Source organism: Limnohabitans sp. (genome assembly GCF_031538885.1).
Taxonomy (GTDB): Bacteria; Pseudomonadota; Gammaproteobacteria; order Burkholderiales; family Burkholderiaceae_C; genus Limnohabitans.
Genome location: NZ_JAVKLW010000136.1, coordinates 1 through 57671 on the forward strand (window position 1 = coordinate 1; position 57671 = coordinate 57671).

Sequence of the window (57671 nt, forward strand, 5' to 3'; positions counted from 1 at the left end):
AACCGTGACGGATGAGGAATTGACTATGATTGAAAACCGATTGAATCACCGCCCCAGAAAGCGACTAGGATTCAAGACACCTCACGAGGTATTCCATGCCTCGTTAAAGCGTGTTGCACTTCGTCCTTGAATCCGCCTTGTATTGTCTGATGCCATGAGTGCAGAATCGATAAGCCCTGACGATGCCGCCGTGCTAATCGGTGATTTGGGCAATGTCTACACCCTCTTTCAAGTTTTCACGCCAACAGTCCCTGTACTACCACCCTCCGCCGTCCTTTAAAACCCAAGGCTCAAGGCGGCGCGGCGGTAGCAAAGCTTTTCGACGCGGGGCCCCTTCAATCCATGCCACAATATGCACCGTTGTCGCCGCCAGTTGCCGCAACATCAGCACTTCTGCTGGAGCTGGTTCCAAACACTTCTCTGTTTGTGATTTCTAGAGCTCACCTGTAACTATTGCCGACCTTTGACTGGGTGGCCTTCGGGCCAAGCGGGTTGGTGTCACGCGCTGACCTAAGCGCTCCATCATGAAATTTGAAGATTTAAATTTGGCTCCGGCCATCCAAAAAGCTGTGGCCGAACAGGGCTACGAAACGCCAACCCCCATCCAAGCACAGGCTATTCCAGTCGTACTCGCTGGGCACGACTTGTTAGCCGGTGCCCAAACTGGCACTGGCAAAACAGCGGCGTTCACACTGCCGATGCTGCACAAACTCACCATGAGCCGCAGCAAAGAAAACAAGTTTGGTGTGTACGGCGTGCGCGCCCTCGTGCTAACGCCCACCCGCGAACTCGCGGCCCAAGTGGAAGAGTCGGTCCGCAACTACGGCAAGTATTTGCAACTCACCTCCACCGTCATCTTTGGCGGCGTGGGCATGAACCCGCAAGTGGCACGCATCAAAAAAGGCGTGGACATTTTGGTGGCCACCCCCGGCCGCTTGCTCGACTTGCAACAGCAAGGCTTGCTCGATTTGTCCACCGTGGAAATTTTGGTGCTCGACGAAGCCGACCGCATGTTGGACATGGGCTTCATCCACGACGTCAAAAAAATCTTGGCCTTGGTGCCCAAAGACAAACAAAGCTTGTTGTTCTCTGCTACTTTCAGCGACGAAATTCGCGAGCTGGCCAACAACCTGTTGAAAAATCCGCAAAGCATCCAAGTCACCCCCAGCAACACCACGGTGCAGCGCATCACGCAAGTGGTTCACCCGGTGGGTCGTGGCAAGAAAAAGGCTTTGCTCGCCCACATCATCAACGAGCACAACTGGAGCCAAGTGTTGGTGTTCACCCGCACCAAGTTTGGCGCCAACAACGTGGCCGAGTTCTTGACCAAGAGCGGCATCAGTGCCATGGCCTTGCACGGCAACAAGAGCCAAACCGCACGTACCCAAGCCTTGGCGGGCTTCAAGAGCGGCGACATCCGCGCCTTGGTCGCCACCGACATTGCAGCACGCGGCATCGACATTGACGAGTTGCCACACGTGGTCAACTACGAAATCCCCAACATCAGCGAAGACTATGTGCACCGCATTGGTCGCACAGGCCGCGCGGGCTCCAGCGGCGAAGCCGTGAGCTTGGTGTCATTGGATGAACAAGGGTTCATGCGCGACATCGAAATCTTTACCAAACAACAAGTGCCTGTCGTTGCGGTTGAGGGCTTTGGCCCTGAAGCCGATGAAAAGGCTGAGCCCATTGCGATGGGCCGTCAAACCCTGTGGGGCGGCTTAGGCAAGCCCCCAGGCCGTGACGTAATGGCAGCAGCGGCCAAAGCCGCACGTGGCGAAATGATGCAACGCATTCGCGACACCAAAGCCACAGGCGGCGGTCGCAATGGCGGTGGCCGTGGTGGCCAAGGCGGTAGCGACGGGGGGCGCGCACCTCGTCCGAACAGCCATGTGGGCCGTGACCGCGCGGGTGACCGCCCCGCACGTGATGGTGAGCGTGCCCAAATGGGTGACCGCCCTGCGCGTGATGGCAACCGCCAACCCGGTCAAGGCCAGGGCCAACGCCCACCACGTCAATTCGACAACCGTGCCCCCCGCAACGATGCGCCACGCCCACCACGTGACATGGATGCACCACGCGCGCCGCGTCGTGACGATGACGACTTCCAACCTCGTGCCAACGCACACCTCGGCACGCAAAGCGGCGTGAACGCGTTTGGCCACAAAACACAAGGTGGCGCGCAACGCCAGCCTGACCCCACACGCACCAGCGTCGACCTCATGACCGAACGCAAACGCGGCGGTGGTGGAGGTGGCGGTTATGGCGGCCGCTCAGGTGGCGGCAGGGGTGGAGGTGGCGGCCGCTCGGGTGGTGGACGCAGTGGTGGCGGTTTTGGTGGCGGCGGCGGTTACGCACGCTAGCCCACAAGCCCTCAAAGATCCAACATCAGCACCGCAGTTTTACTGCGTGAACAGCACGGCGTGAACTGATCGTTCGCGTCTTGCTCTTCGCCGCTGAGGTACATGTCTCGGTGGTCGGGCACACCGCCCACCACACGGGTCAAACACGTGCCACAAATACCCTGACCGCACGACATCGGCACATCCATGCCTGCGGCCCCTTGCACTTGCAAGTGCTGACCCGACTTCAGCAACTCTAAAGTGAACACACCATCACTACCCACAGACTCAGTAGTGTCCGGTTAAAAAGTGAACAAATTCAACTGCTTAGCGCTGTCTACCTCTTCTGATGTGTAGGCATCAGGCCGCAAGACGCATGAAATCGACATTTTCTCGAAAACAGACTCCGACAAAATCTGTAGAAAAGTGTAGAGCGAGGCCTCCAATTGCAACTCCTTCTTGACAAGGGCAATCAGCACGTACGTGGCCACGGCGCACCAGATTTGCGTCTTGACCGCGTTTTCGCTGGTGCCCAAAAATTTCTTGATGCGCAGATGCTGCTTGATCCATTTGAAGAACAACTCGACCTGCCAACGGTTCTTGTACAGGGCTGTGATGGTCAACGCTGGCAGTGTCATGTTGTTGCTCAGAAAGACGAGTGTCTTTTCCGATCCCAGGTCGTTGAACTTGATGCGCCGCAGATGCGCGGGATAGTTTTGGCCTGCGTAGTGCCCATTGAGTGCAATGGTCTGATCGCAGACAAGGCCTGTGGTTTTTTCCACAGGAGCCGAGTACACACGCCGGGCGTTCATATTGCTCTTGGCACGGGTCACGAAGAAGGTCGCGCACTGGTGCATGGTGTACAGGCGAGAGAAATCCAGATAGCCCCTCTGTCCATGATGTAGAAAGCGCCCGCCTCGATGGGCAGCATGTCCAGCACATGCACATCGTGCATCTTGCCGTCGCTGATGTGGATGAAGGCCGGGATGGAGCCGCGCAAGTCCAGCAAGGTGTGCATCTTCACAGCGGCCTTGGCGGAGCGAAACGGTGCCCAGTCGAACAACCCCAGACACAGGTCGATGGTGGTGGAGTCCAAGAAAAAATGGGAGCCCGTTGGCTCCCATGGTGTGATGGCCTCTGACGAGAGGCCGAGGCCGAGGCTGAGATTAAGCCTTTTTCGCGTAAGCCGTGCACCAAGCTTTAGCAGAGACTTGTTTGCCCGCAAACAAAGGGCATCCACCCGCAGCATCGCCTGCTTTACCTTGGAACAACGCACAGTTGCTGCACTGTTGGCCAGCCGCATATTTGGGTTGTTTGGCTTTGTCCACTTTTGTGGCGTCTGCTTTGTAGCCCAAGCCTGTGGCTTGAGGGTCTTTCTCGTCCACCATCGCAGCTTGTGCCGCCGTTGTCGCGAAGGCGGCGATGCCAGCAACAGAGATGGTTTGCATCATGAAAACACGACGGTTGGTAGGTTTGTTCATAAGAGTGCCCTTAGCAAAGTTGGAAATAGGGCCAGAAGATGCTGGCGGCACTATCTTAGCGGCTCGCAAAAGCCCGTGATTGACAGAAGTCAAATGCCTAGACGTTTTTGCAAACCTATATGAGCCTGTGCCAGCGCCGCCACCGTATCGACATCCAACACACAGCCCTCATCCACCACATCCAATCTGCAAACTGGATGTTGGGCCAACACAGCGCGCGCGCCTTGATCCCCCTGGAGTTGCAATAGCGCAGCACCACATGACGCATCAAACCCAATGGGATGGCCTTGTTGGCCCTGATAAAACGGCACCACCACGGCATGTTGCTGCAAAGCAGCCGCCACAGACAACAGCGTGTCAGCCTGAATCAACGGCAAGTCCGCAGGCAAGACCAACCAAGCGCTGGCATGTGCGGTTGCAGCCACCCCGCAAGCGATACTGCCGCCCATACCAGGTTCATGTAAGTGTGCGGTGTGTTCGCGTTCGACCACATGAAACGGCAAGCCACTGGCTTGCACTGCGGCCAGCACATGGTCGCGCACACGTTGGCCACACAGCAAGGTATGGAGTTTGTCTTGGGTCGAACCTGAAGCTTTGAAGCGTTCACCTTTGCCTGCGGCCAGTACGATGACAGTCGGCAAAGGCGTCACGTCTTGAGGCAAGAGGATTCGCTCGCGCTGGGCGCCACCACCGCCGCATTTTTGACCTGCACGATTTGTGCAAGGATGGACACCGCAATTTCTGCGGGTGTTTTGGCCGCGATGTTCAAACCCACGGGGCCATGCAAACGTGCCAAGGCTTGCTCGCTCACCTCCAAGTGCTCCATCAAGCGTTGCTTGCGCGTGGCTTGATTGCGACGCGATCCCAAGGCTCCCACGTAAAACGCATCCGAGTTCAAGGCCTCCATCAAAGCCATGTCGTCGAGCTTGGCGTCATGCGTCAAAGCCACCACCGCGGTGTGCGCGTCGGGTTTGAGCGCCAGCACGACGTCATCGGGCATGCCCATGACACGCGTGACACCTTCGAGGCCCAAGCTTGCGGCGTACTCTTCTCGCGGGTCACACACCAACACCTCGAAATCGAGCAACTGGGCCATGTGCGCCACGGTTTGACTGAGTTGGCCAGCGCCAATCAACAACAAGCGCCAGCGTGGTCCAAACAAGGTGGTGAGTGTGAGGCCATCAAACTGCAAGGCATCGGTGCGCACAGCATCGCGCAGTGTCACCTCCCCCGTCGACAACTTCACCGTCCGCGCCACCAATTGGTGAGACGCGGTGCGTTGCAACACCTCTTCAATCCAAGCCACGTCTTTGACAGGCTCTTGCACCAAGCGCAAGGTGCCGCCGCAGGGCAATCCGAAGCGAGTCGCTTCTTCTTTGCTCACGCCGTAGGCCACCATCGAGGGGTGTGCGAGCGCGTCGTACTCGCCCGCTTTGATGCGCGCGATCAAATCGTCCTCGACACACCCACCCGAGACAGAGCCGCTGACCACACCATCATCGCGCACCGCCAACAAAGCACCGGGGGGACGCGGGGCGCTGCCCCACGTCTCCACCACCGTGACCAAGGTGACGCGTCGACCCATCTGACGCCAGGCAAGCACATCACCCAACACACGCAGGTCTAAGCTCTCCATCGCAGCGTCTTTCGTGGTGGCTTAAGCCACCGCTGTTTGCTTGAGCACGTCGGCCGTGATAGGCAAACGACGCACCCGCTTGCCCGTGAGCTTGGCCACCGCATTGGCAATGGCTGGGGCCACCACTGCGGTGGCGGGCTCACCAATGCCGCCTGGCTTCTCGCTGCTTTGAACCAACATGATGTCAATCTTGGGCGCCTCGTGCATGCGTACTGGCTGGAAGTTGTGATAGTTGGTCTCTTGCACACGACCAGCCGTCATGGTGATTTGGTGCTTCAACGCCGCGCCCATGCCAAAGATGATGCTGGACTGCAACTGCGCCTCGACCGTGTCGGGGTTGACCATGTGGCCTAAGTCTGCGGCCACCGACACGCGATGCACTTGTACCTCGCCGTTGGCATCCAAACTCACTTCCGCGACTTGCGCCATGTAAGTGTCATAGCCTTCCATCAAAGCAATGCCCAGTGCGCGGCCCTTGGCCACAGGCTTGCCCCAACCCGCTTTGTCTGCGGCGAGTTTGAGCACGTTGGCAAAGCGGGGCTTGCCCGCCAGCAGGCTCATGCGGTAGTCGTAGGGGTCTTTGCCAGCGGCTTTGGCCAGCTCGTCCATGAAGCTCTCATTGGCAAACGCATTCATGTTATGGCTCACGGCACGCCAGTAGCCCACGCGCACACCCGTGTCGTGAATCACCAAATCGTGCTGGGTGTTGGCGATGTTGTAGCCCGCCACCGCAGCTTCGGCCATGAACGGGTCCATCGTGTCTTTGGGTAAACCAAACGCGCGTTGCGTCACTGACTGAGAAGCGACCTTGAAGTGCAAAGCCACAGGCTTGCCTGAGGCATCCAGACCGGCCTTGAGTTGGTTCACGCCGACAGGTCGGTAGTAGTCATGCGTCATGTCGTCTTCACGTGTCCACAGCAATTTGACGGGCTTGTTGACGGCCTTGGAGATTTGTGCAGCTTGGACGATGAAATCCCACTCCAAGCGACGACCAAAACCACCACCCAAGAAAGTGGTTTGCAGTGTGACGTCTTCAGGCTTGAGGCCCAACGCGCCAGCCACGGCGCCTTGGGCGCCTTGTTGGAATTGTGTAGGGCCAATCAGCAAGGCTTTGTTGCCTTGCACATGGGCTGTGAAGTTCATGGGCTCGAGCGGCGCATGCGCTTGCAAGGGGATGACGTACTCGGCTTCGATCACCTTCGCGGCGCCTTTGAGTGCCGCAGCCACATCGCCTTGTGGCTTGGTGATTTCCAGCACCTTGCCGGTCTTCAAGGCTTGACGTGTGCCATCAATCACGCTGGCATCGCTCAAGGCAGCACCTGCACCCTCGTCCCACTGAATGCTCAGCAAGTCACGGGCTTTCTTGGCTTGCCACCAGCTGCTAGCAACCACAGCCACCCCATCGTTGAGTTGCACCACATCAATCACGCCCGTCGATGCTTTGGCTGCTGTGCCGTCAAAGCTTTTGACCTTCCCGCCAATCACGGGGCACTGCGTCAGCGAGGCGTAGACCATGCCCGGCAACTTCACATCAATACCAAACTCGGCCGTGCCATTGACCTTGGCTGGCGTGTCCACACGCTTGGTGCGCTTGCCCACGATTTTGAAATCCTTGGGGTCTTTGAGCGGCGGCTTCTCAGGCACAGGCATGCTGGCGGCAGATTGCGCCAAATCACCGTAGGTGGACTTGAGACCTTTTGGCCCGTAAATCATGCCTTTGTCGGCTTTGATCAGGTCGCGGTCCACATTCCAGCGCGCGGCGGCCGCGGTGATCAGCATCTCGCGCACTTGCGCACCCGCCACGCGCAGCTTGAGCCAACCGTCACGTACCGAGGTAGAGCCCCCCGTGATTTGTGCGCCCAACAAAGCATTGACATACACCGCATCAGGCGGTGCAGCAGCCACTTTGATCTGGCGGATGTCTACATGCAGTTCTTCTGCAATCAACATCGGCATGGAGGTGTAAACGCCCTGACCCATTTCCGAACGGGCCGACAACAAGGTGATGACGTTGTTGTCCGCAATGTGCACCCACGCATTGGGCGTGTGCACGGTGCCTGAGGCCCTGGCCTCACCCTGTGTGCCAGGCAGGTTGAAACCAAGCATCAGGCCGCCTGTGACGGCGGCAGATGTTTGCAGGAAGGAACGGCGAGAGGTATTTGTGTGTGTCATGGTGTATCTCCAGCAGTTCAAGCTTGGCGCATCATGGCGGCGGCATCTTTGATGGCAGCGCGTACACGGGTGTAGGTGCCACAACGGCAAAGGTTGCCGCTCATGGCTTGATCGATCTCGGTATCGCTGGGATTTTTGTTTTTAGCCAGCAACGCGGCGGCACTCATCAACTGGCCCGATTGGCAGTAGCCGCATTGCGGCACATCGTGTTTGATCCATGCCACTTGCAGCGGGTGGCTGTTGTCTTTGGAAAGACTTTCCACCGTGGCGACTTTTTTGCCTGAGACCGTCGAGAGCGGGGTTTGGCAGGACCGCACGGGCTGGCCGTCGACATGCACCGTACACGCGCCACACAAGGCAGCACCGCAACCGAACTTGGTGCCGGTCAGACCCAACTCATCACGGATTACCCACAGCAGGGGGGTGTCTGTTTCGGCATTGGCCTTGGCAGCCTTGCCGTTGATTTGAAAATCGACACTCATCAACGTCTCCTCGAAAAATAAAAGTACAGCGAAAAGCCTACCATATATCGAGACAAGACGGTAAATGTTACCGATGGTGCCCGGGGCCGGAATCGAACCGGCACGCCTCGCGGCGGGGGATTTTGAGTCCCCTGCGTCTACCAATTTCACCACCCGGGCACAAACGAGAAGGTCTATATTATGGCACAAATTCCTCATTGCTTTCCACACTAGTGCCCCACCGTTTTGAATGGGGTTTGTTGAAGAGGCGTTTGACCGATTTTAGGAGCGTCCTGAATCTGACCAAGCAGGGTGAGATCGGCATAGTTTCAAACACAAAAAAGGACTTACGATCACTCGTAAGTCCTTGATTTATATGGAGGCGCGACCCAGAGTCGAACTGGGCTAAACGGATTTGCAATCCGGTGCATAACCGCTTTGCTATCGCGCCATCTACTTTGACGAAAAAGGGAAGCATTGACTGCTTCCCTTTTCGAATTTGGAGCGGGAAACGAGGCTCGAACTCGCGACCTCAACCTTGGCAAGGTTGCGCTCTACCAACTGAGCTATTCCCGCATTAAACCGATATTCTAGCGTATTTTTCTGCTCAGAGAGACTGACATCAGAAAAATCTTAGTGCTTCACGGCCTCTGTCTTGGTGCCTGCGTCCGTCATTGGCGTGGCAGACACAACAGGCACGTCGTCTGGCAAAGGTGTTGGCGTTTTTTCAAGCGCGATTTCCAAGACTTTATCAATCCAACGCACTGGCACGATCTCCAAACCGTTCTTCACGTTTTCTGGAATCTCTTGCAAGTCTTTGATGTTCTCCTCAGGAATCATCACCGTCTTGATGCCACCGCGTAATGCAGCCAGCAGCTTTTCTTTCAAGCCACCAATCGCCGTCACCTCGCCACGCAATGTGATTTCACCTGTCATTGCCACATCGGCACGTACAGGAATACCGGTCAGCGCGGACACAAGGGCCGTGGTCATGGCCGCACCTGCGCTCGGACCATCCTTCGGTGTGGCACCGTCTGGCACGTGAATGTGAATGTCACGCTTTTCCAGCAACTCTTCAGAGATGCCCAAGCGACGTGCTCGGCTACGCACCACCGTGCGTGCAGCTTCGACAGATTCTTTCATCACATCGCCCAAAGAGCCGGTGCGCGTGATGGTGCCCTTGCCAATCATGATGGCGGCTTCGATGGTCAGCAAATCGCCGCCCACTTCAGTCCACGCCAAACCGACCACTTGGCCAACTTGGTTCTCCGCTTCCACACGTCCATAGGTGTACTTGCGCACGCCGAGGAACTCAGGCAAATCGTCCGCTGTCACTCTGACTTGCGGCTTCATTTGTTTGAGCAACAAGGCCTTGACCACCTTACGGCAAATCTTGGACATTTCGCGCTCCAGCGAACGCACACCCGCTTCGCGGGTGTAGTAGCGCACGATGTCGCGAATAGCGGCTTCATCCACCGACAACTCTTCGTCTTTCACGCCGTTGTTTTTCATTTGCTTGGGTAGCAAATACTTCATCGCGATGTGTGTTTTTTCATCTTCGGTGTACCCCGACAAACGAATGACTTCCATCCGGTCCAACAAAGCAGGCGGAATATTCATCGAGTTGGAGGTGGCAACAAACATCACATCACTCAAGTCGTAATCAACTTCCACATAATGATCGGCGAACTTGTTGTTTTGCTCAGGGTCCAGCACCTCCAGCAACGCACTGGAAGGATCGCCACGCGAGTCCATGCCCAACTTGTCAATCTCGTCCAACAAGAACAAAGGATTGCGTGTGCCCACCTTGGTCAAGCTTTGCAGCACCTTGCCTGGCATTGCGCCAATGTAGGTGCGACGGTGACCACGAATTTCAGCCTCGTCGCGCATGCCACCCAAAGCCATGCGCACGTATTTACGACCCGTGGCTTTGGCAATCGATTGACCTAGAGAGGTTTTACCCACGCCAGGGGGGCCGACCAAACAAAGAATGGGGGCTTTGACTTTGTCCACACGCTGTTGGACAGCAAGGTATTCCAAGATGCGGTCTTTGACTTTGTCGAGGCCGTAATGGTCTTCATTCAACACATCTTCAGCATTGCCGAGGTCATGTTTAATCTTGGTCTTTTTGTTCCATGGCAAGCCCACCAAGACATCAAGGTAGTTACGCACGACAGTGGCTTCAGCCGACATGGGTGACATGAGCTTGAGTTTCTTCAGCTCTGCTTCTGCTTTCTTGCGGGCCTCTTGGGGCATGCGAGCAGCTTTGATCTTCTTCTCGACCTCTTCGATGTCCGCACCCTCTTCGCCTTCGCCCAGTTCTTTCTGGATGGCTTTGACTTGTTCGTTCAGATAGAAGTCACGTTGGTTCTTTTCCATCTGACGCTTGACGCGGCCACGGATTTTTTTGTCTACATTGAGGATTTCAACCTCACGCTCGATTTGCTCAAACAAGTTGGACAAACGATCACGCACAGGCGATAGGTCAAGAACGACTTGCTTGCTCTCGAGCTTCAAAGGCAAATGTGCAGCGATGGTGTCAGCCAAACGGCCTGCATCATCAATGCTGGCAATGGAGGTCAAAATCTCGGGCGGAATTTTCTTGTTCAGTTTGACGTATTGGTCAAACTGCTGCATCACAGCGCGGCGCAGGGCCTCCACCTCGCTGCCAGATTCAGCCGGCAACACTTCGATAGGCGTGACGTGGGCGGTGAAGTGCGATTCACCGTCTTCAATGCCGTCCACCTTGGCCCGCTGCTGGCCTTCAACCAACACCTTGACGGTGCCGTCTGGCAACTTGAGCATTTGCAAAATTGTGGAGATGCAACCGACTTCAAACATGTCGGTGACAGCAGGCTCATCTTTGGCGGCTGCTTTTTGGGCCACCAGCATGATGCGGCGTTCTGCAGCCATAGCGGCCTCTAAGGCCTTGATGCTCTTGGGACGTCCGACAAACAGTGGAATCACCATGTGCGGAAACACCACTACGTCGCGCAAAGGCAACAAGGGCAGCTCAAGAGGCGTAGCAGGTAGCAAGGGTTGTCCAGACATGGTCAGCCTTCCAGTAAAAAGGGACAGGCTTCGTTGCACTGTCCCCGAGTTCAATCATCAAGCCTTTTTGGCGGCCTCTCGGTACACCAACAAAGGAGGTTTATTTTCTTCGATGGTGGCTTCTTCAACCACCACCTTTTCGACATTCTGCGAATTCGGTAGTTCGTACATGGTGTCAATCAGCAATTGCTCAAGGATAGAACGCAAACCGCGCGCACCCGTCTTTCGTGCCAAAGCTTTTTTGGCAATCGCACGCAAAGCTGCGGGGCGAATTTCAAGCTCAGCGCCTTCCATAGCCAACAGTTTGCTGTACTGTTTCACCAAGGCATTCTTAGGCTCGGTCAAGATTTGCACCAACGCATCTTCCGTCAATTCAGCCAATGTCGCCACGACAGGCATACGGCCCACCAGCTCGGGAATCAAACCGAACTTGATGATGTCAGCAGGCTCGACTTCACCGAAGACTTCGGACAAGCTGCGTGACTCTTTGCTCTTGACCGTCGCACCAAACCCGATACCCGAGGCTTCTGTGCGGTTCTCAATGACTTTCTCAAGCCCTGCAAACGCACCGCCACAAATAAACAAGATGTTGGTGGTGTCAACTTGCAAAAAGTCTTGATTGGGGTGCTTGCGACCACCTTGAGGTGGAATGCTCGCCATCGTGCCTTCAATCAATTTGAGCAAGGCTTGTTGCACACCCTCGCCTGACACATCACGGGTGATAGAAGGGTTGTCGGACTTGCGCGAAATCTTGTCAATCTCGTCGATGTAGACGATGCCGCGTTGCGCACGCTCCACGTCGTACTCGCAGCTTTGCAGCAACTTTTGGATGATGTTTTCAACATCCTCACCCACATAACCGGCTTCAGTCAAAGTAGTGGCATCTGCCATGACGAAAGGCACATTTAGCATGCGCGCCATGGTTTGCGCTAATAAGGTTTTGCCTGAACCTGTCGGGCCAATCAGCAAGATATTGCTCTTGGTCAGTTCAACATCATCTTTCTTAGACGACTCTTTGTGCTTCAACCGCTTGTAGTGGTTGTACACCGCCACAGCCAAGGTACGTTTGGCAGGCTCTTGGCCAATCACATAGTTATCGAGATTAGCTTTGATTTGCGCAGGCGTCGGCAGATCGCTGCCTTTTTCTTTGCTGGCATCTAAGTTGGGCAACTCGTCACGAATGATTTCATTGCACAAGTCGATGCACTCATCACAAATGAAAATCGAAGGTCCTGCAATGAGCTTTTTGACTTCGTGCTGGCTCTTACCGCAGAAGGTGCAGTAGAGCGTTTTTTCGCCAGAAGCGCTTTTTTTATCTGCCATGTACGTGCTGTGCTTGTGTGTGAGGTGTGCGTGGTGCCGGTTAGCTGCGTTTGCTGATCACTTGATCAATCAAACCATACTCTTTGGACTCGTCAGCACTCAAATAGTAATCGCGTTCGGTATCACGCTCAATTTTTTCAAGCGGCTGGCCCGTACGTTCAGCCAAGATGCGATTCAACTGATCGCGTGTTTTCAAGATTTCACGAGCGTGAATTTCGATTTCAGTCGCTTGTCCACGGGCACCGCCCAAAGGCTGATGAATCATGACCTTGGAGTTTGGCAGCGAAAAACGCTTGCCCTTCTCGCCAGCCGTCAGCAAAAACGCGCCCATGCTGGCAGCCATGCCAATGCAAAATGTGGACACGTGAGGCTTGATGAAGTTCATCGTGTCGAAAATCGACATGCCCGCGCTCACCGAACCACCGGGAGAGTTGATGTAGAGCGAAATGTCTTTGTCTGGGTTCTCGCTCTCAAGGAACAACAACTGAGCAACCACCAAGTTGGCCGTTTGATCGTTGACTTCGCCCACTAAGAAAATCACGCGCTCTTTGAGCAAACGTGAATAGATGTCGTAAGACCGCTCGCCGCGGCCCGACTGTTCAATCACCATGGGAACCATGCCTAAAGCTTGTGTATCCAGTGCGCTCATGTTGTTTCCTTGTAGGCGGATCAAGATTGACCCATCAATTCGTCGAATGAAATCGCCTTGGCGTTGACCTTAGCTTTAGACAAGATGAAGTCAGTCACGTTGTTTTCAATGACGATGGCTTCAACTTCGCCCAGCCGGCCCATGTCGCTGTAATACCAGCGCACGACCTCGGCGGGCTTCTCGTAGCTAGAGGCCAATTCTTCAATGTGTGCTTTGATTTGTTCAGCCGTCGCTTGCAAGTTATTGGCGCGAACCAAATCAGCCACCACCAAGCCCATGCGCACGCGCTTTTCAGCTTTTGTGCGAAACACATCGTCAGGGATAGGCGCCTTGTCAGCATCTTTGATGCCACGGGCTTTCAAATCAGCGCGTGCGCCCTCCACCATGCGGTCGAGTTCGGCTTGCACGCTGGCATTGGGTAAATCAAGCTCGGCCTTCGTGGCGACAGAATCTAAAGCGGCTTGCTTGTTGCGACCCAGCAAACGGAACTTCACTTCGCGCTCGAGGTTGCTCTTGATGTCAGCGCGCAAACCCGCGACGGTGGCATCCGCCACACCCAAAGACTTGGCCAACTCGTCCGTCACTTCTGGCAAATGCGCAGCTTCGACTTTTTTCAAGGTCACCAAGAAATCAGACTGTTTGCCCGCCACATCTTTGCCGTGGTAATCAGCAGGAAAGCTCAGAGGGAAGGTTTTGCTTTCGCCAGACTTCATGCCGCGCACGGCATCTTCAAATTCTTTCAGCATCTGGCCTTCGCCCAGCAAGAACTGGAAGTCTTCGGCCTTACCGCCTTGGAATGGATCGCCATCAATCTTTCCTTCGAAGTCGATGGTCACGCGGTCGCTGTCTTGCGCGGCACCATCCAAGCCACGTTGGGCGAAGGTACGGCGTTGCTTGCGCAAAATATCAATGGTTTTGTCAATCGCCGCATCGGTCACTTCTGCGGCTACTTTGTCCACTTCGACGCTGGACAAATCAGGGAACTTCACTTCTGGGTACACCTCGAAAATGGCATCGAATTGCATCTCGCCTTCTGGTGCGCCTTCTTTTTCGGTGATACGTGGCTGGCCTGCCACGCGCAATTTGGCTTCGTTCGTGGCCACAGCAAATGCTTCACCCACTTTGTCGTTCATCACTTCAAACTGTGTGGAGTAGCCGTAGCGCTGCGCCACGATGTTCATCGGCACTTTGCCTGGACGGAAACCATCAATCTTGACTTGGCGTGCCACGCGCTTCAAACGCACGTCCACTTCCTTGGCGATGACGTCCACGAGCAACGTCAAAGTAATTTTGCGTTCCAGCTTTTCCAAAGTTTCAACAGTCACGGCCATGTGGTTTCTCCTAAATTTGGCAGGGTCAGCAACGGCCTGATGGCCGCTTGCTCTCAATCAAGTTGGTGCGCGGGGCGGGACTCGAACCCGCACATCCTTGCGGACGTCAGGACCTAAACCTGGTGCGTCTACCAATTTCGCCACCCGCGCGGGTTCTAAATAACAACGGGTGGTCTGGGAAGACCACCCGCTTGAAATCGGTCAGCCTTGCATTTTAGACGGCTTTTCGACCTTAAACCACGCCGCGTACATGGCAGGCAGTGCCAACAGCGTCAAGACGGTGGCAACGACCAAGCCACCCATGATGGCAACCGCCATCGGCCCCCAAAACACGCTGCGTGTGAGGGGAATCATCGCCAACACCGCCGCCGCTGCGGTCAACACAATCGGACGCAAGCGACGCACCGCCGACTCCACAATCGCCTCCCAAGCAGGGATGCCACTGGCTCGGTCTTGCTCAATTTGGTCAATCAAGATCACCGAGTTGCGTTGAATCATCCCCATCAAAGCAATCACCCCGAGCAAGGCTACAAAGCCAAACGGTCGATTCAAGGCCAGCAAAGCGCCAGCCACGCCGGCCAACCCCAAAGGCCCCGTCAAGAACACCAACACGGCGCGGCTGAAACTATGCAACTGCAACATCAACAAGGTGAAGGTGATGAACAACATCACCGGCATTCCTGCCGAGATGGAGCTAGAGCCCTTGGAACTTTCCTCCACCGCACCTGCCACCTCAATGCGGTAGGGCTGCGCATCCGCCTCCAGCCACTTGGCCTCCAACTTCTTCAAGTTAGGCAGCAACTGTTGGGTCACGGTCGCGCCTTGCAAGCCCTCAATGATGTCGCACTGCACCGTGATGGCGTACTCGCGGCCTTCGCGCCACATCACACCCGGTTCCCACGAAAACACCGGCTTGACGATTTGCGTCGCTGGAATCATGCGGCCTGATGCTGTGGGAATGTAGGCATTGGTTAGATCGCTGATCGCATCACGCTCATTGATCGGCTGACGCAACACAATGTCGATGAGTTTGTTGTTCTCGCGAAACTGCTCCACAGTGGAGCCCACCAACAACGTACGCATGGCTTGCGCAATAGACTGGCTCGTCACCCCCAAAGACAGCGCCTTGGCTTGGTCCACCTCTAAGCGGATCACTTTGACGGCTTCGTTCCAGTTGTCGTTCACGCCCCGTGTGGATGGGCTGGCGCGCATCTGCGCCTTCACCTCATCGGCACGCATGCGCAACACTTTGGGGTCAGAGCCCACCACGCGGAACTGCACGGGATAAGGCACGGGCGGACCATTGGGCAGCAGCTTGACCCGCGCACGCGCCTCTGGAAACTCCTGCACTAGCAGCGCAGGCAATGCCAAGCGCAAAGACTCGCGACGCTCCAAACTCTCGGGCACCACAATCAATTGCGACACATTGGTTTGCGGGAACACTTGGTCCAGCGGCAAATAAAACCGCGGCACGCCCGAACCTATCCAAGTACTCACGGTTTGCACACCCGACTCTTTGAGCAAACGCTGCTCCACCGCCTTCGTCACCACTTCATTCGCATTGAAGGATGTGCCCTCTGGAAACCACAAGTCCACCAAGATTTCGGGGCGGCTGGAATCTGGGAAAAACTGCTGCTGCACACGCCCCATCCCCACCAAGCCCAACACAAAAATAAGGCCGGTGATGCCAATCGCTTTCCAGCGGTACTCCACGCACCACGTGACCAACGTGCGAAAGCGGCGATAAAACGGACCATCAAACAACTCATGTTCGCCACCGTGCTCTCTATGCGGCTTGACTTGCAGCAGCAAGGTACCCAAATACGGCACAAAGTACACCGACACCCACCAGCTCAACACCAAAGCAATCACCGTCACCGCAAAGATGGCGTAGGTGTACTCCCCCACGGTTGACTTGGCCATGCCAATTGGCAAGAAACCAGCGGCGGTGATGAGTGTGCCTGTCAGCATCGGTATGGCCGTCACCTCATACGCGAACGTGGCTGCGCGCACACGGTCGTAACCCTCTTCCATTTTCCGCACCATCATCTCCACCGCAATGATGGCGTCGTCCACCAACAAGCCCAGCGCAATGATGAGTGAGCCCAACGAAATTTTGTGCAGACCAATTCCCCAATAATTCATGGCCAAAAAGGTCATCGACAACACCAGCGGAATCGTGATGGCCACCACCAAGCCAGGGCGCATGTCCACATACCAACCGTAGCGTCCGCCCTTGTGCAAACCCAAAGCTACAAAGCTCACCAACAACACAATCAACACCGCCTCAACCAGCACGTGCACAAACTCACCCACCGACTTCGTCACCGCCTTGGGTTGGTCCTGCACCTTCAACAAAGTCACACCAACGGGGAGCGTTTTTTCAATGCGTGCGGTTGCTCGCTCCAACGCTTTACCCAAGGCAATGATGTCCCCCCCCTTGCCCATCGACACCCCCAGTGCAATCACGGGCTTGCCTTGGTGATGCACCTTCACTGTCGCGGGCTCCACATAACCACGGGTCACTGTGGCGATATCCCCTAGCTTGAGTTGCTGCACCGAACTGCCACGAATAGGCATGGCGCGCAACTGCGCTTCGGTTTCAAACTGACCACCAATACGCACCTGCAACACATCCAACGGGGCTTGCACCGTCCCCGCGTTTTCCACTGCGTTTTCTTGGCTCAGCTGCGCCAATACCCCGCCCACATCGAGCCCCATTTGAACCAAACGTTTTTGAGGAATTTCGATGAAGATTTTTTCATCTTGCACACCAAACTGCTCGACCTTGGCCACATCTGGAACGCGCAGCAATTGCTGCCGCACATCATCGGCAAACCTCTTCACCTCAGCAGGCGTAAACCCTGGCGCATCCAACGCGTAGATCACGCCATACACATCCCCAAAATCATCGTTAAAGAACGGACCTTGCACCCCTTGCGGCAATGTGTAGCGCATGTCACCAATCTTCTTGCGCACCGCATACCAAGCATTGGGCACATCGGCAGGCTTAGACGAATCCTTCAGTTGAAAAATGATTTGTGACTCGCCCGGCTTTGAATAGCTGCGAATCTTGTCGGCATAGGGCACCTCTTGCAAGGTACGCTCAATCTTGTCGGTCACTTGCTCAGCCACTTGATGCGCTGTGGCACCCGGCCAATACGTGCGCACCACCATCACCCGAAAGGTAAATGGCGGGTCTTCATCTTGGCCCAACTGGAAGTAAGCAGCGACGCCTAGGAGCATCAGCACGACCATCAAATACCGCGTCAGTGCTGGGTGGTCCAGCGCCCACTTCGAAAGGTTGAATTTATCTTCCATCATTCACTCACTTCGTCGCGCCAAACACTGACACCTTCTGCCCCGGTGTCAGCACATGCACGCCTGACAACACCACCTGGTCTCCGTTTTGTAGGCCTGAGGTCACCACGGAATCATTACCCTCGGCGGTGTTGACTTCCACTGCTTGAGCTTTCACCGTCATCGTGCTGGGATCAAGCACCCACACCGACGCTGCCCCCGCTTCCATACGCAAAGCGCTGGTCGGCAACTTGATGGTTTTCACGGCACTCAAATCACCCAAGGACAAATAAACCGTCACGGTCGAGCCCAACACTGCTTGCGCGTCCTTAGGCAAAGCTGCCTTAACCATAAAGCTGCGCGTCACACTATCAGCGCTGGCAGACACATCACGCACCACCGCGTCCAACACTTTGCCGTCCACCCATTGACGCACCTTCACTGGGGTGCCAGTTTTGAGCAAGCCGAGTTTGTCCTCCGCCACCGAAAACACCACATCACGTGGCCCATCCAGCGCCAAACGCACCACAGGCTGGCCTGGAGCTACCACTTGACCTGCACTCGCATCCACCGAGGTCACAATGCCTGCACCATCGGCCAACAAACGGGTGTAGCCCGATTGGTTGCTCTGCACAGAGCTTTGCGCTTGGGCTTGCTTCCACTGTGCTTGGGCGGAAACGTAAGCCGCCTCATGACGCTGCAGCTCGGCCAGACTGATGAAGCCCTGCGCATGCAAATCTTGGTAACGCTTGACATCTGCACTCGCCACATCGCGGGTGGCTTGTGCGGCCACCAACTGGGCTGCCGCCGCATCTGCCGTCACGCTGTAGTCTTGGGGGTCAAGCTGCGCCAGCAAAGCACCAGGTTTGATGCGCTGGCCAATCTCCGCTGGACGGCTCAATAGCTTGCCCGCCACTCGAAAACTCAAACTCGATTCCACACGGGCGCGCACATCGCCTGAGAACTCAAACGCCATTGACGAACCTGACTCACCCACCGTCAACACCTTCACCGCACGCACAGGCTCTTGCGGCGCAGAGCCTTTGCCGCAAGCACCCAAAACGGCCAGCGCGCAAACCGCGCCCACCCAACGGCTTGAAGACATCAACGAATGCAACATAAAGTACTCACTTTTATTAATGACTAATTGGTTATTAATGTAGCCGATTTGGAATAGACGCCCTGTTCACAAGGGGCACCGACAATATAGGCAACTTATGTCCAGCATCGACCACTACGAAAACTTCCCCGTTGCCTCTTGGCTCTGCCCTGCGCACTTGCGCGGCGCTGTTCAAGCGCTTTATCACTTTGCCCGCACCGCAGATGATTTGGTCGACGAAGGCGATACGCCTACACACCACCGCTTAGATGCGCTCGAAGAATATCGCGCAGACCTGCAAAGCTGTCTCCACCAGACGGGCACACCTAGCCTACGCTGGCCGCACGTGTTCAACCCCTTGCAAAGAGTGCTCGAACAATTCCAGTTGCCGACACAGCCCTTGTTGGATCTGCTGGATGCGTTTGAGCAAGACGTCGTCTACACCAGCATTGGACAAACCTACAAAAACCGCGCGGAACTGCTGGACTATTGCCGCCGTTCCGCCAACCCGGTAGGCCGCTTGATGCTGCATCTGTTCGGCGTCCACGATGCCACTGCACACGCACAGAGTGACGCGATTTGCACCGCCTTGCAACTCATCAACTTTTGGCAAGATCGCAGCCAAGACCTTCTCAACGATCGCGACTACTTGCCACAAGACCACACCCTAGAGCAAGAGCTTCGCTTCGCACGCACTCTCATGCTACAAGGCGCACCGTTGGTCCATCGCGTCAAAGGCCGCGCGGGGTGGGAGCTTCGTGCTGTGGTGCAAGGCGGCTTGCGCATTTTGGACAAACTGGACGCCCGCACGCCCAGCGCAGACCACCGCCAGCTCACCCGTCCGACCCTGAAAAAAACAGACTACGCATGCATCCTGTGGCGCTGCATCCGTATGTAAGGACAATGCGAACTCTCCCGTGCCCCCGATAATCACGCACACATGACACCTCAAGACTACGTTCAGAAAAAAGCCTCCGCCTCAGGCAGCAGCTTTTATTACGCATTCCTTTTTTTGCCCCCCCCAAGGCGTGCGGCCATCACAGCTTTCTATGCCTTTTGCCGCGAAGTAGACGATGTGGTCGACGAAGTCACCGACCCCGATGTCGCCGCCAGCAAACTGGCTTGGTGGCACAGCGAAGTGCGACAAGCCTTTGCCGGCAACCCCACGCACCCCGTCACCCAAGCCTTGAGGCCTTGGGTGAGCGAATTTGGCATTGAAGAGGCGTGTTTGCAGTCCGTCATCGACGGCTGTGAAATGGACCTGAGTCAAACCCGCTACCTCGACTACCCCAACCTCACCCGCTATTGCCACCTCGTGGCAGGCGTGGTGGGCGAAGTTTCAGCCAAGATCTTTGGTCAGCACCACGCTGCCACCACCGCCTACGCCCACGCCCTCGGCCAAGCCTTTCAACTCACCAACATCATTCGTGATGTGGGTGAAGACGCGCTGCGTGGCCGTATTTACTTGCCTGTGGCCGAGCTACAGCGTTTCGATGTCAAGGCCCACGAAATCTTGAACCGTTTGGACTCCGAGCGGTTTCAAGCCCTCATGCAATTCCAAGCCGCCCGCGCACACGCCTTGTATGACGAAGCCTTGGCACTGCTGCCCGTGGACGATTGGAAACACCAAAAACCGGGCTTGATGATGGCCAGCATCTACCGCACCTTGCTGCGCGAAATCGAAACTAAAAAATTTCCTGTATTGACCCAACGCGTGGCCCTCACCCCGCTGCACAAACTCTGGCTGGCTTGGAAGATGCAAGCCCTTGGCCGCTTTTGAGCAGTGTCTTGAAAGCTGCGCCATGAGAGCTTCATCATGAAAGCCGCATCGTGAAGGCCCTGTTGTGACATCACTCACCATCGTCGGTGCTGGCTGGGCGGGTCTTGCCGCAGCCGTGGCAGCCACGCAAGCGGGCTGGCAGGTCACCCTCTATGAAGCTACCCCCATCGCAGGCGGACGCGCACGCAACCTGCCACAGCACTTCGCCCACCAAGCCCTCGATAATGGCCAGCATGTGTTGATCGGGGCTTACCGCGACACCCTCGCCCTGATGCGCACCGTCGGCCTAGACCCCGAGCAACTGCTGCACCGTCTGCCGTTGGATGTGCGCTTTGCCGATGGTCAAGGCCTGCACTTGCCAGACTGGCCTATGCCACTCAACCTGCTCGCGGGCATAGCGCACGCACAAGGCTGGCAACTGGGAGACAAGGCCAGCCTCTTCCAAGCATGTTGGCGCTGGCAACGCGCGGCTTTCACATGCCACCCCACATTGAGCGTCGCACAACTGTGTCACAACACAGGAGTGAGCCCACGAGCGGTGCAACAGTTGATCGAGCCCCTGTGCCTGTCCGCCCTCAACACCCCCTCGGATCAAGCCAGCGCCTGCGTGTTTTTGCGCGTGCTGCACGATGCCTTACTCGGTGGCCCGGGCAGCGCCGACCTGCTGGTGCCACGCGTGGATTTAGGAGCCTTGCTCCCGGACGCTTGCGTGTCTTGGCTACAAGCACACGGGGTTCACATCCATTTGAACCAGCGCATCCACGCCAACGCGCTCGAAGAACTGCACCTGTCTGCGGACACCCCCCTCCTCTTGGCTTGTCCCGCCTGGGAAGCTGCTCGCCTCACAGCGAAGCTTGCCCCCACATGGGCAGCCTCATGCGCAGACTTGGCCCACACTGCCATTGCCACGGTGTACCTGCATTGCACCGACACGGGCTACGCAGGCCTACCGCGTCCGATGGTCGCGTTGCACAGCGGCCACCAAGCGCCCGCGCAGTTTGTTTTTGACCGTGGCGCGCTGACGCGGCAACCCGGCTTGTTGGCCGTCGTCGTCAGCGCCTGCACCGCCACGCGTGACGAGGTGGCACCCCAAGTCCAAGCCCAAATCCAACAGCAACTGGGATTGAAGCAACTGCACGTCGTGCAAACCGTGGTCGAGAAACGCGCCACACTGGCGTGCACCCCTGCGCTGCAACGGCCTGATGCCTTCATTGCACCGCGACTCTGGGCCTGCGGTGACTACATCAGCGGCCCCTACCCATCCACTCTCGAAGGCGCCGTGCGTTCAGGCCAACAAGTGGTCGCACAACTCCGCCAAATGACCGACCGTCAAGGGCTGAGCTGAGTCATGCGGCCACGCATGGCCTTGCGTATTCACCCATGCGGTTTGCATGCCCGCGTTTTGAGCACCCATCACATCAGTCATCGCGTCATCGCCTAGGTGCAACATCGAAGCTGTTGTGAGATGGAGCTGTGCTGCCGCTGCCTCAAAAATACGCACATCTGGCTTGGCCACACCGAACACGCGAGCACTGACGGCCGCTTTGAAATAGGGCCCTGCTTCTGTGCGAAACACATCGGCATTGCCGTTCGACAAACCCACCAACGGATAACGTGCAGCCAAGCGTTCCAGTGCGGACTTCACACCCTCGTAAAGCGTCACGTTTTGGCGCTCTGCAAAAAATACCTCAAACGCAGCATCGGCCAAATGCGGCGCATCGCCAGCGCGAACCAAGCTCTCACGAATCGCCTCGCGGCGCAAAAAACTCAAGTCATGCGCCTTGTCTGTATGGCGTTGGTTGATCTCGGCACGGATCGCCTGCTTCACCCCTGGCTGCACACACAACAGCGCAGTGTTGGGCGCATACACCGTCAGCCAAGCCTGCAACATCTGCTCGGCGCGAGCAATGGTCGGCATGACAGGCCACAAAGTGTCGTCAAGGTCTAAGGTTATGGCTTGGATTTTGGAAAGGTCGATCATGGCTGGGCGAGAATACCCCATCATGCTTAAATCCGCTTTCACCCCAGAACCCCCCTTCGTCCACGGCCAGGCGCCACGCACTGCAGTTTTGTTATGCAATTTGGGCACGCCCGATGCCCCCACTGCACCAGCCGTGCGCCGTTACTTGGCCGAGTTTTTAGGTGACCACCGCGTGGTTGAAATCCCGCGCTTGGTATGGACGGCCATCCTGCACGGCATCATCTTGCGTGTGCGTCCAGCCAAGTCAGCCGCCAAATACGCCACGATCTGGACCGAGCAAGGCTCCCCCCTGAAAGTGTGGACAGCCCAACAAGCACGAGCATTGCAAACCCTGTTCACTGCGAATGGTCATGCGGTCAGCGTGCGCTACGCCATGCGCTATGGCAACCCGTCCATTGCCAGCCAGCTTGACACCCTCAAAGCCGAAGGCTTCACACGCATCTTGGTGCTGCCCGCTTACCCCCAATACTCAGGCACCACCACGGCGAGCGTGTTTGATGCCGTTTACCACTGGGGCCTACGCAGCCGCATGCTGCCAGAATTTCGTTTCATCAACCATTACCACGACCATCCCGCTTACATCCAAGCCTTGGCGCAGCGCGTGCGCGCGCATTGGGCCAACCACGGGCAAGCCGAACGTTTGGTGATGAGCTTTCATGGTGTGCCTGAACGCACGCTGCATCTTGGCGACCCCTACCACTGCGAGTGCTACAAAACAGCCCGACTACTGGGCGAAGCCCTCGACCTCAGCAAAGACCAATACAGGGTCACCTTCCAATCCCGCTTTGGCAAAGCCAAATGGTTAGAGCCCTACACGGAACCCAGCTTGATTGCATTGGCCCAACAGGGGGTCAAACGCGTCGATCTGATCTGCCCCGGCTTCACCAGTGATTGCCTAGAAACCTTGGAAGAAATCTCGCAAGAAGCGCAAGAAGCCTATTTGCACGCGGGCGGTGAGGTGTTCCACTACATCCCCTGCTTGAACGACAGCCCTGCGTGGGTGCAAGGCATGTACGACCTCAGCCAAACGCACATGGGCGGCTGGCCAACGCACACGCTAGACGCAGAGCCGCTAGCAGCCAGTCGTCAAGAAGCCTTAGCCTTAGGTGCTGAAAACTAGTCACTCACACTCGCCCAGAGGTAGCTCCAAATAATGAACCTTGGACCAATACTGCGTGGGGGCACCCGTTTTACTTGGAATCTCCAGCAACACCATGCCCTGCCTCACCTCCACCACAGTGCCGCCTAAGGTATCCATACCCACGCGTGTTTGCGTGCGAAGCACCTTGGTTTTCTGAGCGCGACACGCCTCTTTGCGCAAGCGCTCGTTCTCGTCTTTTTGTTGAATCTCTTTGTTGATGCGTTGCACCGCCTCATCCAACGCAGGCCACTGCGCCGCCGTATAAAACGCCACCGATTTGTCGGCAAACTCCACGTAAGAGCCTTGGTCTTGGTTCGCATCCTTGGTCATACATGCCATCCCACCTACAGGCGCGGGCAAGGTACGGGGAGAGCTGTTGGTGCTGATCAAATTTAGGTTGCGAATCAACTTGGCATTGCTCTGCCAGATACCTGCACGGGCTTTGCACCAGTCGCGAAACGAATCACTCAACTCCCCGCGATTGGGCATAGATTTAACGCGATAGGCCCACTTACTCTGCGCGTCACCCAGATCGGCGATAGACAAAGCCTCAACATAACTCTCAAAATTCATGCGCTCATACCGATTGGTAAGACTCCCCATACAGCCGGCACAAAATGCAACCAACCCAACGATGGTCCAAACCCGGCTGTACCGACGTGATGAAAAAATCATGTTCATTACTCCTACAAATTTCATTTCAACTGATAAGCCCAGTAGATGATGGGAGGACTGTCGGGTGTACTTTTTTCTGTCGCACCAGAGGCCTTATGAACAGACACCTCACGAAGCGTCTGCACCGTCGCCTCCATGCCAGAAATAACGCGCCCAAAAACTGCATAACCATCAGTACTTGATGCGCCATTGAGAGCGAAGTTATCCACGACGTTGATAAAAAACTGACTTGTCGCGCTATTGGCCTCCGTCGTGCGCGCCATCGAAATCGTCCCCGTCAAGTTACTCAGGCCTGTTGTTGTGGGGCTCTCCAGTGTGATGGCACTGTATGTGGACACTTTCTGACTACCGTCGGTATTGAACCCACCCCCTTGCACCATAAAGTTGGACATGATTCGATGGAACACCGTGTTGCTGTAAAACCCATCATTCACATACTTCAAGAAATTCGTCACTGTGGTGGGGGCCTTGTCTTTTTCCAATTCCAATACGAACTCGCCCAAACTCGTGCTCACGCATACCGTGGGCAGTGTGCTGGCATAGGACTTTGCAAAGCCTTCATCGCTACATGGACCCAACACGCGAGTGAACTGTGGACTAATGTTTTCTAAATTGTCTTGTCCATAAACATAATAAGTGGTGGGGCTATCTGGAACAGGTGCACCGAAGCTGCTGTCTTGCTTGAAGCACAAATCATCGGCACGCGGTACTGCTGTTTCCTTCGTCACGCAATAGCTGGTGATGGTGGTGTTTGGAGCACTCACAGCCATGCGGTACTGCGCCGCCGAGATGCGAGTGACATCCGCTGCACCGATGGCAAAAGGCGCCACCGTGCGACTCACAGCGCTGCTGAGACGACCCGAACTGTCTTTGGCCCAGACGTAATACACCACCGACGCGGTGGGCGGTTGGATGTATTGCACCTTGGTGGGTTTAAAGCACGCGTCTGTGGCACTCGGCGCTTCAGAGGATGTTTGAAAGCAATAGGCCACTACCGTCTTGTCATTGCTGGATGCAGCCGTCATGGCCACATAGGTGCTGCCATTCGCTTCCGCCGCATTCAAGCTCACGCTGCTGACGGCAGGGGCAGAAGAGCCAGCAGTTGATGCACCACTGCCCCCACCACACCCGCTGCCGCACATAGGTAGAAGTAGACAGAGAATTCGTAAAGCACTTGTACGCATACAAAACACGAAGCGAACTACGCGCGAGGATCAACCATTCAACACTCCAGGGCTTGAAAGCAAGGTCTTGAAGGCGTCTAGGGTTTGGAATACGGTGTAGTCGGTAGTACCGCTGGGCTCTGGTGCGGTTTTAGCAATTTGAAACAAAAAGCGACTGAATTGATCTGTTGTGAACTGATACCCATCTGCTTTCGTAAACGATAAACCTAAACTTTCGAAATCTGCTTTCTGCAAAGATGTCGAGGGTGTATTTGCAGATGTCCAACTGTCTGCTGGTGTGATGTGCTCAAGTTCCTGAATTTTCTTAATCACTGTGGCGAGGTTGTTGAGCGTACCCAGTGTGCCGATACTGCTTGCATCTTTGTTGCGAACCACATCGTTCAGTAAACTCACGGCACTGTCGACTGACCCAGCAGCGCCAAAATCCACGCCAACATTGGTGTAATCCTGATTTGACGGGTTCGTATTCGTACCGTTGGTCGCCCCATTTTTAGCCTCGTTCAAGATATTTTGGAACGAAAGCGAAATATCGCTGAATTTTGACGTACTCACACCCGCCGCATCCAATGGAACTAACGCAGAATTCACAGCCGAGGCTAGGCTAGCAGTCCAAACAACGCTGTCACTCCCCGTTCTCGCGAGAATGCCGCTGTCTTCCAAATTCTTATAACCCGTCAGATTAGGAGCAACAGCCCCTGCATCGGATTGCCCATCAAGCTGGGCATAACGTTGTGCGGTTGCCAACGTAGCCCACGCTTGAACTTCTTGAAAGGTATCAACCTTAGATCCGTCGTTATCAGAACCCGCAATATCTGTCTCTAGCTGTGCGAAGAACCCTGAATCTGTCGTCGGAATATTGCTGACACCGAGGTTGCTCAAATCAGCAGCTGTCAAATGTTTGGTTATCGTTGAGGCATCACTGCCATCAGCCGCATCCATCACCTTGTCCACCAACTTTGACAAGTCATTGATTTCACCAATTGTGTTCACACGGTCAACATTCAAGCCATCCACAAGATCGTTGAGCAAATTCAAGGCGGAGGTACTGGTGGAATTAGTTGCGCCAATAGGACTGGCGGGTGCAGTGGTGGTGTAGTACCCGTTGCTGTCATAGGCCAAGGCACCCATGGCTTTGTATTCGGCAGCCGTCAACTTGCCTGAAGCCGTTGAACCACCACTCGGGCCGACATAGTCGGAGGTATGACCCGTGGTTCGAGAACCATCTGCCATGTTCAAAATACGGCTGTAGATGTTGACGATGTTTTGCACCTCATACAACGTATCGACACGACTGCCGTCAGACAAGGCCTCCACCGCACTATTGATGGCCCCCAAATCTGTAATGGCTTTACTCGCAGCGGTGCTTGTGGTCGCCACACCTAAACTGGTGTAGCTGGCCAACGTAGGCGCGATGTGCAGCGTCGTATCGGGGGCAGGACTGACGTTAGGCGATGTGTTGGCATACGTCATCACAACGCCTAAGTCCATCGCCGACTGCAACTCTTTCAGCGTGTCGATCTTGGCGTAATCAGGTGTCGTCAACAGATCTGTCACACCAGCAGCGGGGGCCTTCACCGCCGCATCAAGGCCTTTCACCACCAATTTCAAATAGGCCGCTGAGGAAGAGTTCAAGGATGTCAAGCCCAAGCTAGTCAAGTCGCTCGATGCCAATGCTTTTGCGCCAGTCAGACTGGTCGTTCCGAGCGTAGTATCACCTGAGGCGACGGCAAAAATTTTGTCAAGGGTCAGCGACAGCGCATTGACTTTCTCAATGCTGTCCACTGCGGAGGCGGACAAGTTATCAATGATGTTGTTAAGCAAGTTCAACGCCGAGTCATTGATCGTTGGCGAAGCTGCTGTGGCAGCGTTAGTCGATGCGAGTGCAGCCTTGCTGACGTTACTGGCCGTAGTGAAGTTTCTTGGGTCTAACAGCGTCCCCGTTGCACTGTAGTTGAGTGCCCCAATGGCTCGATAGTCTGCCTGTGTCAGCCTGTTGGCAACTTCGGTGTTATTTTTTTCTGAACCACCATCAGCCATGGTTAGCAGTTTGTCGTAGGTGTTGACGATGTTTTGTAGTTTTGCTGCCGTACTAACTTGGCTAGGGTCTGCCACGGCGTTGACTGCGCTGTTGATAGCAGTCAAATTCTTAATGGCCTTGTTGCTCCCCTCATCTTTTTCAACCACGCCTGCGCTGACGTAATTTGCAATCGCAGCAGGCGCCGTGTGTGCGGGTATGCGCCGCGCATCGGAAGATGCATAGGTTGTGGATGTGTCGGCAAACGACATAATCACACCCAAGTCCACCAAGCCTTGCAGCTCTTTGAGCTCGTCCACTTTGGTCAAATCGTATATTGAGTTACCTGTAGAGGCTGTCGCCTGAATCGCTGAAGCAATCAATTTCACGTTATCGGTCGTCACACCTGCGACGCCTAAAAGGCCAAGCTCAGCCGCCGTTAATTTAAGCGCGGTCACTGCTGTTGAAATCGCGGCACTGTCAGCCCCCGTGGTGCTAGCGATATCCATGACCTTATCCACCACTTTGTTGAGTGCGTTGATTTCACCTAAGGTGTCGACCTTAGCTGCCGCCAAACTATCAATGCTGGTGTTGAGTAGACTCAAAGCGTTTATTTGTTTGGAATCGCTAGCAGTCAAGGCCTTGCCCGTCGTTACCCCGATGGTTTTGAAGTCGTCGATAGTTGCAAAGTTAGCCGTAGTTGTATTGAGCCTCGTCCCATCCGCCGCCGCCAAAATTTTGAGATAGGCTTGCTCAATGGTTGCAATGTCAGTCAAGGTAGTGCTCTTGCCAAAACCCCTCGCTTTGATGGCGTCAGTCAAAGCAGTGGCTTGTTCAACAGTCAGTGGTTTTTTATCAGCCGCACCTGTTGATATGTCATAGATGCCCACGCTGCTAAATTCAGCCGCCGAGATGGTTGTGGCGCTACCAAGCCCGCCTTGAGCCGCAGTGAAAATTTTGTCTGCAACGGAGGCCAAGCCACTCAATTTTCCCACGCTGTCTACTTCGCTGGTGATTCGGTTTTTGAGAACCTCGTTGAGCAACGTCAGTTGAGTAGCACTTGTTGCGGCTCCAGCTGGGTTAACGCCGAGAATTTTGTAGTCGTCAACGCTGGGGTCGGTCGGTGTGGCGTCGCTCGTTATCGGCCCATTCGCTTCTGCCAATATTTTGTTGTAAGCCTTGACGATGCTTTGAATACCATCTTTGGTCGTGGGTTTAGTGGTCGCAACAGCGGTGTTGACAGCATTCAAATTGTTAGAGGTAACGTCCGTGACGCCACCAGTGGCGTAGTCTGCGGTCGTGGGCTCAGCCTTTTTAGAGTCTGCACCATAGGCTGTAATTTTTCCAATACCTTGTGCTGCGTCTGTGCTGGCGGGCGCGTCACTGCCACCAGATTTTTTAGCAGCCGAAACAACCGCCACGCCCCCCCCGATCAGCGCTAATTGCGCCAAGGGGTTGCTGTACCAAGCGGCGGTGACGCCCTCTGCCGTCATGGTGGTGGCGGAGGTTATGTCGGTACCGCTCCACAAACTCGATGACCACCCACCCGAGGACGAGAACGGCACCAATTCACCCGCAAGGTTAGAAGTGGCTAGGCGGATGTCTTTGTTAAATTCAAAGTAGTCTTCGATGATCAAGTCGGGGTTTTTGACGTCGTCACTCAAAAAGGACACATGCAAGTCCTTGCCTACTTTTTTGGTGGCGATTTTGTCAAGTGCTTGGGAGTTATTCTCTGCACTTAGGTGGTACATCACATCTGGCTGGGCTTTGATGGTTTCGGGCCCAATAAACTTACCTGCTGCCAATTTGACAGAGCGTCGATCAATAATTTTGTTATTTTTACCAACTAGCTTAAGTGAATAAGTACTCGCCATATAGCTCACCTTCAAATCTAATTAGTATAGATGCGTATGAACTCATTTAGAAGTGGCCTGACAAATTTGTACAGTTTGGATAAGTGGATGGTTGGGGCATCAAGCTGGGCCGATGGAGGTCTGGATGTGTGAAGCACCATCTCGGGTTCTCCCTTTATTTGTCACACACGACACACTCACACACCATGAACCACATCTCCAACTTTCGCAAAAGTTATGGACGCGCCGAACTCAACGAGTCGGCTTCTGCGGCAGATCCCATGCAGCAATTCGGCCAATGGCTGCAAGAAGCGATGGATTCAGAAGTGCACGAACCCAATGCGATGACTTTGGCCACGGTCAGCAGCGACTTGCGGCCCAGCACACGGGTGGTGCTCATCAAGGGCTATGACCCGCGCGGCATTGTGTGGTTCACCAACTATGCCAGCCGAAAAGGCCTGCATCTGGCGGGCAACCCCTTTGCGGCCTTGCAGTTTCATTGGGTTGAACTCGAGCGTGTGGTGCGCATTGAAGGTCGGGTGGAAAAAGTGAGTGAAGCCGAAAGTGACGACTACTTCAACAGCCGTCCCCTCGACTCGCGCATTGGTGCCTGGGCGAGCCCGCAAAGCCAAGTCATTGACGGGCGTGGCGTGTTGGTGGCCAATGCCGCCAAATACAGCGCACAGTTTTTATTGCAACCACCTCGCCCGCCGCATTGGGGTGGCTACCGATTGGTGCCAGACCAGTGGGAGTTTTGGCAAGGCCGCAAGAGCCGTCTACATGACCGTTTGCGTTACCGTCAGTCGCCCGAAAGGACGTGGATACGCGAACGGCTGGCACCTTAAAAATTCAACCCCAAACAAAGCGGTCAGACAGGCCGCTTTGTTTTTGCGCTGCTTCACGTTAGAAGCTCACCTGCGCGCCTACTTTCAAGCTGCGCCCTGCGAGCGGGGGCGCATTCTCACGCAATGTCTGAGTCAACACCGAGGTGGGTGAGTAAGCGAGCTTGTTGGTGATGTTGTCGAGCTTGGCAAACAACAGCCAATGCGTAGGACCCCTGTGGGTGTGGTAGTTCAGACCCGCATTCCACAAAGTGTGGCCTGCGGTGGTGATGCCCGGCTCAGCACCGTTTTGAGGAACACGGTTTTGAGCCGCGGCGTGCATGAACCCAAAGCGCGCACCCAACGCATGGCGTGACCACACCGCATCAGCACCCACACGCATGGGGGCGATGCGAGGCATGGGACTGCTGTGCGTCAAGTCTTGTGCACGCACAACATCGGCGCGCAACTCAAGGTCCATTGCGCCGTGTGCTGCGGTCGGCGTCAGCACGGCATCTTGGCCGCTCACCATGCGAATGGTGGCGGTGGATTCGATGCCATAGAAACGAGCGCGAACGCCTTCAAATCTATATTCGGGCAAGTTTTCGCCGTTTGGGTCGAACTGCACACCTGTCGCACGCAAGGCCAAGTAGTTTGAAAAATGCGACGCAAATCCAGTGATACCCCATTTGTGTGCGCCTTGCTTCCACGCACTGCCCATATCAAGTTGTGTGCCTTTTTCTATACCGTTGGTAGGCTGTCCAATTTCGTAAGTGGCCGATGCCGCATGCACACCGTGCGCAAACAACTCATAGTCTTTGGGGGCACGCTGACTGGTACTTAGGTGGGTTGTGTGTTGCCAACCATTTTGTGCCTCACCTTGGCGTAGGTTGCGCATGGCGCCCAAAGCGAAACTGATCGGCTTGAACTTTTGAGACTGCGCTGCATTGGCTTCCCTATCTTCGAAAGACTGCACCGTCACGTGCTCTGCGCGCGCACCTGCGCTCAACTGCCCCCAACTGGTTGTCACTGCTTGGTACGTAAATACACCCGTACTTTGCGTCTGGCTAGGAGGCAGGAGGACGGATTGCCCATCGCTCCTAACTTGGACGTTACTGCGCTCATTTTGCATACCAACAACCCCCTCCAACTGCATACCACTCCCCAAAGTAACCGCGTGTTGGCGTCCTTGCAGACGGAAGTCATGGCCCTTGTTGTCAAAGCGCGTGCCATCCGTGGCTTGCGGTGTTTCAAATTCTGTGTGGGTGTAACGTGTGTGGCCGAGTTGAACCTTCAGATCTTGGAACACGCCTACCTCGCGCAGCTGCCCTTCCATCACATGGTGGCGGCGCAATATGCCGATGTGTACTGTGGGCGCGGCCACGGTGCCATAAGTGCTGCGGTACTCGCTGGTAGATAAACCTAAGTACCCACGGTCAAATAACAATGTGCCACCCACTGCGCCACCTTTGCTTTCACTCGCCGAATTGCACACGCGCAGAGCATGTGAAGCGCCGCCATCACCACACGCCATCTCCTTAGAGACACGCAATTTTTGAGTGCTGCGTTCAAACGCATCCACATGCAGCACAAATTTATCGTTGCCCGCTTCCACCATGGCGCCTGTGCTGCGCTCGTCAGCAGCGCCGCCGGCATGCACTTCGACTTTGCCCATCACACCACCTTGGGCGTCGAACGTGCGTTCGTGTGCAATGCGGTTGTCAATCACGTTCACAACGCCGCCTATAGCGCTACCACCATATAACAAGGTGGCGGGACCACGCACCACATCAATGCGTTCGGTGGTAAGGGGGTCAATCGGCACAGCATGGTCATTGCTCAGACCTGACACATCCATATTGGAGCCACTGTTTTGCAAGATGCGAATGCGGTCGCCGTCCATGCCGCGAATGATGGGACGCCCCACATTAGGGCCAAACGAGCCGTTGGCAATGCCGGGCAAGTTGTCGAGTGTTTCGCCAAGGGTGCTACCTTGGCGCTGGGTGAGCGCTGCACCCGACAGCTGCTGTGCGGGCACCATCAAGTCAGCCCTGTCTAATGAACGCGCCGTGATGGTCACTTCGTCTAAGTGGTGCACATCATCCACGCCTGCTGTTTGGGCCCAAACTGAGCCCCAACTTGCCCCTAACAATGTGTATACGGCAGCGGCGACAGCGCTGCGCTGAAAAATATGTTTCATGTACTTACCTGCTTGCAAAGAAATGACAGCGTGAGGCGACAAGCCTGAACGCAAGAAAAGTCAAGTCAATGCCAAGCAGGTGGCCCACGGGCCGCGTAAGAACGCTCAAAAAGTGCAAAGCGTTCATGCATTGTTGCGGCCGGCCAGTCAGAGATAAAAAGTACAGGCTGGGCCATTGCAATCGTGACATGCAATGCATCTGAACAGCTTTGGTCAAACAACTGGCAATTCACCGCGTTGCTGTGGTCAGCCCACAAACTCTGCAACGCTGCCATGCCTTCAACCGCCGTCATGCGGTGTGTTCCATGTGCATGCACCACGCGGTGCAACACGCCCACGGTTTGTACCAACACCAAGGCCATCAGCAAGACCAGCAGCGCACGTCGCAACAGGCGCAGGCTGAGGTTCAACGGCATCCAACGCAGCGCTTCAGCCATGCTTGAGCTTCTCGGCAAAAGTTTGCACAAACTTCTGAACTTTAGGGGCCACCACCATCGCGCAATAGCCAACGTTCGGGTTGTGTTCAAAGTAGTCTTGGTGATACGCCTCGGCATCCGTGTAGTTGTGCAGCATCTGCAACTCCGTCACCACACGGCCCGACAAGGCCGTATTGACCTCATCCAACACCTGTTGTGCCACCTCGCGGTCAGCCGCATCACTCAAGTAAATGCCGCTGCGGTATTGCGTGCCCACATCGTTGCCTTGACGGTTCAAGCTGGTGGGGTCATGAATCGCAAAGAAGATTTCCAACAACTCACGCAAACCGATGACCTGAGGGTCATACACCACACGCACCACCTCGTTGTGAGCGGTGTCGCCCGCGCACACTTGGGCATAGGTGGGGGCAAGCACATGACCGTTGGTGTAACCAGAGATCACCTCCAGCACGCCCTTGACACGCACAAAAACAGCCTCCGTGCACCAGAAGCAACCACCGCCCAAGGTGATGACTTTCGTGTTGTTGACGGGGATAGTGGAGGTATTGGTCATGTCTGTTGATTCTATGGCTGTGCGTGATCAGACACCTCAACAACTCAGGCCTATGTCATGCAAGCTGATGCGGTTGACGGAGACACAGACGTGACGCACATGAAATCGCAAAAGAATTAAATGCTATATTAATAACCAATTAGTCATTAATAAACCATTGTGCTTTCCCCACCCGCCCACGTCACAGACCCCACGCCCAAAAGAGTGCGTCGCAAAGAAGCTCGCCCTGGTGAGTTGGTCAAAGCGGCGCTCGATTTGTTTGTGGAGAAAGGCTTCGCCGCCACACGCGTGGACGAAGTGGCGGCACGCGCAGGCGTGTCCAAGGGCACTTTGTTTTTGTACTTCCCCAGCAAGGAAGACCTGTTCAAAGCGGTGATTCGAGAAAACATTGCCAACTTGTTCCCTACTTGGAATCAAGAGTTCAAAACTTTCCAAGGTAGCAGTGCCGAGATGCTGCACTACGCCATGGATTTGTGGTGGCTCAACGTGGGAAACACGCCTGCCAGCGGCATCGTCAAGCTGATCATGAGCGAGGCACAAAACTTCCCAGAAATTGCCGATTTTTATCAGCAAGAAGTGGTCGCCCCCGGCACGGCCCTGCTGCAAAGCATCTTGCAACGTGGAGTAGACAGCGGCGAATTTGTACACATGGAAAGCCACAAGACGGTGTTCAGTCTGATTGCACCTATGATTTTTTTGATGATGTGGAAGCACTCGATGGGCGCGTGTGCAGCATCGGCACGCATCATTGACCCTCAAGAATTTATCCACATACACGTTGATTTATTGCTCAACGGCATGCGCACAAAGAACCACCCATGAAACGCATCAAACCCCGTTGGATCGCGATAGCGGTCATCACCTTGGCCTTGCTAGGCGGGGTGTGGCGCGCCATCAACAACAAACGCGCACAACAAGCCGCAGCCACCACCGCTGCGGCAGAACAAATGCAAATTGAATTGTTGAGCAGCGATGTGATGAGGGCCGAGCTACGCGACGTCACCCAGAGCTTGCCTGTGTCAGGCACAGTCAGAGCGGTGAACTTTGCCGTCATCAAAGCGCGTGTGGCCGGTGAACTCAAGGAGGTCGTGGCACGCGAAGGTGATGCGGTCAAAGCCGGCGATGTGCTGGCACGCATTGACCCCACCGAGTACCAACGCCGCTGGCAACAAGCCGTGGAGCAAGCCAGCGCAGCCAAATCGCAAATGGAAATTGCACAGCGTCAGTGGGACAGCAACAAGGCACTGGTCGGCCAAGGCTTTATTTCGCAAGCTGCAATGGACAACTCTGTAGCATCCTACCAAGGTGCCATCGCCACACAAAAAGCGGCCATCGCTGGGGCTGAGGTCGCCCGCAAAGCGCTAGATGATGCCACCTTGCGTGCGCCCTTTGCGGGCCTTGTGTCAGGCCGTGCGGCCCAAGTAGGCGAGCGCGTGGCGATTGACGCCAAGATCATGGAGTTGGTGGATTTGAGCCAACTTGAGGTGGAGGTGCCCTTGAGCCCAAACGAATCCATGGATGTGCGTGTGGGCCAAGTCGCAGCACTGCAAATAGAAGATCGCAAAGAAGTCGTGGGTGCCAAAGTCAAACGCATCAGCCCCAGCGCACAAACCGGCAGCCGCAGTGTGTTGATTTATTTGGCCCTCGACAAAGCCGAAGGCCTGCGCCACGGCTTGTTTGCAAAAGGCGTGCTGGGTCTGGGCAAAAGCCAAGTGCTTGCCGTGCCTTTGTCTGCCGTGCGCACCGACCGGGCACAGCCTTATGTGCAAGTGGTCGAGCGTGTGGGTGATCAGCAGCAAGTGGCACACAAAACCGTCACCCTCGGCATGCGCGGCATGGACTTGACGCAGCCCGAATCAGAACCCATGGTGGGCGTGACGGGCGTAAACGAAGGCAGCACCGTACTCAAAGGCCACGTAGGCGCTTTACGTTCAGGCATGGTGGTGAAGTACACAGCGCTTGCGACCCCGCTCACAGCTCCGCTCCCTGCCCCTGCGACAGCGGCTAGCACAGCCCCTTAAGGCCATAGACCCCGCATGTGGTTCACCAAAGTCAGTTTGAAAAATCCGGTCTTCGCGGCCATGCTGATGCTGGCCTTGGTGGTACTAGGCTTGTTCTCCTACAAGCGCTTGAAGATTGACCAGTTTCCCAACATCGAATTCCCAGTGGTAGTCATCACCACTGAGTACCCTGGTGCCTCGCCAGAGATTGTGGAAAGCGAAGTCAGCAAAAAAATTGAAGAAGGCGTCAACGCGATTGCCGGCATCAACAACCTCACATCCCGCAGCTACGAAGGCCTGTCGGTGGTAGTGGTGGAGTTTCAACTCTACATCGATGCACGCAAAGGCGCAGACGATGTGCGCGAAAAAGTCGCTGCGCTTCGCCCGAGCTTGCGCGACGACGTGAAGGAGCCCAAGGTCTTGCGCTTTGACCCCGCCAACCGCGCCATTTGGTCACTGGCTGTGATGCCAGACACACCCAAAGATGGCCAACCCATTTCCGCTGTCGAGATGACCAATTGGGCGAACCAAGTGCTCAAAAAACGTCTCGAAAACGTGCGTGGTGTGGGATCGGTGGCCTTGGTCGGCGGCACCAAGCGCGAGATCAACTTGTACTTGAACCCGCAAGCGATGGAGTCCTTAGGCATCAGCGCGGAGCAAGTGGTGAGTGCCGTCCAAAGCGAAGCTCAAGACCTGCCCGTGGGCAGTTTGCGCTCCTTGCAGCAAGACCGTGTGATTCAAATTCAAGGCCGCATGACGCGTCCAGAGGACTTTGGCCGCATCATCGTGGCACGCAAAAACACCACGCCGATTCGGCTCAACCAAGTCGCCACCGTCCACGATGGGGCACAGGAGGTGGAGAGCTTGGCGCTGTACAACGGCCAACGCACCCTGCTCATCACGGTGCAAAAAGCGCAAGATGAAAACACCATCGACGTGATTGATGGGCTCAACCAAACCGTGGCAGGCATGAAGTCGCAGCTCCCCGCAGGGATTCGCCTCGCAGAAGTACAAGACGGCTCACGCCCCATCCGCGTGGGCGTCGCCAATGTGCGCCAAACCCTGATTGAAGGTGGCTTGCTTACCGTGCTGATCGTATTTTTGTTTTTGAACTCGTGGCGCTCAACAGTCATCACCGGACTCACACTGCCAATTGCCATCATTGGCACGTTTTTGTTCATGTACATCTTTGGCTTCACCATCAACATGATCACGCTCATGGCTTTGTCGCTGTGCGTGGGCTTGCTGATTGATGACGCCATCGTGGTGCGTGAAAACATCGTGCGCCATGTGCAAATGGGCAAGGCCCCTTACCAAGCCGCAATGGATGGCACGCAAGAAATCGGCTTGGCCGTGTTGTCCACCACCTTGTCCATCGTGGCAGTGTTTTTGCCCATTGGGTTTATGGGCGGCATCATTGGCAAGTTCTTCCACGAGTTCGGTATCACCATCGTTGCGGCAGTGATGATTTCCATGTTGGTCAGCTTCACGCTGGACCCCATGCTGTCATCCATCTGGCACGACCCAACGATTCATGCGCACGGACAGCATGGCCACTCGAATAAATTTTACGACCGCACCATCGGCCCCATCACCGCATGGTTTGAACAAACCACTGACCGATTGGTGGGTCTGTACCAAACCATTTTGAAATGGGCGTTAGACCACAGACGCGCCACGGTGGGTTTGGCCATGGGCACTTTTGTGGTGAGCCTCTTGATGGTTCCGCTCTTGGGCACAGAGTTTGTCCCCAAGGCAGACTTTTCGGAGACCACCATCAACTTCAACACCCCCGTGGGTTCGTCCTTAGAAGTGACAGAGGCCAAAGCCCAACAAGTCGAGGCCATCGTTCGCGAATTTCCCGAGGTGCGCTACACGCTCTCCACCATCAACACGGGGGTGGCCAATGGCAAGATTTACGCAAACATTTACGTCCGTTTGAACGACCGCAAGGACCGCAAACGCACGGTGGATCAACTCTCGGCCATGCTGCGTGAGCGTTTACGCCAAGTGCCGGGTATCACGGTCACGCACGTAGGCTTGCTCGACAGCGTAGGCGGCAACAAGCAAGTGGAGTTTTCGCTGCAAGGCAGCGACTTGCGTGAGCTAGAGCGCCTGACCACACAAGCGATGGACAAGTTGCACACTATTCCTGGTTTGGTGGATTTGGACTCCAGTGTGAAGCCCAACAAGCCCACGGTAGAAGTCAATGTGCAACGCGATGCCGCGAACGACCTCGGCCTGTCGCTAGGCAGTATTGGCAACCAATTGCGCATCTTGGTCGCAGGCCAAACAGTGACCAACTGGCGCGCCGCCGATGACCAAACTTACGACGTCAATGTGCGCTTGGCCCCCAATGCCCGCAACGCTCTGCAAGACCTCGAACGCCTGCCCTTCACCCTTGGCACCAACGCCGACGGCAGTCCTCGCGTGGCACGGTTGAACCAAGTGGCCAACGTGCAAGAAGGCACAGGCCCCAACCAAATCAACCGCCGAGACCTGATGCGCGAAGTGGCCATCAATGCCAACGTCTACAACCGATCGGCTGGCGAGGTGTCTGCGGACATTCGCAAAGCCATGGACAGCATTCAAATGCCACCAGGCTACCGCTACCAATTTGGCGGCTCGACCAAGAGCATGCAAGAGTCGTTTGACTACGCCATTTCCGCATTGCTGCTGGCCATTGTGTTCATCTACATGATTTTGGCGAGTCAGTTCAAAAGCTTTTTGCAACCCATGGCCTTGATGACCGCCCTGCCCCTCACACTAATTGGTGTGGTGCTGTCTTTGTTGCTGTTTGGCTCTAGCTTGTCGATGTTCTCCGTCATTGGCGTCATCATGCTGATGGGCTTGGTCACTAAAAATGCGATTTTGTTGGTGGACTTCGCCATCCGCGCACGTGAACCACAAGAACAGGCCGATGGCTCTGTCAAACCCGGTTTAAGCCGCCACGACGCTTTGCTGCTGGCCGCTGAGGTGCGTTTACGCCCTATTTTGATGACCACCTTGGCCATGATTTTTGGCATGGTGCCTTTGGCATTCGCCTTGTCTGAAGGCTCTGAGCAGCGCGCCCCCATGGGGCAAGCCGTGATTGGCGGGGTGATTACCTCGTCGTTGTTGACTTTAGTGGTCGTCCCCGTGGTGTACTGTTATTTAGATGATTTGGCTGAGTGGCTGAAACGCAAATGGTCGTCAGGCTCTGACGGCCCCGCCCGTTAAAATTTTGTCTAGCTTTAATTGAACGCTTTCGGAGTTTTGCGATGAATACCCAAGAACAAGCCCGCTTCAACATGGTCGAGCAACAAATCCGCCCTTGGCAAGTGCTGGATACCCAGGTGCTGGCCGTGCTGTCTAAGGTGCCACGCGAATGGTTTGTGCCACAGGCCTACCAAGCTTTGGCCTATGCCGACACAGAGATCCCGCTGGGCCATGGCGAAACGATGGTGCCCCCACGTGTCGACGCACGCTTGATGCATGACCTGCACCTCACAGGCAGCGAAAAAGTTTTGGAAATCGGCACAGGCAGTGGCTACTTAGCCGCCCTCTTAGCTGGCCGCGCTCAGCGTGTGGCGAGCTTAGAAATCAACCCCGAGTTGGCCAGCAACGCCCGCAACAACCTGCAACGCGCCGGCATCACTAACGTGGATGTGCGCGTCGCGGACGGCAGCACAGGTGCTTCGGGCGATGCCCCGTTTGATGCGATTGTGCTAGGTGGCTCGGTGGCGGAAGTGCCACAAGCCCTGTTGCAACAACTCAAAGTAGGGGGCCACTTGCTGGCCATCGTGGGGCAAGAGCCCGCCATGGCGGCCACCCTCTACACACGCACCGCTGAAGCGGCTTGGAACAGCAAGGCGCTGTGGGACCACACCGCCCCACGTTTGCAAGGCTTTGCAGAGCCCACACGCTTCAAGTTCTAAAAGCACGGCATGATGGATCAAGTTCAGCCCGCCCAGTTGCAAGACTGGATCGCCTCACAAACCCCCAACGGCACAACGGTGGTGTTGGATGTGCGTGAGCCTTGGGAGGTACAAACTGCCTGCGTCAAAGCACAGGGGTTTGAACTGGTGGAGATGGTGATGCACACCATCCCTACCAGATGGCAAGACTTGAGCCGAGATCAGCCGATTGCCTGCCTGTGCCACCACGGTGCGCGCAGCATGCAAGTGGCGGTATTTTTGGTGCAACAAGGTTTCAGCCATGTGGCCAATATCACCGGGGGTATCCACGCGTGGTCGTCACAAGTGGACGCCTCTGTGCCTACGTATTGATTTTTGAAAGAACTGAATGTCGCTTCATCGCTCACTGTTTTGTACCCTGCCGCTGACCGCTGCCGTGGTTTTAGCTTTTGCGTCTCAGGCACAGGCGCAAAGCTTGGTGGAGATGTATGACGCAGCACGCGGTTATGACGCTGGCTTTATCTCGGCCAAAGCGCAGTTTGAAGCGAACTTGGCCAAAGCTAATCAAACACTCGGCGGCATCTTGCCAAACATTGCTTTGTCAGCAAGTGCGACGCGCACGAACTTTGGCTACCGTCCTGACACCCCCAACCCAACCGCCACACCTCCAGTCGTCGCGTCAAAACGCTTGTACGGCACTGGCGTCGCCGCGGTCGCGCTCACTCAACCCATTTATCGCCCCGCCGCATGGGCCGTTTACCGTCAAGGCGGACATTTATTGCAACAAGCCGCGGCGCAGTACGAAGCGGCGGAGCAAGATTTACTGTTGCGCGTCTCGCAAGCCTACTTTGATGTGCTCATTGCCGAGGACAGCTTAGAACTGGTGAAAGCACAGAAGAAAGCCGTGGCCGAGCAATTGGCGTCGGCCCAGCGTAATTTTGAAGTGGGCACGGCCACCATCACAGGTGTGCGAGACGCACAAGCTCGCTTTGACTTGGCGAACGCGCAAGAGATTGCGGGTGACAACGATTTACGCATCAAACGCCTCGCCCTCGACTTGGCTGTCGGTTTGAGCAACGCCAAACCCAAACGCTTGGCCAATAACATCCAATTGATCAAACCACCCACCGAAGATGTGAACACGTGGGTGACACAGTCCGAAACCAGCAGCCCCGCCATCCGTCAGGCACAGCTCGGATTAGAAATTGCATCCCTTGAAGTCAACAAAGCCACGGCGGGTCACAAGCCCACCTTGGATGCGCAAGTGTCCTATGCGGGCGTTCGCAACGTGGACGGCAGTGCCACGAGCGCCGTCCCCTCGCACATCTACAACCCATCCGCGGTCATCGTGTTGAACGTGCCCCTCTTTGCAGGCTTTAGCACCATGTACAAAGTCAAAGAAACCATGGCCTTGGAAGACAAAGCACGCTCAGATTATGAGAACGCGCGCCGCGCCACCGCACAAGCCACGCGCACCGCCTATTTCGGTTTGATGGCAGGACTGAGCCAAGTCAAAGCCTACGAAGCCGCAGAAGCCTCCAGCCAAAGCGCCTTGGATGCCAACAAATTGGGTTACTCAGTGGGCGTGAACATCAACATTGATGTGCTGAACTCACAAAGCCAGCTCTACCAAACCAAGCGCGACTTGGCTAAAGCGCGTTACGACGTGTTGGTCACCACCCTGAAATTGCGCCAAGCTGCTGGCACGTTGACGCCTGCGGATTTGCAACCTATCAACGATTTGCTCGCGCCTTAATTTTCGGCCAAGTACGGCAGCAGCACTTGCACCGTGCGCTGTGCTGCCCCACGATGGGCTTGTGAAAATGTCATGCACGCCTGCACATGGGCACGTTCATCCGGCGCAAAGCTCACCAGTTGCAAGGCCGTGATCGCGGCCTGTGCCATGTCCGCCACGCGCAGCGCAGCGCCTGCGTCTTCGGCCAGTTGCGCTGCTTCGGCAAAGTTGAAGGTGTGCGGCCCCATGATCACAGGGCAACCGCAAGCGGTGGCTTCAATCAAGTTTTGCCCCCCAAACATCGCAAAACTACCGCCCAGCAAGGCCACCTCCGACAAGCCGTAATACAAGGCCATTTCACCCAACGAGTCGCCTAGCCAAAGGGCATCGTCCACTGATGCCTGAGGTCTAAGGCCATCAGCCCACGTGCTGCGGCGCGACAGGCCCCAACCGCGTTGCGTGATCAAGGCAGCGACCTCATCGAAGCGCTGTGGATGACGCGGCACGATCAGCCAATGCACGGCATGGATGTGATGGCGGTGATCGCGTGGCAGATCTTTGAGCGCTTGCAAGGTATCCAACCACATGACTTCTTCGCCTTCGCGGGCGCTGGCTAACAACACCACAGGGCGTTGGAGCCGTTGCTTCCAAAGCTGTGCTTGTGCCAGTTGAGCGACGTCGGGTTGCGCGTCGAACTTCACATTGCCCAACACGCCCTTTACGGGGGCGCCTAGGGTGCGTAAACGCACCGCATCGTCTTGTGTTTGCGCCCACACGGCAGACAAGCCTTGGTAAGCAGGACGCGAGAGCCAAGACAAACGCTGTGCTTGGCGCCTGCTTCTTTCGCTCATGCGTGCATTGACCAACACCAAGGGGACGTTCGCTTGGCGACACTGGGCCACCCAGTTGGGCCACAACTCCGTCTCGAGGAGGATGCCCAAGCGAGGTTGGAAGTGCGCCAAAAAACGTCGCACCACCGCTGGCGTGTCCCATGGTTGCCAGACTTGCACGTCACCGCCTTGCAGCAAGCTCATCCCTTGTGCGCGCCCTGTGGCGGTGCCGTGGGTCAGCACGATACGGATATGCGGACATGCGGCGCGCAGTGCTTGCAGCAACACAGCCGCAGCGCGGGTTTCACCCAAAGAAACGGCATGCACCCACACACAACAACCCTCTGTGGCTGCCTGTGTGTAGTGGCCAAAGCGCTCGTCGATGGCATGCAAATAGCCCGCCTCGTCACGGCCACGGCGCTGTAGTTTGCGACGCAATAAGGGCTGCAAAAACCACATCAGCAGACTGTAAAAAGTCAGTGTCATGACGGACCGCTTTGTGACTTGAAGCAAGCCAGCCACGCATCCCACACCCCATCCACCGTGGGTGTGGGGCAATCGACCACGCTACGCTGACGTGCGCTGTCTTGCGGGCCTGTGCGCCAAGCGGTGTCGAAGTTATAAATTTGAACGTGCGGCAAATCGAGGGCCACGGCGATGTGACTCAAGCCGCTGTCCACACCAATCACGCCCGTGCATTGCGCCATCTCGGTGGTGAGCTGATCGAGTGACAAACGGGGCCACACCACGCCCCCCGGGAGCATCTCGGCCAAGGCCGTGCTGCGCAGGTGTTCGGCTTCGTTGCCATGCGGCAGCGCGACATCCAAGCCCATTTTTTTCAGGCGTGCGCCAATGTCAAACCAGTGCGCCAAAGGCCATTCTTTGTCTTCGCGTGAGGTGCCGTGTACCAACGCCACCAAAGGCTTGCGTTGCGCACCCGCAAGGCCCAAGCCATAGTTCAAGTGCGCGGACACGTCGTAGCCCAAGGCTTTGGCACACATCACACGGCCACGCGCCACCGCATGGATGTGCGGCGTGATGGGCACAGCCACATCGGCCACCCACCGCGTGGGGCGTTCGTAAGCTGAACCATCCGTGCGGTTGGCCAAGGCATAGCGCTTGCCACCCTTGGTCTTGCGTGTCAGCCAAACAACCAAGGCCGATTTGGTGAGGCCTTGCAAGTCGAGGATGACGTCGTAAGCCTCTTTCTGCACCTCGACTTTGAAGGCTCGCCACTCGGCACATGTGGATAGGTGAGTATCGGTTTTGAAAAAAGATTTACGCCAGCGGCGCAGGTCACAGGCAATGACGCGTTGCACAGCCGCACAGCGTGCCGCCAAAGGTGCAAAGTCACGCTCAACCACCCAGTCGATCTGTGCATTCGGAAACGCCGCTTGAATGTCCATCACGGCAGGCATGGCATGCACCACATCGCCCAACGACGAGAGCTTGATGATCAGCACCCTCAAAGGCGCTTGTCTATCACGCACACTCAATGCGCAGCCTCTTGAAACTTCGCATCGGGTTTGACGCGACGCAGCAGCGCCAGCATGTCGTGCTCAATGCGGTGGAGTGCGGCTTGGGTTTGGCCTTCAAAGCGCAGCACCAGCACAGGCGTGGTGTTAGAGGCGCGGATCAAACCAAAGCCATCGGCCCAGTCGATGCGCAAGCCGTCAATCACACAAGCTTCTGGTATGAATTCGGGCGAAGGCAGTTGATCGGATGAGACCAAGCTTTGCAACTCAGCACTCACGCGGTGTGGCTCCCCCTCGGCACAACCTACATTCAACTCAGGTGTGGAGAAGTTGGTAGGCAAGGCGTTGAGCACGGCATTGGCATCGGGGCTGCGGCTCACGATTTCAAGCAAGCGACAACCGGCGTAGGTGCCGTCATCAAACCCATACCAACGCTCTTTGAAAAAGATGTGGCCACTCATCTCGCCGCCCAAAGGCGAATCGACTTCTTTCATCTTGGCTTTGATGAGCGAGTGACCTGTTTTGAACATCAGGGCTTGACCGCCCGCTTCGCGGATAGCGGGGGCCAAACGTTGCGAGCACTTGACGTCAAACACAATCGCGCCACCGGGCACGCGTGACAACACGTCTTGCGCAAACAAGGCCATTTGACGATCGGGGTAAATCGTTTCACCGTCTTTCGTGACGATGCCTAAGCGGTCGCCATCGCCGTCAAAGGCCAAGCCCAATTCAGCGTCTGTGGTTTTCAAAGCCGCGATCACGGCTTTCAAATTCTCAGGCTTGCTGGGGTCTGGGTGATGGTTGGGAAAGTTGCCATCCACCTCACTGAACAACTCCAACACGTCGCAGCCCAAAGCGCGGAAGATGCTAGGCGCTGTGGCCCCTGCAATGCCGTTGCCGCAATCGACCACCACTTTCATCGGGCGGCTCAGGCGCACGTCGCCCACGATGCGAGCGATGTAGTCAGCCGTGACGTCGACTTGCTTGACGCTGCCGCCCGCTTTGAGCGTCCAGCGCTCGGTCTCGATGATCTGGCGCAAGCCTTGAATTTCGTCGCCATAAATGGCGCGCCCCCCCAAGACCATTTTGAAACCGTTGTAATCCTTGGGGTTGTGACTGCCCGTAACTTGGATACCGCTTTGGCACAGCGTACTGGCCGCAAAATACAGCATGGGTGTGGTGACGGCGCCCACATCAATCACCTGCACACCCGCCTCGACCAAGCCGCGAATGAGGGCCTCGACCAGCGAGAAGCCACTCAAACGGCCATCACGACCCACCGCCACGGTGGACTGGCCTGATGCAGCCGCATGCGTACCAAAAGCACGGCCCAAGGCTTCGGCCACCTCTATATTGAGCGTAGAAGGGACGACACCACGGATGTCATAGGCTTTGAAGATAGAGGCGTTGACTTGCATAAGAAATAGATTGTAGAGAGCCCAGCGCTGCCCCAACGAGTACCTCTATGATGACCATACCCACAAAATCGCAGTGCCGTTTAACGCCTCATGCCATGCGCCTGATGACCAGACCAACTCTCTATCAATCGCACACCACTTCACCACTGGGGGATGTGCTGCTGGCGGCCACCGAGCAAGGCTTAGCAGGCGTGTGGTTTGTACACGGCCAAGCGCACATGCCCGACACCCGCCACTGGATCACGGACACCACACACCACACACACACCACCTTGCAAGCCGCTGCCCAGCAATTACACGAATACTTCAAAGGCCAACGTCTGCGGTTTGAACTGCCCCTGCACCCCGCATGGGGCACCTCCTTCCAACGTGCGGTTTGGCACGCACTGCAAGCCATTCCTTACGGCAATACTCAGACTTATGGCGATATTGCGCGCGGCATTGGTTACCCAAAAGCGGTGCGCGCAGTGGGTGCTGCGATTGGTCAGAATCCGCACAGCATCGTCGTGCCCTGCCATCGTGTCGTGGGTGCGAACGGGGCACTCACAGGGTTTGCCGGCGGTTTGGATCGCAAACAATACTTGCTCGCACACGAGGCCACCTGCGCATGAACGAACCGGCCTTGCATTGGCGTGAGTGGGTGCCTGAGTTCGTGCTACTGGCTGTGCTGTGGGGCTCCTCTTTTTTATTCATGCGCGAAGGTGCTTACGCCTTTGGTCCTGTCCCCACGGCATGGGTGCGCATTACCTTGGCAGCCCTCATGCTGACGCCAGTGTTGATGTGGTGTGGCGGCTTATCCGTGCTGCGCCAGCACTGGCGCACCACCTTGTCCTCGGGCTTGCTCAATGCAGGCATTCCCTTCGCTTGCTATGCCTATGCGCTGATGCATATCAGCACTGGCTTGTCATCTATCTTGAATGCAACCACGCCTTTGTTCGGCGCCCTCATCGCTTGGGTTTGGTTGGGTGACAAGCTCAACGCCTCACGGGCCTTGGGATTGGCAATGGGTTTCGCAGGTGTGGTCATCCTTGCCAGTGATGTACCAGGGGGCATCTCGTTCAAAGCAGGAGGTGTCGGCCTAGCCGTGGTGGCTTGCTTGGTGGCCACCTTGTGTTACGGCGTGGCAGGCAGTGTGACCAAGCGCTATTTGCAGCAGGTGCCTTCACTGGTCACCACCACCGGTAGTTTGTGGGGCGCGAGTATTGGACTCGCGGCACCTGCCCTGCTGACTTGGCCCGCTGAGACGCCACCGCCACAGGCATGGGCGGCACTGGGTATTGCAGGATTGTTGTGTACCGCCTTGGCCTATGTCTTGTACTTTCGCTTGATGGTGAGGACGGGCCCCGCCCGCGCCATGACTGTGACGTATTTAATCCCCGTGTTTGCGAACTTGTTCGGGGTGATTTTTTTAGACGAGGTCATCACGCATTGGATGATGGGCGGCGGCGTGGTGATTGTGCTGGGCACCGCATTGGCCTCTGGTCTGATCAGCCCCAAACTGCGTTGAGCAGCACACATTTAACAGCACACAAGGCCGAAGTCTGTTACACTCAGTTATCGCTTTAGTCGACTTTTAGCACGCATGCTCTACATGGCCGTGTAGCTCCTCAGCAGAGGGGCGTTTAAGTAAATTCCCACTTCTTCGCGTATTTCAACGAGTCCTTTCAGGGCTGCGTTTTCTCGTTCTACTTTTTAAAAGATTTCCATGATTCCCGCTATTCATATTGACAACAATTCCATCACCCTCGGCAAATACCGCATTGCCGCTTGTCCACGTGCCTTACCCAGTGGTCGCTTTGCCGCCCAAGTCTCTGTCGCCAGTGGTCACGGCAGTGCCAGCACGGCCCGCATCATGTGCTTCATTGATGACTTCGCAACCCATGACGATGCCGCCAACTATGCACTCGCACAAGGTTTAGATTGGGTGCACGAAACATCGCAAACCCACTGATCGTCAGCGTCTTTACAAAACTTCAGCAAAGAAATCGCACCCAAGTACACACGAAAAACTTAGGGGCGATCTGCACAACGCATGCATTTGCAATCAGCACCTTACGCACCATCCACAGGCTGCTCTGCGCAAACACCACCAGCCGCTGGCTAAAGCAGATGAGCCACCGTAGCGTGCAAGTCTTGCGCCCATTCGCGGCGGCTGCGTCCATCCGCATATTGTTTATCGCCGTACCGCACTTGCGCCAGCAGGGGTGGCGCGCACAAGGTGCGCCAAAGTGAGCTGGCCAAGGTGTCGTCATCGCGGTAGCAGGGGGCCAGACTCACGTCATGTGTGTGCGCATCAATGAACTGCAAAGCAACGGGCTGAATGGGCGCATGGGCCGCAACGGCGGCTTGCAACAAATTGGCATGGAACGGTAGCACGGTGATGCCATCACCCGTAGCGCCTTCTGGAAACACCGCCAACACGTGGCCTTGCTGCAAAGCTTCTGCCATCTGGTGCACCACGCGCATGGCGTCGTTGCGCGAGCCGCGTTCGATGTAGAGCGAGCCGCCACCCGTGGTGAGCACACCCACCAAGGGCCAGCTGCGAATCTCCGACTTGGCCACAAAGCGGCAATGGCAAGCGGCGTGCATCACCAAAATATCCAACCACGAAATGTGGTTGGCGGCCATCAGCACCGGCCCTAGCGCGGGGTGACCTTTGACACGCACCTCAATGCCGATGATGGCCAACATGCCACGCGCCCACACCTCCACAGCACGGGCTTGTTGATCGTCGCTGAGTTTGGAAAAACCAAGGCGCACATGCCAATAGCCACGCAGCACCCACGCAATGACGCGCACAAACTTGGCGATGGCGTTCAGGCTGCGCATCACGTGACTTGGTAGGCCACACGGCCTGCTACCAAGGTGGCTTTGACACGTGCGGGCAAGACCATGCCCGTCATCTCAAACGCAAACGGCGTGTGCTTGCCTTGGCTATGCAGGGCGTCAGGGGTGACTTGCCATTCCGCCTTGGGGTCAAACACCACGAGGTCTGCCACGCCACCCACATGCAACTGACCGATGCTTTGACTTTGGCCTTCTATCTTGCCCAGCACTTTGGCGGGTTGCGAGGTCAACACGTCGAGTGCGCGCAGCAAGCTCACTTGGCTGTCGTGTGCCCATTTGAGTGAAAGGCTGAGCAACAACTCCAGGCCCGTCGCCCCCGGCTCTGCCTCGGCGAACGGCAAAGCTTTGGCATCCACATCCACTGGCGTGTGGTCGGACACCAGCGCGTCAATCGTGCCGTCGGCCAAGGCTGCACGCAGTGCCTCACGGTCACGCTGTTGGCGCAGCACAGGGGTCACGCGGGCGCGGCTGTCGAAGTAACCAATGTCGTGGTCGCTCAGGTGAAGCGAGTTGATACTCACGTCCGCCGTCACAGCCAAACCTTCTTGCTTGGCAGCACGCACCAGCGCCACACCCTCGGCGCTAGAGATGCGGCACAAATGCACGCGCGCGCGGGTAGCGCGCATGAGTGCAAAGATGGTGTGCAAAGCAATTGTCTCTGCCGCCACCGGCACACCACTCAAACCCAAGCGGGTGGCCAGCGGGCCGCTGGCGGCCACGCCTTTACCCAAGTGCATGTCTTGCGGACGCAGCCACACGGTGTAACCAAAGGTCGAGGCGTATTGCAAAGCACGTTGCAGCACTTGGGTGTTTTCCAAAGGCACTTCGGCTTGACTAAAGCCCACACAGCCTGCGTCGGTGAGGTCTGACATTTCGGTCAGCACCTCGCCCTTCAAACCGCGGGTGAGTGCGCCGAGCGGGAACACGCGGGCGCGGTGTAATTTCTCGGCACGAAACTTGAGCATCTCAATGAGACCGGGTTCGTCCAACACGGGGTCGGTGTCGGGTGGACACACCAAACTGGTCACGCCCCCCGCCACCGCAGCCAACAACTCGGAGGCCAACATGCCTTCGTGTTCGTAGCCGGGTTCTCGCAAGCGCACTTGCAAGTCCACCAAGCCGGGGGCGACGATGCAGCCTTTGGCGTCGATTGTTTGTTCGGCTTTGAAGTTGGCGGGCAGTTTTTCGCCACTCTTCGCGTCAGTTTTCACAATCGCCACGATGTGACCGTCGGCCACCGCAACATCGGCAGTGTGGTCAAAGCCAGAGGCTGGGTCGATGACACGACCGTTTTGAATCAGGATGTTCATGCTTCATTCCCCGCCACGATGGACATCACGGCCATACGCACAGCAATACCAAAGGTCACCTGCGACAAGATGACACTTTGCGGCCCATCGACCACGGCCGAGTCAATCTCCACACCCCGGTTGATGGGGCCCGGGTGCATGACGATGGCGTCGGGCTTGGCCAGTTGCAACTTTTCTTGCGTGAGGCCAAACGATTTGAAATATTCTTGGCTCGAAGGCAGCAACGCACCGCTCATGCGTTCGTTTTGCAAGCGCAGCATGATGACCACGTCGCAACCCTTGATGCCTTCTTCGAGGTTGTTGAACACCCGCACACCCATAGCCGACAAGTCGCTGGGCACCAAGGTCTTGGGGCCGACCACGCGCACTTCGGCGCAGCCGAGGGTGGTGAGCGCATGGATGTCCGAGCGCGCCACGCGTGAGTGCAACACATCACCCACGATGGCCACCGTGAGGTTGGTGAAATATTTTTTGTAGTGGCGGATGGTGTACACGTCCAGCAAACCCTGGGTGGGGTGTGCGTGACGGCCGTCACCCGCGTTGACCACGTGCACATGCGGGGCCACGTGTTCGGCAATGAGGTAAGGCGCACCCGACTCGCTGTGGCGCACCACAAAAATGTCGGCCGCCATGGCGCTCAGGTTGGCGATGGTGTCGAGCAAGGATTCGCCTTTGGCTGCGGATGAGCGTGCGATGTCGAGGTTGAACACGTCGGCCGACAAACGCGTAGCCGCAATTTCAAACGTGGTGCGGGTGCGGGTGCTGTTTTCAAAAAACAGGTTGAACACACTTTTGCCTCGCAACAAAGGCACCTTCTTGACTTCGCGGTCGTTGACCGAGACGAAGTTAGCGGCCGTGTCGAGGATGTGCGTCAAGATGTTGCGCGACAAACCTTCGGTGGAGAGCAGGTGAATCAGCTCGCCGTTTTTATTGAGTTGGGGGTTGCGTTTGTAAAGCATGATTTAGGCCTCCTACCGGGCCGCCCCAAAGGAGGCCTGCGCCCCACAATTGCGCGAAGCGCAGGGCGAGCCTGCACGATGGGGCAGTGAATACACGAAGTGAGAAGCGTGGGGGTGCATGTTCTTAGCCCTTCACTGAAAAATTGAATTGGCCGTTGTCGCCTTTGGTCAGCGCCAGCGATTGGGTGGCTGGCAGGGCCACGCGGGCTGCCGCGTAGGCGGCCTGAATAGGCAACTCACGACCGCCACGGTCCACCAACACGGCCAACTGCACGTTGGCAGGACGGCCGTAGTCAAACAATTCATTCAGCACCGCACGGATGGTGCGTCCGGTGTAGAGCACATCGTCCAGCACGATGAGGTGCGCGCCGTTGACTTCAAACGGCAATTTGGTTTGTCCGCCATCGGCCAAGCCGCGCTGTGCAAAGTCGTCGCGGTGCATGGCCGACGAAATGCTGCCCACCTCGCCTTCGAGTTGCAGATCTTTTTGCAAACGTGCCGCCAACCAAGCACCGCCCGAGGTGATGCCCACCAAACGTGTGGTGGGCGTGAGCATGCTGCGCACGCCTTTGAGCAGCTCGGTGTACAAGCTCTCCGCATCCAGCATGAGGTTTCCGTGGGTACTCATAGGTTCTCTCGAAAAAATTGATTGAGGATGATGCACGCCGAGGCTGCGTCTGCGTCTTTGGCGCCCTGACTGTGCGCTTCGGTGGTGCTGTAACGCTCGTCCACTTCAAACACTGGCAGCTTGAAACGTCCGTTCAACTGACGCGAAAATTTTTTAGCCTTGGCCGTGTTCTCGTGGGCCGCACCATCGGGGTGATAGGGCACGCCCACCACCAGCGCATCGGGTTGCCACTCGGCAATGCGCTGGGTGATGAGTGCCCAACGGGCATCGCCCTCGGCATTGACGGTGGCCTGCGGTTGCGCGTCACGCAACATGCGGCTGCCATAGGCCACACCGGTGCGTTTGACACCGAAGTCAAACGCGAGGAAGGACTGAAAGTGCGCAGGCACCGCAAGCTTGGCCGCTGACACCAACGGCGCACCCGCTTGCATGGTCTCGGCGCTCATCATGAATGCCCTACTTCGCCTGACAGCATCCATGACTCTAAGCCCAGCAACTGCATGGCGCGTTCGTAGCGCCGCTCCACAGGCGTGTCAAAAATCACGGCGGTATCTGCGCCTACCGTGAGCCAACTGTTCTCGGCCAACTCAGACTCCAACTGGCCTTCACCCCAAGCCGAGTAGCCCAAAGAAATCAACACACGCTGAGGGCCTGCGCCCACGGACAAGGCTTCGAGCACGTCTTTGGAGGTAGTCATCTCCAAACCGCCGGGAATAGTCATGGTGGAGGCATACACGGATTCTTTGCCACTCACAGCGCTCAGGGCCGCTGCCTCTTGGGCTGCTTCAACGGTCTCCTCTTGGGCTGCTTCAATGGCAAGGTCTTGAACCGCTACATCCACGGGCACATCCGCCCACATCGCGTCGTGTAACACAAAGCCGCGCTCGGTATGCACGGGGCCGCCTTGCAGCACGGGGGCATTCATCAGGTCTTGGCGATGCAGGGGTAAATCGACTTTTTCAAACAAACACTTCATCGAGAGTTCGCCGGGTTTGTTGATGACCAGGCCGAGTGCGCCGCGCTCACTGTGCTCGCACACATAGACCACACTTTTGGCAAAAGCCTCATCCTCCAAACCAGGCATGGCAATCAAAAAATGATGCGTTAGGTTGATGGAGGCAGAATCAGCGGTCATTCAGCAATTTTAAAGGGTGAACATGCCTAAGCTCTCGCCTCATTCACCGCACGTCGACAAAGGTCTGATGTGGTTCCGCCGCGACCTGCGCGCGTTTGACAACGCAGCGCTGTTTCACGCCCTCAAAAGCTGCAAACAAGTGCACTGCGTGTTCGTGTTTGACAAGGCTATCTTGGACACCCTGCCGCGCGCCGACCGTCGCGTGGAGTTCATCCGCGAATCCCTGGTGGCGCTGGATGCCGAGCTGCACGCCGTAGCAGGCCAAGCCGGTGCGGGTCTGATCGTGCGCCATGCCGCGGCCGAAACAGAAGTGCCACGCCTCGCCCACGAGCTGGGTGTGCAAGAAGTGTTTGCTAACCACGATGACGAACCCAGCGCACTGACCCGCGACGCCCATGTACGCGGTGGCTTGGCCAACTTTGGCATTGGCTTTCAAACCTTCAAAGACCATGTGATTTTTGAGCGCAGCGAGGTGCTGACCCAAATGGGCAAGCCCTACGGCGTGTTCACGCCCTACAAAAACGCGTGGCTGCAAAAGGTGAACGACTTTTATTTGAAGTCTTACCCCGTGGGCAAATACATCAAGGCCTTGGCTGCGCGACCCAAGGTCTACCAAATGCCGGCCCCCACGCTGGCCGAGATTGGCTTTGAGCCTACCAACCTCAGCAGCCTGCACGTGCCCACGGGCAGTCCTGGCGGCTTGGCCCTGTTTGAAGATTTCTTCGAGCGCATGGACAAGTACGACGAGGCCCGCAACTTCCCTGCCATCAAAGGCCCCAGCTACTTAGGCGTACACCTGCGCTTTGGCACGGTGTCGATTCGCCAACTCGCCGCCACGGCCTACAAGCGCATGCTGGTCGGCTCAAAAGGCGCGGAGACGTGGCTGTCTGAGCTGATTTGGCGAGATTTTTATCACCAAATCTTGCACCACCACCCGCGTGTGGTGACGGGTGCGTTCAAGCCCGAGTACAACGACATCAAATGGGACCACCACAAACATGCCAAAGAACTGTTTGCCGCGTGGTGCGAAGGCCGCACCGGCTACCCGCTGGTCGATGCTGCGATGGCGCAAATCAACCAAACCGGCTACATGCACAACCGACTGCGCATGGTGGTGGCCAGCTTCTTGACCAAAGACTTAGGCATTGATTGGCGCTGGGGCGAGCGCTATTTTGCAGAGCACCTCAATGACTTTGACCTCGCCGCCAACAACGGCGGCTGGCAATGGGCCAGCTCCACCGGCTGCGATGCCCAGCCCTACTTTCGCATCTTCAACCCCACCAACCAGAGCGAGAAGTTTGACCCCGAGGGCAAGTTCATCCGCCGCTATGTGCCCGCACTGAGCCAACTCAGTAACAAAGCCATCCATGCGCCGTGGTTGGCCAAACCGATGGAGTTAGAAGAAGCGGGCTTGGTGTTGGGCCGCGATTACCCCAGACCTATCGTGGACCATGCCGAGGCACGTGCGCACACGCTGGAGCGGTATGCGGTGGTGAAGAAGGTGAAGTAGTTGCCGTCACTCACCGCGCAAGGCCGCCAGAACATGGGCTTGCGGCTCACGCATGCTGCCAACCGCGAAATGTTGCAGCAAGCGGCTTTCACACTGTGCGCGCATATCCATGAGGTTTAGATTTGCACCATCTCAAAGTCTTCTTTACGTGCGCCGCACTCTGGACAGGTCCAGTTCATAGGCACATCGGCCCACGCAGTGCCGGGGGCGATGCCGTGCTCAGGGCAGCCAGCCTCTTCGTCATAAATCCATCCACAAATCAGACACATCCAAGTATTTGCCACGGTATTTCTTTCGTCAACGCATAGAATGAAATGCATTGTATCGACTGGCTCATGGCGCAAGAAAACACCCCCCTCCCTACCGGCATCGCGTTGTCTGATGAAACCAGCGGTGCCCTCCCGTGCGTGCTGGTGTTCAACGCCAGTGACCCCAGCGGCGCTGGCGGCTTGTCTGCGGATGTCTTGGCAAGTGCCTCCGTGGGCGCTCACGCACTGCCCGTTGTGACAGGTGCTTACGTGCGCGATACCGCCGAGATTTTTGGCCACGTCGCGTTTGACGAAGACGCCGTGGCCGAGCAAGCACGTAGCGTGCTGGAAGACGTGAGCGTGCACATCATCAAGGTCGGTTTTTGCGGTAACCCCGAAAACCTCAGCGTGATTGCCGAAATCTGCACCGATTACGCTGAATTGCCCGTCATCGCCTACATGCCCAACCTCTCTTGGTGGGAAGACGAGCAGATTGACGCCTACCTAGACGCTTTTCGTGAACTCATCCTGCCCCAAACCACGGTACTTGTGGGCAACCACAACAGCTTGTGGCGTTGGTTGCTGCCAGACTGGAGCAGTGAGAAAAGCCCGAGCCCACGCGACATTGCGCGTGCCGCCGCCGAAGTGGGCGTGCCGTATGTATTGGTAACCGGCATCAACCACCCCGACCAACATATCGAAAACGCCCTCGCCACCGCCCACACGGTGATAGTGAGTGAGCGTTTTGAGCGCTTCGATGCCGTATTTGCAGGCGCGGGTGACACCCTCAGTATCGCGCTGGCCGCTGTGTTGGCCGCTGGCACCGACCTTGAGCTGGCCACACGCGAAGCCCTGAACTACTTGGACCAATGCCTCAACAGTGGCTTTCGTCCGGGCATGGGTCAAATTCTGCCCGACCGTTTGTTTTGGGCTGAACCCGACGACGACGAAGTTGGCGAAGACAGCGATGGCTTACCGGCCACCGCAGAAGACTTCTCGCTGCCACGCCACGAAACCAAACATTGATTTTTAGAAAACCATGACCGACTTGAACCAAACCCTGTTTGACCGCGCTGCCCAAGTCATCCCCGGCGGCGTGAACTCGCCCGTGCGCGCGTTTCGCGCCGTGGGTGGCACCCCACGCTTTGTGCAACGCGCCCAAGGCGCTTACTTTTGGGATGCCAACGGCCAACAATACATCGACTACATCGGCTCATGGGGCCCCATGATCTTGGGCCACGGCAACCCCGTGGTACTGGAGGCGGTGCAAAAAGCAGCGTCGGATGGCTTCTCATTCGGTGCCCCCACCGAACGCGAGATTGAACTGGCTGAAGAAATCTTGAAGCATGTGCCCTCGATGGAGATGGTGCGCTTGGTCAGCTCTGGTACCGAAGCGGGCATGAGCGCCTTGCGCTTGGCGCGTGGGGCCACAGGCCGCAGCAAGTTCATCAAGTTTGAAGGCTGCTACCACGGCCACTGCGATGCCTTGCTGGTCAAAGCCGGCTCGGGCCTTGCCACGTTTGGCAACCCCACCAGCGCCGGCGTGCCGCCTGAGGTGGTGCGCGACACACTGGTGCTGGAGTACAACAACATCAGCCAACTCGAAGAAGCTTTTGCATTGCACGGCAAAGAACTGGCCTGCGTGATGATCGAGCCCATCGCGGGCAATATGAACTTTGTGCGCGCCAGTGTGCCGTTTATGAAACGCTGCCGCGAGTTGTGTACCGAGTACGGCGCGCTGTTTGTGTTTGACGAAGTGATGACGGGGTTCCGCGTCGCACTGGGCAGTGCCCAAAGCGTGTACGCCAAACTCATTCCCGGCTTCCAACCCGATGTCACGGTGCTGGGCAAGGTCATTGGCGGCGGCATGCCGTTGGCCGCTTTTGGTGGCCCGCGCGCCATCATGCAACAGCTCGCCCCGACTGGCCCGGTGTACCAAGCCGGTACCTTGAGCGGCAACCCCGTGGCTACCGCGTGCGGCTTGGCCACGTTGCGCGAAATTGCCAAGCCCGGTTTCTATGAAGTCTTGGGTGTGCGCACGCAAAGCTTGGTCGATGGCCTCAAAGGTGCCGCCGCGAAAGCAGGCGTGTCATTCAGTGGTGACTGCCAAGGCGGCATGTTTGGCTTTTTCTTGTTGCCCGAGCTGCCCCAGAACTACGCCAAGGTCATGGCCAGCGACAGTCCGAAGTTCAACAAACTTTTTCACGGATTGCTCGACCGTGGTATATACATCGCACCCGCCTTGTATGAGGCAGGCTTTGTCAGTGCGGCACACACCGACGCCGACATTGCGCAAACCGTGGCAGCGGCGGCCGAAGTGTTTGCGCAGCTATGAAAACAGCATGGCTAGCCTTGGCCATCGCAGCCACGACACCAGCTGTCATGGCCGAGGTGTGGGTCAACCCTGGGTTTTATTCATACCACTTCCAACGTGACCGGGGGTTTAACAACGTCAATACTGGGTTGGGTTTTGAGACTGTGTTGACCGACACCTACTCTGTCACCGCAGGCTTTTTTCACAACAGCGACCGCGAAACCTCGCGCTATGTCGGTGTGTACGCCATGCCCTTCAAGATTGGCACATTCAAAGCGGGCGCTGCTGTGGGTGCGTTCGATGGGTATCCCAAAATGCGTGAGGGCGGCTGGTTCCCGGCTGTCATTCCCACGGTGGCGTATGAGGGGCCACAATTTGGCTTGAACGTCAGTGTCATCCCCACCGTGGGCGAAAAGCTCCATGGGGCCGTCACGTTTCAGTTCAAGTACAAACTCATCCCGTAATTCTTTTTCTCTTTTTCTCTTTTTCTCGTCCTTTTCGGGCGTTTTTACCCACAAGGACTTTCATGAAAAAAACATTCCAACTGCAGATCGAAGGCAAACACCCCGAGCGTTTGCTAGAAGCCACCAAGCACGAGATTCGCAAATACCTCAAACGCGACCGCCGTCGTGACTTGCCCGAAGGCGCTGACTTTTGGGACTTCGATTGTAAATTCGGCTTGACCGAAGACACCGCCGAAGTGGTGCACTTGGCCAACGTGATCACCTGCATCGACACCGCCGTGGCCAACCAAGCCACACAGTTTTACGTCGAACTATTGGCCAAGCCCGGCGTGCGCACCAAGCGCCCAGCAGGCGAAGCGCGCGAGCATGTGGAACGCCACGCCTTGGACGGCTTGGATGACGACAACAACGATTAAGGCTTTTCCGAGGCGGCCCGCAATTTGTCTTTCTTGCTAGGGCGTTTGCCTTTGATACCGCCCGTGCCGTCGTTCAAGGGTGATGCTGGCGGAGGCACTTCGGTGGGCTCGAAGCCTTCGAGCACTTCAAGTGGCAGCTGCACTTGAACGCGGTTTTGAATCAGCCGCCAATGTGCCAGCGTGGCGGCCGTCACAAAGCTCACCGCTTCACCATGCGCACCGGCGCGGCCTGTGCGACCAATGCGATGGGTGTAGTCGGTGGCCGAGCGCGGTAAGTCGTAGTTGACCACCACGGGCAGCTGCGCGATGTCAATGCCGCGTGCAGCGAGGTCGGTGGTGACCACCACTTCCCAGCGTTCTTCTTTGAACTCGGCGAGCACATCTTGGCGTGCGCCTTGGCTCATCTCGCCATGAAACGCGGTGGCAAACACACCCGCTTTGTAGAGCTTGTTGGCCACATGCTCACACGCGTAACGCGTGGCGACAAATACCAGCACGCGCTTCCACACGTGGTTTTTGATGAGGTGACGCAGCAAGGCCGTGCGACTTTTTTCATCCACTTGAATGGCGCGTTGCGCAATGTCGGGCGTATGTTCTTGCGTGTGCGCGATGGTGATGCGTGCGGGGTCGTGCAGCAGGGCTTCGACCAAGGTTTGCACCGCAGGCTCGAAGGTGACGCTGAACAACAGGTTTTGTCGTTTAGCAGGCAGCAGCGCCAGCACACGTTGCAACTCTTCGGCAAAACCGAGGTCAAGCAACCGGTCGGCTTCGTCCAGCACAAGGTGTTGCACTTGGCCCAAGTTCAAAGCGTTGTGGTCTACAAGGTCAAGCAAGCGCCCGGGCGTAGCCACCACCACATCGGCACCGCTGCGCAGGCTCATCATTTGGGGGTTGATCGACACACCACCAAACACCGTGCCCACTTTGATGGACTGCGTGAGGGGGCGCGCCAAATCACGCAACACATCGCTCACCTGTGTGGCCAGCTCGCGTGTGGGGACG

49 protein-coding genes, 4 tRNA genes and 2 pseudogenes (1 of these 55 running past the window's edge) are annotated in these 57671 nt (G+C 56.5%); 20 read left to right on the forward strand and 35 right to left on the reverse strand.

From position 1 onward, the window contains the following. Positions 1-524: 524 nt before the first annotated feature. On the forward strand, positions 525-2363 hold the full coding sequence (locus RMS03_RS10925; protein WP_310627086.1) for a DEAD/DEAH box helicase: 1839 nt from the start codon (positions 525-527) through the stop codon (positions 2361-2363). An 11-nt stretch (positions 2364-2374) separates the two neighbouring features. On the opposite strand, the pseudogene RMS03_RS10930 reads toward RMS03_RS10925, so the two are convergent. From RMS03_RS10930 to RMS03_RS11010, 17 genes and pseudogenes are all read right to left on the reverse strand, one after another. Further along, positions 2375-2620, reverse strand: a pseudogene (locus RMS03_RS10930) (2Fe-2S iron-sulfur cluster-binding protein); the annotation flags it as partial. A gap of 24 nt (positions 2621-2644) precedes the next feature. After that, positions 2645-3444 (reverse strand): annotated as a pseudogene (locus tag RMS03_RS10935) (IS4 family transposase); the annotation flags it as partial. Positions 3445-3508: 64 nt separating this feature from the next. Beyond that, entirely contained in the window at positions 3509-3793 is a 285-nt protein-coding gene (locus RMS03_RS10940; protein WP_405023533.1) for a high-potential iron-sulfur protein, read from the reverse strand. Positions 3794-3912: 119 nt separating this feature from the next. Continuing rightward, positions 3913-4473: a nucleotidyltransferase family protein gene (locus tag RMS03_RS10945; RefSeq protein WP_310627138.1), complete on the reverse strand. Its 561-nt coding sequence runs from the start codon at positions 4471-4473 to the stop codon at positions 3913-3915. Beyond that, positions 4470-5459 carry an XdhC family protein gene (locus RMS03_RS10950; RefSeq protein WP_310627088.1) on the reverse strand — a complete coding sequence of 330 codons (990 nt, stop codon included), beginning with the start codon at positions 5457-5459 and terminating at the stop codon, positions 4470-4472. The genes RMS03_RS10945 and RMS03_RS10950 overlap by 4 nt, the downstream gene beginning before the upstream one ends. 21 nt (positions 5460-5480) lie before the next feature. Further along, positions 5481-7631 carry a xanthine dehydrogenase family protein molybdopterin-binding subunit gene (locus RMS03_RS10955; RefSeq protein ID WP_310627089.1) on the reverse strand — a complete coding sequence of 717 codons (2151 nt, stop codon included), beginning with the start codon at positions 7629-7631 and terminating at the stop codon, positions 5481-5483. A gap of 17 nt (positions 7632-7648) precedes the next feature. Then, complete coding sequence (locus tag RMS03_RS10960; RefSeq protein WP_310627090.1) at positions 7649-8113, reverse strand: 2Fe-2S iron-sulfur cluster-binding protein; 465 nt, start codon at positions 8111-8113, stop codon at positions 7649-7651. A 74-nt stretch (positions 8114-8187) separates the two neighbouring features. After that, positions 8188-8272: transfer RNA gene (locus RMS03_RS10965), tRNA-Leu, on the reverse strand. Between the two features lie 197 nt (positions 8273-8469). Next, positions 8470-8543 (reverse strand) — tRNA-Cys (locus tag RMS03_RS10970). 49 nt (positions 8544-8592) lie between these two features. Further along, a tRNA-Gly gene (locus RMS03_RS10975) sits at positions 8593-8668 on the reverse strand. Positions 8669-8725: 57 nt separating this feature from the next. Continuing rightward, on the reverse strand, positions 8726-11143 hold the full coding sequence (gene lon / locus RMS03_RS10980; protein WP_310627091.1) for an endopeptidase La: 2418 nt from the start codon (positions 11141-11143) through the stop codon (positions 8726-8728). 57 nt (positions 11144-11200) lie between these two features. Beyond that, positions 11201-12466, reverse strand: coding sequence for an ATP-dependent Clp protease ATP-binding subunit ClpX (gene clpX, locus RMS03_RS10985; RefSeq protein WP_310627092.1), 1266 nt, complete (start codon positions 12464-12466; stop codon positions 11201-11203). Positions 12467-12506: 40 nt separating this feature from the next. Then, positions 12507-13115, reverse strand: coding sequence for an ATP-dependent Clp endopeptidase proteolytic subunit ClpP (clpP, locus tag RMS03_RS10990; protein WP_310627093.1), 609 nt, complete (start codon positions 13113-13115; stop codon positions 12507-12509). A 20-nt stretch (positions 13116-13135) separates the two neighbouring features. Continuing rightward, on the reverse strand, positions 13136-14446 hold the full coding sequence (tig, locus tag RMS03_RS10995) for a trigger factor (RefSeq protein WP_310627094.1): 1311 nt from the start codon (positions 14444-14446) through the stop codon (positions 13136-13138). A gap of 63 nt (positions 14447-14509) precedes the next feature. After that, positions 14510-14596, reverse strand: a tRNA-Leu gene (locus tag RMS03_RS11000). A 51-nt stretch (positions 14597-14647) separates the two neighbouring features. Next, positions 14648-17770, reverse strand: a complete 3123-nt coding sequence (locus RMS03_RS11005; protein WP_310627095.1) for an efflux RND transporter permease subunit — start codon at positions 17768-17770, stop codon at positions 14648-14650. Between the two features lie 4 nt (positions 17771-17774). Beyond that, positions 17775-18866, reverse strand: coding sequence for an efflux RND transporter periplasmic adaptor subunit (locus tag RMS03_RS11010; protein ID WP_310627096.1), 1092 nt, complete (start codon positions 18864-18866; stop codon positions 17775-17777). Between the two features lie 97 nt (positions 18867-18963). Here RMS03_RS11010 and RMS03_RS11015 point away from each other — a divergent pair, with 97 nt between their 5' ends. From RMS03_RS11015 to hpnE, 3 genes are all read left to right on the forward strand, one after another. After that, positions 18964-19743, forward strand: a complete 780-nt coding sequence (locus RMS03_RS11015; protein ID WP_310627097.1) for a squalene/phytoene synthase family protein — start codon at positions 18964-18966, stop codon at positions 19741-19743. Between the two features lie 42 nt (positions 19744-19785). Continuing rightward, complete coding sequence (gene hpnD, locus RMS03_RS11020) at positions 19786-20625, forward strand: presqualene diphosphate synthase HpnD (RefSeq protein ID WP_310627098.1); 840 nt, start codon at positions 19786-19788, stop codon at positions 20623-20625. Positions 20626-20689: 64 nt separating this feature from the next. Continuing rightward, complete coding sequence (hpnE, locus tag RMS03_RS11025) at positions 20690-21970, forward strand: hydroxysqualene dehydroxylase HpnE (RefSeq protein WP_310627099.1); 1281 nt, start codon at positions 20690-20692, stop codon at positions 21968-21970. Here hpnE and RMS03_RS11030 read toward each other — a convergent pair. Further along, entirely contained in the window at positions 21911-22606 is a 696-nt protein-coding gene (locus RMS03_RS11030) for an HAD-IA family hydrolase (protein WP_310627100.1), read from the reverse strand. The genes hpnE and RMS03_RS11030 overlap by 60 nt on opposite strands. Positions 22607-22628: 22 nt before the next feature. Here RMS03_RS11030 and hemH point away from each other — a divergent pair, with 22 nt between their 5' ends. After that, complete coding sequence (gene hemH / locus RMS03_RS11035) at positions 22629-23726, forward strand: ferrochelatase (protein WP_310627101.1); 1098 nt, start codon at positions 22629-22631, stop codon at positions 23724-23726. On the opposite strand, the gene RMS03_RS11040 is transcribed toward hemH, so the two are convergent. The 3 genes from RMS03_RS11040 to RMS03_RS11050 all read right to left on the reverse strand — a co-directional run bounded on the left by RMS03_RS11040 (position 23727) and on the right by RMS03_RS11050 (position 29371). Next, positions 23727-24320: a hypothetical protein gene (locus RMS03_RS11040; protein WP_310627102.1), complete on the reverse strand. Its 594-nt coding sequence runs from the start codon at positions 24318-24320 to the stop codon at positions 23727-23729. 122 nt (positions 24321-24442) lie between these two features. Next, a complete protein-coding gene (locus RMS03_RS11045) occupies positions 24443-25564 on the reverse strand; it encodes a peptidylprolyl isomerase (protein ID WP_310627103.1) in 1122 nt (373 codons plus the stop codon). 72 nt (positions 25565-25636) lie between these two features. Beyond that, on the reverse strand, positions 25637-29371 hold the full coding sequence (locus RMS03_RS11050) for a hypothetical protein (protein ID WP_310627104.1): 3735 nt from the start codon (positions 29369-29371) through the stop codon (positions 25637-25639). A 308-nt stretch (positions 29372-29679) separates the two neighbouring features. Here RMS03_RS11050 and pdxH point away from each other — a divergent pair, with 308 nt between their 5' ends. Further along, the gene (gene pdxH / locus RMS03_RS11055; RefSeq protein WP_310627105.1) at positions 29680-30318 is read left to right on the forward strand and encodes a pyridoxamine 5'-phosphate oxidase; all 639 of its coding nucleotides are present in this window, start codon (positions 29680-29682) and stop codon (positions 30316-30318) included. A 58-nt stretch (positions 30319-30376) separates the two neighbouring features. Here the strand turns inward: pdxH and RMS03_RS11060 are convergent, their stop codons facing one another. The 3 genes from RMS03_RS11060 to msrA all read right to left on the reverse strand — a co-directional run bounded on the left by RMS03_RS11060 (position 30377) and on the right by msrA (position 33484). Then, positions 30377-32494 (reverse strand): TonB-dependent receptor domain-containing protein, encoded by a 2118-nt coding sequence (locus tag RMS03_RS11060; RefSeq protein ID WP_310627106.1) that lies wholly within the window; start codon positions 32492-32494, stop codon positions 30377-30379. Positions 32495-32559: 65 nt separating this feature from the next. After that, a complete protein-coding gene (locus tag RMS03_RS11065) occupies positions 32560-32931 on the reverse strand; it encodes a hypothetical protein (RefSeq protein WP_310627107.1) in 372 nt (123 codons plus the stop codon). Then, positions 32924-33484, reverse strand: coding sequence for a peptide-methionine (S)-S-oxide reductase MsrA (msrA, locus tag RMS03_RS11070; RefSeq protein ID WP_310627108.1), 561 nt, complete (start codon positions 33482-33484; stop codon positions 32924-32926). The genes RMS03_RS11065 and msrA overlap by 8 nt, the downstream gene beginning before the upstream one ends. Positions 33485-33643: 159 nt before the next feature. On the opposite strand from msrA, the gene RMS03_RS11075 reads away from it, so the two are divergent. The 6 genes from RMS03_RS11075 to RMS03_RS11100 are packed head-to-tail and all read left to right on the forward strand — an operon-like array spanning position 33644 to position 41136. Next, positions 33644-34306 carry a TetR/AcrR family transcriptional regulator gene (locus tag RMS03_RS11075; RefSeq protein ID WP_310627109.1) on the forward strand — a complete coding sequence of 221 codons (663 nt, stop codon included), beginning with the start codon at positions 33644-33646 and terminating at the stop codon, positions 34304-34306. Next, positions 34303-35505 (forward strand): efflux RND transporter periplasmic adaptor subunit, encoded by a 1203-nt coding sequence (locus tag RMS03_RS11080; RefSeq protein ID WP_310627110.1) that lies wholly within the window; start codon positions 34303-34305, stop codon positions 35503-35505. The genes RMS03_RS11075 and RMS03_RS11080 overlap by 4 nt, the downstream gene beginning before the upstream one ends. 15 nt (positions 35506-35520) lie before the next feature. Next, entirely contained in the window at positions 35521-38703 is a 3183-nt protein-coding gene (locus tag RMS03_RS11085) for an efflux RND transporter permease subunit (RefSeq protein WP_310627111.1), read from the forward strand. Between the two features lie 41 nt (positions 38704-38744). Next, positions 38745-39401, forward strand: a complete 657-nt coding sequence (locus RMS03_RS11090) for a protein-L-isoaspartate O-methyltransferase (RefSeq protein ID WP_310627112.1) — start codon at positions 38745-38747, stop codon at positions 39399-39401. Positions 39402-39410: 9 nt separating this feature from the next. After that, a complete protein-coding gene (locus RMS03_RS11095; RefSeq protein ID WP_310627113.1) occupies positions 39411-39752 on the forward strand; it encodes a rhodanese-like domain-containing protein in 342 nt (113 codons plus the stop codon). Between the two features lie 16 nt (positions 39753-39768). After that, positions 39769-41136, forward strand: coding sequence for a TolC family outer membrane protein (locus RMS03_RS11100; protein WP_310627114.1), 1368 nt, complete (start codon positions 39769-39771; stop codon positions 41134-41136). Here the strand turns inward: RMS03_RS11100 and RMS03_RS11105 are convergent. From RMS03_RS11105 to RMS03_RS11115, 3 genes are read right to left on the reverse strand one after another with little or no spacing between them, the layout of a single operon-like run. Next, positions 41133-42431, reverse strand: a complete 1299-nt coding sequence (locus tag RMS03_RS11105; protein ID WP_310627115.1) for a 3-deoxy-D-manno-octulosonic acid transferase — start codon at positions 42429-42431, stop codon at positions 41133-41135. The genes RMS03_RS11100 and RMS03_RS11105 overlap by 4 nt on opposite strands. After that, positions 42428-43408 carry a lipopolysaccharide heptosyltransferase I gene (gene waaC / locus RMS03_RS11110; protein WP_310627116.1) on the reverse strand — a complete coding sequence of 327 codons (981 nt, stop codon included), beginning with the start codon at positions 43406-43408 and terminating at the stop codon, positions 42428-42430. The genes RMS03_RS11105 and waaC overlap by 4 nt, the downstream gene beginning before the upstream one ends. 29 nt (positions 43409-43437) lie before the next feature. Then, positions 43438-44838: a phosphomannomutase/phosphoglucomutase gene (locus RMS03_RS11115; RefSeq protein ID WP_310627117.1), complete on the reverse strand. Its 1401-nt coding sequence runs from the start codon at positions 44836-44838 to the stop codon at positions 43438-43440. 104 nt (positions 44839-44942) lie between these two features. Here RMS03_RS11115 and RMS03_RS11120 point away from each other — a divergent pair, with 104 nt between their 5' ends. The 3 genes from RMS03_RS11120 to RMS03_RS11130 all read left to right on the forward strand — a co-directional run bounded on the left by RMS03_RS11120 (position 44943) and on the right by RMS03_RS11130 (position 46789). Further along, positions 44943-45449 (forward strand): methylated-DNA--[protein]-cysteine S-methyltransferase, encoded by a 507-nt coding sequence (locus tag RMS03_RS11120; RefSeq protein ID WP_405023531.1) that lies wholly within the window; start codon positions 44943-44945, stop codon positions 45447-45449. Next, entirely contained in the window at positions 45446-46345 is a 900-nt protein-coding gene (locus RMS03_RS11125; RefSeq protein WP_310627118.1) for a DMT family transporter, read from the forward strand. The genes RMS03_RS11120 and RMS03_RS11125 overlap by 4 nt, the downstream gene beginning before the upstream one ends. 198 nt (positions 46346-46543) lie before the next feature. After that, positions 46544-46789 (forward strand): hypothetical protein, encoded by a 246-nt coding sequence (locus RMS03_RS11130; protein WP_310627119.1) that lies wholly within the window; start codon positions 46544-46546, stop codon positions 46787-46789. A gap of 149 nt (positions 46790-46938) precedes the next feature. On the opposite strand, the gene RMS03_RS11135 is transcribed toward RMS03_RS11130, so the two are convergent. The 6 genes from RMS03_RS11135 to RMS03_RS11160 all read right to left on the reverse strand — a co-directional run bounded on the left by RMS03_RS11135 (position 46939) and on the right by RMS03_RS11160 (position 51717). Further along, positions 46939-47667 (reverse strand): lysophospholipid acyltransferase family protein, encoded by a 729-nt coding sequence (locus tag RMS03_RS11135; protein ID WP_310627120.1) that lies wholly within the window; start codon positions 47665-47667, stop codon positions 46939-46941. Then, the gene (locus tag RMS03_RS11140; RefSeq protein ID WP_310627121.1) at positions 47667-48995 is read right to left on the reverse strand and encodes a dihydroorotase; all 1329 of its coding nucleotides are present in this window, start codon (positions 48993-48995) and stop codon (positions 47667-47669) included. Before RMS03_RS11140 ends, RMS03_RS11135 begins: the two co-directional genes overlap by 1 nt. Then, on the reverse strand, positions 48992-49954 hold the full coding sequence (locus RMS03_RS11145; RefSeq protein ID WP_310627122.1) for an aspartate carbamoyltransferase catalytic subunit: 963 nt from the start codon (positions 49952-49954) through the stop codon (positions 48992-48994). Before RMS03_RS11145 ends, RMS03_RS11140 begins: the two co-directional genes overlap by 4 nt. 124 nt (positions 49955-50078) lie before the next feature. Then, positions 50079-50582 (reverse strand): bifunctional pyr operon transcriptional regulator/uracil phosphoribosyltransferase PyrR, encoded by a 504-nt coding sequence (gene pyrR, locus RMS03_RS11150; RefSeq protein WP_310627123.1) that lies wholly within the window; start codon positions 50580-50582, stop codon positions 50079-50081. Next, the gene (ruvX, locus tag RMS03_RS11155) at positions 50579-51028 is read right to left on the reverse strand and encodes a Holliday junction resolvase RuvX (RefSeq protein WP_310627124.1); all 450 of its coding nucleotides are present in this window, start codon (positions 51026-51028) and stop codon (positions 50579-50581) included. The genes pyrR and ruvX overlap by 4 nt, the downstream gene beginning before the upstream one ends. Beyond that, positions 51028-51717, reverse strand: a complete 690-nt coding sequence (locus RMS03_RS11160; RefSeq protein ID WP_310627125.1) for a YqgE/AlgH family protein — start codon at positions 51715-51717, stop codon at positions 51028-51030. The genes ruvX and RMS03_RS11160 overlap by 1 nt, the downstream gene beginning before the upstream one ends. 22 nt (positions 51718-51739) lie before the next feature. Between RMS03_RS11160 and RMS03_RS11165 the strand changes: the two genes are divergently transcribed. Then, complete coding sequence (locus tag RMS03_RS11165; protein ID WP_310627126.1) at positions 51740-53227, forward strand: deoxyribodipyrimidine photo-lyase; 1488 nt, start codon at positions 51740-51742, stop codon at positions 53225-53227. A gap of 116 nt (positions 53228-53343) precedes the next feature. Here RMS03_RS11165 and RMS03_RS11170 read toward each other — a convergent pair whose 3' ends face one another. After that, positions 53344-53496 (reverse strand): rubredoxin, encoded by a 153-nt coding sequence (locus RMS03_RS11170; RefSeq protein ID WP_310627140.1) that lies wholly within the window; start codon positions 53494-53496, stop codon positions 53344-53346. A gap of 45 nt (positions 53497-53541) precedes the next feature. Here RMS03_RS11170 and RMS03_RS11175 point away from each other — a divergent pair, with 45 nt between their 5' ends. From RMS03_RS11175 to RMS03_RS11190, 4 genes are all read left to right on the forward strand, one after another. After that, on the forward strand, positions 53542-54501 hold the full coding sequence (locus RMS03_RS11175) for a hydroxymethylpyrimidine/phosphomethylpyrimidine kinase (RefSeq protein WP_405023532.1): 960 nt from the start codon (positions 53542-53544) through the stop codon (positions 54499-54501). Positions 54502-54514: 13 nt separating this feature from the next. Beyond that, entirely contained in the window at positions 54515-55810 is a 1296-nt protein-coding gene (hemL, locus tag RMS03_RS11180) for a glutamate-1-semialdehyde 2,1-aminomutase (RefSeq protein ID WP_310627127.1), read from the forward strand. Continuing rightward, positions 55807-56253, forward strand: coding sequence for a hypothetical protein (locus RMS03_RS11185; protein WP_310627128.1), 447 nt, complete (start codon positions 55807-55809; stop codon positions 56251-56253). The genes hemL and RMS03_RS11185 overlap by 4 nt, the downstream gene beginning before the upstream one ends. A gap of 62 nt (positions 56254-56315) precedes the next feature. After that, complete coding sequence (locus RMS03_RS11190) at positions 56316-56669, forward strand: DUF6172 family protein (protein ID WP_310627129.1); 354 nt, start codon at positions 56316-56318, stop codon at positions 56667-56669. Here the strand turns inward: RMS03_RS11190 and RMS03_RS11195 are convergent. Further along, on the reverse strand, positions 56666-57671 hold the 3' portion of the coding sequence (locus RMS03_RS11195) for a DEAD/DEAH box helicase (protein ID WP_310627130.1). 299 nt of this gene lie beyond the right edge of the window; the window shows 1006 of its 1305 coding nt (coding positions 300-1305); the start codon falls outside the window, past its right edge; its stop codon occupies positions 56666-56668. The two genes, RMS03_RS11190 and RMS03_RS11195, sit on opposite strands and share 4 nt — an antisense overlap.

Coding starts and splice junctions, on each gene's coding strand:
- RMS03_RS11005 (WP_310627095.1), bottom strand. CDS start 17,770: ATGATGGAAGATAAATTCAACCTTTCGAAGTGGGCGCTGGACCACCCA.
- RMS03_RS11190 (WP_310627129.1), top strand. CDS start 56,316: ATGAAAAAAACATTCCAACTGCAGATCGAAGGCAAACACCCCGAGCGT.
- pyrR (WP_310627123.1), bottom strand. CDS start 50,582: ATGAGTACCCACGGAAACCTCATGCTGGATGCGGAGAGCTTGTACACC.
- RMS03_RS11120 (WP_405023531.1), top strand. CDS start 44,943: ATGACCAGACCAACTCTCTATCAATCGCACACCACTTCACCACTGGGG.
- RMS03_RS11130 (WP_310627119.1), top strand. CDS start 46,544: ATGATTCCCGCTATTCATATTGACAACAATTCCATCACCCTCGGCAAA.
- hpnD (WP_310627098.1), top strand. CDS start 19,786: ATGACACCTCAAGACTACGTTCAGAAAAAAGCCTCCGCCTCAGGCAGC.
- RMS03_RS11040 (WP_310627102.1), bottom strand. CDS start 24,320: ATGAATTTTGAGAGTTATGTTGAGGCTTTGTCTATCGCCGATCTGGGT.
- hemL (WP_310627127.1), top strand. CDS start 54,515: ATGACCGACTTGAACCAAACCCTGTTTGACCGCGCTGCCCAAGTCATC.
- RMS03_RS11050 (WP_310627104.1), bottom strand. CDS start 29,371: ATGTACCACCTAAGTGCAGAGAATAACTCCCAAGCACTTGACAAAATC.
- RMS03_RS11010 (WP_310627096.1), bottom strand. CDS start 18,866: ATGTTGCATTCGTTGATGTCTTCAAGCCGTTGGGTGGGCGCGGTTTGC.
- RMS03_RS11080 (WP_310627110.1), top strand. CDS start 34,303: ATGAAACGCATCAAACCCCGTTGGATCGCGATAGCGGTCATCACCTTG.
- RMS03_RS10950 (WP_310627088.1), bottom strand. CDS start 5,459: ATGGAGAGCTTAGACCTGCGTGTGTTGGGTGATGTGCTTGCCTGGCGT.
- tig (WP_310627094.1), bottom strand. CDS start 14,446: ATGGCCGTGACTGTTGAAACTTTGGAAAAGCTGGAACGCAAAATTACT.
- RMS03_RS11160 (WP_310627125.1), bottom strand. CDS start 51,717: ATGACCGCTGATTCTGCCTCCATCAACCTAACGCATCATTTTTTGATT.
- clpP (WP_310627093.1), bottom strand. CDS start 13,115: ATGAGCGCACTGGATACACAAGCTTTAGGCATGGTTCCCATGGTGATT.
- RMS03_RS11145 (WP_310627122.1), bottom strand. CDS start 49,954: ATGCTTTACAAACGCAACCCCCAACTCAATAAAAACGGCGAGCTGATT.
- RMS03_RS11175 (WP_405023532.1), top strand. CDS start 53,542: ATGCATTGTATCGACTGGCTCATGGCGCAAGAAAACACCCCCCTCCCT.
- RMS03_RS11105 (WP_310627115.1), bottom strand. CDS start 42,431: ATGACACTGACTTTTTACAGTCTGCTGATGTGGTTTTTGCAGCCCTTA.
- msrA (WP_310627108.1), bottom strand. CDS start 33,484: ATGACCAATACCTCCACTATCCCCGTCAACAACACGAAAGTCATCACC.
- ruvX (WP_310627124.1), bottom strand. CDS start 51,028: ATGAGCGCCGAGACCATGCAAGCGGGTGCGCCGTTGGTGTCAGCGGCC.
- RMS03_RS11170 (WP_310627140.1), bottom strand. CDS start 53,496: ATGTGTCTGATTTGTGGATGGATTTATGACGAAGAGGCTGGCTGCCCT.
- RMS03_RS11085 (WP_310627111.1), top strand. CDS start 35,521: ATGTGGTTCACCAAAGTCAGTTTGAAAAATCCGGTCTTCGCGGCCATG.
- clpX (WP_310627092.1), bottom strand. CDS start 12,466: ATGGCAGATAAAAAAAGCGCTTCTGGCGAAAAAACGCTCTACTGCACC.
- RMS03_RS11030 (WP_310627100.1), bottom strand. CDS start 22,606: ATGATCGACCTTTCCAAAATCCAAGCCATAACCTTAGACCTTGACGAC.
- RMS03_RS11065 (WP_310627107.1), bottom strand. CDS start 32,931: ATGGCTGAAGCGCTGCGTTGGATGCCGTTGAACCTCAGCCTGCGCCTG.
- RMS03_RS10960 (WP_310627090.1), bottom strand. CDS start 8,113: ATGAGTGTCGATTTTCAAATCAACGGCAAGGCTGCCAAGGCCAATGCC.
- RMS03_RS11095 (WP_310627113.1), top strand. CDS start 39,411: ATGATGGATCAAGTTCAGCCCGCCCAGTTGCAAGACTGGATCGCCTCA.
- RMS03_RS11140 (WP_310627121.1), bottom strand. CDS start 48,995: ATGAACATCCTGATTCAAAACGGTCGTGTCATCGACCCAGCCTCTGGC.
- pdxH (WP_310627105.1), top strand. CDS start 29,680: ATGAACCACATCTCCAACTTTCGCAAAAGTTATGGACGCGCCGAACTC.
- RMS03_RS11060 (WP_310627106.1), bottom strand. CDS start 32,494: ATGAAACATATTTTTCAGCGCAGCGCTGTCGCCGCTGCCGTATACACA.
- RMS03_RS11090 (WP_310627112.1), top strand. CDS start 38,745: ATGAATACCCAAGAACAAGCCCGCTTCAACATGGTCGAGCAACAAATC.
- lon (WP_310627091.1), bottom strand. CDS start 11,143: ATGTCTGGACAACCCTTGCTACCTGCTACGCCTCTTGAGCTGCCCTTG.
- RMS03_RS11185 (WP_310627128.1), top strand. CDS start 55,807: ATGAAAACAGCATGGCTAGCCTTGGCCATCGCAGCCACGACACCAGCT.
- RMS03_RS11125 (WP_310627118.1), top strand. CDS start 45,446: ATGAACGAACCGGCCTTGCATTGGCGTGAGTGGGTGCCTGAGTTCGTG.
- RMS03_RS10940 (WP_405023533.1), bottom strand. CDS start 3,793: ATGATGCAAACCATCTCTGTTGCTGGCATCGCCGCCTTCGCGACAACG.
- RMS03_RS11135 (WP_310627120.1), bottom strand. CDS start 47,667: ATGCGCAGCCTGAACGCCATCGCCAAGTTTGTGCGCGTCATTGCGTGG.
- hemH (WP_310627101.1), top strand. CDS start 22,629: ATGCTTAAATCCGCTTTCACCCCAGAACCCCCCTTCGTCCACGGCCAG.
- RMS03_RS11045 (WP_310627103.1), bottom strand. CDS start 25,564: ATGTGCGGCAGCGGGTGTGGTGGGGGCAGTGGTGCATCAACTGCTGGC.
- RMS03_RS11100 (WP_310627114.1), top strand. CDS start 39,769: ATGTCGCTTCATCGCTCACTGTTTTGTACCCTGCCGCTGACCGCTGCC.
- RMS03_RS11015 (WP_310627097.1), top strand. CDS start 18,964: ATGTCCAGCATCGACCACTACGAAAACTTCCCCGTTGCCTCTTGGCTC.
- RMS03_RS10925 (WP_310627086.1), top strand. CDS start 525: ATGAAATTTGAAGATTTAAATTTGGCTCCGGCCATCCAAAAAGCTGTG.
- RMS03_RS10955 (WP_310627089.1), bottom strand. CDS start 7,631: ATGACACACACAAATACCTCTCGCCGTTCCTTCCTGCAAACATCTGCC.
- RMS03_RS11115 (WP_310627117.1), bottom strand. CDS start 44,838: ATGCAAGTCAACGCCTCTATCTTCAAAGCCTATGACATCCGTGGTGTC.
- RMS03_RS11165 (WP_310627126.1), top strand. CDS start 51,740: ATGCCTAAGCTCTCGCCTCATTCACCGCACGTCGACAAAGGTCTGATG.